This window comes from Brevundimonas sp. (genome assembly GCF_035998205.1).
GTDB lineage: Bacteria > Pseudomonadota > Alphaproteobacteria > Caulobacterales > Caulobacteraceae > Brevundimonas.
On sequence record NZ_DASYHT010000004.1, the window covers coordinates 285,186 to 337,735 of the forward strand.

Annotated in this window: 60 protein-coding genes and 5 tRNA genes (2 of these 65 cut by a window edge); 31 read left to right on the top strand and 34 right to left on the bottom strand. The window is 70.4% G+C overall.

Features of this window, described 5'->3' with window-relative positions:
- From VGN74_RS04000 to VGN74_RS04060, 13 genes are all read right to left on the bottom strand, one after another.
- Positions 1-168, bottom strand: the start of a protein-coding gene (locus tag VGN74_RS04000) for a plasmid mobilization protein (protein ID WP_327446067.1). Its footprint begins 186 nt before the window's first position; only the first 168 of its 354 coding nucleotides appear in the window; its start codon is at positions 166-168; its stop codon lies off the left edge, out of view.
- Between the two features lie 221 nt (positions 169-389).
- Positions 390-752 carry a TraK family protein gene (locus VGN74_RS04005; RefSeq protein ID WP_327446068.1) on the bottom strand — a complete coding sequence of 121 codons (363 nt, stop codon included), beginning with the start codon at positions 750-752 and terminating at the stop codon, positions 390-392.
- A gap of 182 nt (positions 753-934) precedes the next feature.
- Positions 935-1,126 carry a helix-turn-helix domain-containing protein gene (locus VGN74_RS04010; RefSeq protein WP_327446069.1) on the bottom strand — a complete coding sequence of 64 codons (192 nt, stop codon included), beginning with the start codon at positions 1,124-1,126 and terminating at the stop codon, positions 935-937.
- A 119-nt stretch (positions 1,127-1,245) separates the two neighbouring features.
- Entirely contained in the window at positions 1,246-1,881 is a 636-nt protein-coding gene (locus VGN74_RS04015) for a hypothetical protein (protein WP_327446070.1), read from the bottom strand.
- Positions 1,882-1,885: 4 nt separating this feature from the next.
- Complete coding sequence (locus VGN74_RS04020; RefSeq protein WP_414643521.1) at positions 1,886-3,022, bottom strand: tyrosine-type recombinase/integrase; 1,137 nt, start codon at positions 3,020-3,022, stop codon at positions 1,886-1,888.
- Between the two features lie 206 nt (positions 3,023-3,228).
- Positions 3,229-3,318 (bottom strand) — tRNA-Ser (locus VGN74_RS04025).
- 79 nt (positions 3,319-3,397) lie between these two features.
- The gene (locus VGN74_RS04030; RefSeq protein ID WP_327446072.1) at positions 3,398-4,357 is read right to left on the bottom strand and encodes an NUDIX hydrolase; all 960 of its coding nucleotides are present in this window, start codon (positions 4,355-4,357) and stop codon (positions 3,398-3,400) included.
- A gap of 2 nt (positions 4,358-4,359) precedes the next feature.
- Complete coding sequence (locus VGN74_RS04035; RefSeq protein ID WP_327446676.1) at positions 4,360-4,953, bottom strand: HD family hydrolase; 594 nt, start codon at positions 4,951-4,953, stop codon at positions 4,360-4,362.
- A 160-nt stretch (positions 4,954-5,113) separates the two neighbouring features.
- On the bottom strand, positions 5,114-5,938 hold the full coding sequence (locus tag VGN74_RS04040; RefSeq protein WP_327446073.1) for a methyltransferase type 11: 825 nt from the start codon (positions 5,936-5,938) through the stop codon (positions 5,114-5,116).
- Between the two features lie 45 nt (positions 5,939-5,983).
- Complete coding sequence (locus VGN74_RS04045) at positions 5,984-6,853, bottom strand: MoxR family ATPase (RefSeq protein WP_327446074.1); 870 nt, start codon at positions 6,851-6,853, stop codon at positions 5,984-5,986.
- A gap of 73 nt (positions 6,854-6,926) precedes the next feature.
- A complete protein-coding gene (locus VGN74_RS04050) occupies positions 6,927-7,139 on the bottom strand; it encodes a hypothetical protein (RefSeq protein WP_327446075.1) in 213 nt (70 codons plus the stop codon).
- Positions 7,136-7,600 (bottom strand): hypothetical protein, encoded by a 465-nt coding sequence (locus tag VGN74_RS04055; RefSeq protein ID WP_327446076.1) that lies wholly within the window; start codon positions 7,598-7,600, stop codon positions 7,136-7,138. The genes VGN74_RS04050 and VGN74_RS04055 overlap by 4 nt, the downstream gene beginning before the upstream one ends.
- A 59-nt stretch (positions 7,601-7,659) precedes the next feature.
- Complete coding sequence (locus tag VGN74_RS04060) at positions 7,660-9,486, bottom strand: tetratricopeptide repeat protein (protein WP_327446077.1); 1,827 nt, start codon at positions 9,484-9,486, stop codon at positions 7,660-7,662.
- A gap of 131 nt (positions 9,487-9,617) precedes the next feature.
- Between VGN74_RS04060 and flbT the strand changes: the two genes are divergently transcribed.
- The 3 genes from flbT (at position 9,618) to VGN74_RS04075 (ending at position 11,407) form a co-directional block, all read left to right on the top strand.
- The gene (gene flbT, locus VGN74_RS04065; protein ID WP_327446078.1) at positions 9,618-10,043 is read left to right on the top strand and encodes a flagellar biosynthesis repressor FlbT; all 426 of its coding nucleotides are present in this window, start codon (positions 9,618-9,620) and stop codon (positions 10,041-10,043) included.
- Positions 10,003-10,380, top strand: coding sequence for a flagellar biosynthesis regulator FlaF (gene flaF / locus VGN74_RS04070; protein ID WP_327446079.1), 378 nt, complete (start codon positions 10,003-10,005; stop codon positions 10,378-10,380). Before flbT ends, flaF begins: the two co-directional genes overlap by 41 nt.
- Before the next feature lie 196 nt (positions 10,381-10,576).
- Positions 10,577-11,407, top strand: coding sequence for a flagellin (locus VGN74_RS04075; RefSeq protein WP_327446080.1), 831 nt, complete (start codon positions 10,577-10,579; stop codon positions 11,405-11,407).
- 281 nt (positions 11,408-11,688) lie between these two features.
- Here VGN74_RS04075 and VGN74_RS04080 read toward each other — a convergent pair whose 3' ends face one another.
- The 11 genes from VGN74_RS04080 to VGN74_RS04130 form a co-directional block, all read right to left on the bottom strand.
- Positions 11,689-12,567, bottom strand: a complete 879-nt coding sequence (locus tag VGN74_RS04080) for an alpha/beta hydrolase (RefSeq protein WP_327446081.1) — start codon at positions 12,565-12,567, stop codon at positions 11,689-11,691.
- Between the two features lie 40 nt (positions 12,568-12,607).
- The gene (locus tag VGN74_RS04085; RefSeq protein ID WP_327446082.1) at positions 12,608-13,243 is read right to left on the bottom strand and encodes an exopolysaccharide biosynthesis protein; all 636 of its coding nucleotides are present in this window, start codon (positions 13,241-13,243) and stop codon (positions 12,608-12,610) included.
- Between the two features lie 101 nt (positions 13,244-13,344).
- The gene (locus VGN74_RS04090; protein WP_327446083.1) at positions 13,345-13,539 is read right to left on the bottom strand and encodes a DUF3008 family protein; all 195 of its coding nucleotides are present in this window, start codon (positions 13,537-13,539) and stop codon (positions 13,345-13,347) included.
- Between the two features lie 50 nt (positions 13,540-13,589).
- Positions 13,590-14,957, bottom strand: coding sequence for a hypothetical protein (locus VGN74_RS04095; RefSeq protein WP_327446084.1), 1,368 nt, complete (start codon positions 14,955-14,957; stop codon positions 13,590-13,592).
- A gap of 100 nt (positions 14,958-15,057) precedes the next feature.
- On the bottom strand, positions 15,058-15,549 hold the full coding sequence (locus VGN74_RS04100; RefSeq protein WP_327446085.1) for a GNAT family N-acetyltransferase: 492 nt from the start codon (positions 15,547-15,549) through the stop codon (positions 15,058-15,060).
- A gap of 4 nt (positions 15,550-15,553) precedes the next feature.
- Complete coding sequence (locus VGN74_RS04105; RefSeq protein ID WP_327446086.1) at positions 15,554-16,117, bottom strand: hypothetical protein; 564 nt, start codon at positions 16,115-16,117, stop codon at positions 15,554-15,556.
- A 44-nt stretch (positions 16,118-16,161) separates the two neighbouring features.
- On the bottom strand, positions 16,162-17,322 hold the full coding sequence (locus VGN74_RS04110) for an isovaleryl-CoA dehydrogenase (protein ID WP_327446087.1): 1,161 nt from the start codon (positions 17,320-17,322) through the stop codon (positions 16,162-16,164).
- A 45-nt stretch (positions 17,323-17,367) separates the two neighbouring features.
- Entirely contained in the window at positions 17,368-19,197 is a 1,830-nt protein-coding gene (locus VGN74_RS04115; protein ID WP_327446088.1) for a lysozyme, read from the bottom strand.
- 65 nt (positions 19,198-19,262) lie between these two features.
- Positions 19,263-20,678, bottom strand: a complete 1,416-nt coding sequence (gene mgtE / locus VGN74_RS04120) for a magnesium transporter (RefSeq protein WP_327446089.1) — start codon at positions 20,676-20,678, stop codon at positions 19,263-19,265.
- Positions 20,679-20,735: 57 nt separating this feature from the next.
- Positions 20,736-20,820, bottom strand: a tRNA-Leu gene (locus VGN74_RS04125).
- A 76-nt stretch (positions 20,821-20,896) separates the two neighbouring features.
- Positions 20,897-21,181 carry a FliM/FliN family flagellar motor switch protein gene (locus VGN74_RS04130; RefSeq protein WP_327446090.1) on the bottom strand — a complete coding sequence of 95 codons (285 nt, stop codon included), beginning with the start codon at positions 21,179-21,181 and terminating at the stop codon, positions 20,897-20,899.
- A 30-nt stretch (positions 21,182-21,211) separates the two neighbouring features.
- On the opposite strand from VGN74_RS04130, the gene lipB reads away from it, so the two are divergent.
- The gene (gene lipB, locus VGN74_RS04135; protein ID WP_327446091.1) at positions 21,212-21,934 is read left to right on the top strand and encodes a lipoyl(octanoyl) transferase LipB; all 723 of its coding nucleotides are present in this window, start codon (positions 21,212-21,214) and stop codon (positions 21,932-21,934) included.
- On the opposite strand, the gene VGN74_RS04140 is transcribed toward lipB, so the two are convergent.
- Both VGN74_RS04140 and VGN74_RS04145 read right to left on the bottom strand, forming a co-directional pair.
- Positions 21,880-22,293: a DUF805 domain-containing protein gene (locus VGN74_RS04140; RefSeq protein WP_327446092.1), complete on the bottom strand. Its 414-nt coding sequence runs from the start codon at positions 22,291-22,293 to the stop codon at positions 21,880-21,882. The two genes, lipB and VGN74_RS04140, sit on opposite strands and share 55 nt — an antisense overlap.
- A 16-nt stretch (positions 22,294-22,309) precedes the next feature.
- Entirely contained in the window at positions 22,310-24,304 is a 1,995-nt protein-coding gene (locus VGN74_RS04145) for an acetyl/propionyl/methylcrotonyl-CoA carboxylase subunit alpha (RefSeq protein ID WP_327446093.1), read from the bottom strand.
- 243 nt (positions 24,305-24,547) lie between these two features.
- Here VGN74_RS04145 and VGN74_RS04150 point away from each other — a divergent pair, with 243 nt between their 5' ends.
- The 3 genes from VGN74_RS04150 (at position 24,548) to VGN74_RS04160 (ending at position 27,105) form a co-directional block, all read left to right on the top strand.
- Positions 24,548-26,020 (top strand): hypothetical protein, encoded by a 1,473-nt coding sequence (locus tag VGN74_RS04150; RefSeq protein ID WP_327446094.1) that lies wholly within the window; start codon positions 24,548-24,550, stop codon positions 26,018-26,020.
- An 81-nt stretch (positions 26,021-26,101) separates the two neighbouring features.
- Positions 26,102-26,584, top strand: coding sequence for a peptide-methionine (R)-S-oxide reductase MsrB (gene msrB, locus VGN74_RS04155; protein WP_327446095.1), 483 nt, complete (start codon positions 26,102-26,104; stop codon positions 26,582-26,584).
- 44 nt (positions 26,585-26,628) lie between these two features.
- Positions 26,629-27,105 (top strand): hypothetical protein, encoded by a 477-nt coding sequence (locus VGN74_RS04160; RefSeq protein ID WP_327446096.1) that lies wholly within the window; start codon positions 26,629-26,631, stop codon positions 27,103-27,105.
- 104 nt (positions 27,106-27,209) lie between these two features.
- Here VGN74_RS04160 and VGN74_RS04165 read toward each other — a convergent pair.
- Positions 27,210-27,284: transfer RNA gene (locus VGN74_RS04165), tRNA-Thr, on the bottom strand.
- Positions 27,285-27,382: 98 nt separating this feature from the next.
- Here VGN74_RS04165 and VGN74_RS04170 point away from each other — a divergent pair.
- From VGN74_RS04170 to VGN74_RS04235, 14 genes are all read left to right on the top strand, one after another.
- Complete coding sequence (locus VGN74_RS04170; RefSeq protein WP_327446097.1) at positions 27,383-27,538, top strand: hypothetical protein; 156 nt, start codon at positions 27,383-27,385, stop codon at positions 27,536-27,538.
- Between the two features lie 86 nt (positions 27,539-27,624).
- Positions 27,625-28,905: a UDP-N-acetylglucosamine 1-carboxyvinyltransferase gene (gene murA, locus VGN74_RS04175; protein WP_327446098.1), complete on the top strand. Its 1,281-nt coding sequence runs from the start codon at positions 27,625-27,627 to the stop codon at positions 28,903-28,905.
- Complete coding sequence (locus tag VGN74_RS04180; protein WP_327446099.1) at positions 28,895-29,383, top strand: DUF2948 family protein; 489 nt, start codon at positions 28,895-28,897, stop codon at positions 29,381-29,383. The genes murA and VGN74_RS04180 overlap by 11 nt, the downstream gene beginning before the upstream one ends.
- Positions 29,380-29,850: a UPF0262 family protein gene (locus VGN74_RS04185; protein ID WP_327446100.1), complete on the top strand. Its 471-nt coding sequence runs from the start codon at positions 29,380-29,382 to the stop codon at positions 29,848-29,850. The genes VGN74_RS04180 and VGN74_RS04185 overlap by 4 nt, the downstream gene beginning before the upstream one ends.
- A 103-nt stretch (positions 29,851-29,953) precedes the next feature.
- Positions 29,954-30,172 (top strand): translation initiation factor IF-1, encoded by a 219-nt coding sequence (gene infA / locus VGN74_RS04190; protein ID WP_003164348.1) that lies wholly within the window; start codon positions 29,954-29,956, stop codon positions 30,170-30,172.
- A gap of 13 nt (positions 30,173-30,185) precedes the next feature.
- Positions 30,186-30,779, top strand: a complete 594-nt coding sequence (locus VGN74_RS04195) for a Maf family protein (RefSeq protein ID WP_327446101.1) — start codon at positions 30,186-30,188, stop codon at positions 30,777-30,779.
- A complete protein-coding gene (locus tag VGN74_RS04200) occupies positions 30,776-31,792 on the top strand; it encodes a ribonuclease E/G (protein WP_327446103.1) in 1,017 nt (338 codons plus the stop codon). The genes VGN74_RS04195 and VGN74_RS04200 overlap by 4 nt, the downstream gene beginning before the upstream one ends.
- Before the next feature lie 2 nt (positions 31,793-31,794).
- Positions 31,795-31,956, top strand: a complete 162-nt coding sequence (locus VGN74_RS04205) for a DNA gyrase inhibitor YacG (RefSeq protein ID WP_327446104.1) — start codon at positions 31,795-31,797, stop codon at positions 31,954-31,956.
- A 65-nt stretch (positions 31,957-32,021) separates the two neighbouring features.
- Positions 32,022-32,097, top strand: a tRNA-Phe gene (locus tag VGN74_RS04210).
- Between the two features lie 407 nt (positions 32,098-32,504).
- Entirely contained in the window at positions 32,505-33,401 is an 897-nt protein-coding gene (locus VGN74_RS04215; protein WP_327446105.1) for a MotA/TolQ/ExbB proton channel family protein, read from the top strand.
- Positions 33,402-33,406: 5 nt separating this feature from the next.
- On the top strand, positions 33,407-33,844 hold the full coding sequence (locus VGN74_RS04220) for a biopolymer transporter ExbD (protein ID WP_327446106.1): 438 nt from the start codon (positions 33,407-33,409) through the stop codon (positions 33,842-33,844).
- 18 nt (positions 33,845-33,862) lie between these two features.
- Entirely contained in the window at positions 33,863-34,594 is a 732-nt protein-coding gene (locus tag VGN74_RS04225; RefSeq protein WP_327446107.1) for an energy transducer TonB, read from the top strand.
- A 117-nt stretch (positions 34,595-34,711) separates the two neighbouring features.
- The gene (locus tag VGN74_RS04230) at positions 34,712-35,491 is read left to right on the top strand and encodes a M48 family metallopeptidase (protein ID WP_327446108.1); all 780 of its coding nucleotides are present in this window, start codon (positions 34,712-34,714) and stop codon (positions 35,489-35,491) included.
- A 69-nt stretch (positions 35,492-35,560) separates the two neighbouring features.
- Positions 35,561-35,637 (top strand) — tRNA-His (locus VGN74_RS04235).
- A gap of 21 nt (positions 35,638-35,658) precedes the next feature.
- Here the strand turns inward: VGN74_RS04235 and VGN74_RS04240 are convergent.
- Positions 35,659-37,461, bottom strand: a complete 1,803-nt coding sequence (locus tag VGN74_RS04240; RefSeq protein WP_327446110.1) for a patatin-like phospholipase family protein — start codon at positions 37,459-37,461, stop codon at positions 35,659-35,661.
- Positions 37,462-37,585: 124 nt separating this feature from the next.
- Here VGN74_RS04240 and VGN74_RS04245 point away from each other — a divergent pair, with 124 nt between their 5' ends.
- Both VGN74_RS04245 and VGN74_RS04250 read left to right on the top strand, forming a co-directional pair.
- A complete protein-coding gene (locus VGN74_RS04245; RefSeq protein WP_327446111.1) occupies positions 37,586-39,178 on the top strand; it encodes a carboxyl transferase domain-containing protein in 1,593 nt (530 codons plus the stop codon).
- A gap of 214 nt (positions 39,179-39,392) precedes the next feature.
- Positions 39,393-40,115: a hypothetical protein gene (locus VGN74_RS04250; RefSeq protein WP_327446112.1), complete on the top strand. Its 723-nt coding sequence runs from the start codon at positions 39,393-39,395 to the stop codon at positions 40,113-40,115.
- Between the two features lie 225 nt (positions 40,116-40,340).
- On the opposite strand, the gene VGN74_RS04255 is transcribed toward VGN74_RS04250, so the two are convergent.
- Entirely contained in the window at positions 40,341-40,703 is a 363-nt protein-coding gene (locus VGN74_RS04255) for a DUF2200 domain-containing protein (protein ID WP_327446113.1), read from the bottom strand.
- A gap of 63 nt (positions 40,704-40,766) precedes the next feature.
- On the opposite strand from VGN74_RS04255, the gene VGN74_RS04260 reads away from it, so the two are divergent.
- Together VGN74_RS04260 and VGN74_RS04265 are read left to right on the top strand one after the other, a co-directional pair.
- Positions 40,767-41,663 carry an enoyl-CoA hydratase-related protein gene (locus VGN74_RS04260; RefSeq protein ID WP_327446114.1) on the top strand — a complete coding sequence of 299 codons (897 nt, stop codon included), beginning with the start codon at positions 40,767-40,769 and terminating at the stop codon, positions 41,661-41,663.
- Between the two features lie 137 nt (positions 41,664-41,800).
- A complete protein-coding gene (locus VGN74_RS04265; RefSeq protein WP_327446116.1) occupies positions 41,801-43,789 on the top strand; it encodes an acetyl/propionyl/methylcrotonyl-CoA carboxylase subunit alpha in 1,989 nt (662 codons plus the stop codon).
- Positions 43,790-43,807: 18 nt separating this feature from the next.
- On the opposite strand, the gene VGN74_RS04270 is transcribed toward VGN74_RS04265, so the two are convergent.
- Complete coding sequence (locus tag VGN74_RS04270) at positions 43,808-44,188, bottom strand: putative quinol monooxygenase (RefSeq protein ID WP_327446117.1); 381 nt, start codon at positions 44,186-44,188, stop codon at positions 43,808-43,810.
- 72 nt (positions 44,189-44,260) lie between these two features.
- On the opposite strand from VGN74_RS04270, the gene VGN74_RS04275 reads away from it, so the two are divergent.
- Both VGN74_RS04275 and VGN74_RS04280 read left to right on the top strand, forming a co-directional pair.
- Positions 44,261-44,659, top strand: a complete 399-nt coding sequence (locus VGN74_RS04275; protein WP_327446118.1) for a DUF1489 domain-containing protein — start codon at positions 44,261-44,263, stop codon at positions 44,657-44,659.
- 99 nt (positions 44,660-44,758) lie between these two features.
- Positions 44,759-46,090: an MATE family efflux transporter gene (locus tag VGN74_RS04280; RefSeq protein ID WP_327446119.1), complete on the top strand. Its 1,332-nt coding sequence runs from the start codon at positions 44,759-44,761 to the stop codon at positions 46,088-46,090.
- Here VGN74_RS04280 and VGN74_RS04285 read toward each other — a convergent pair.
- The 4 genes from VGN74_RS04285 to VGN74_RS04300 all read right to left on the bottom strand — a co-directional run bounded on the left by VGN74_RS04285 (position 46,087) and on the right by VGN74_RS04300 (position 49,768).
- Positions 46,087-46,989 (bottom strand): cobalamin biosynthesis protein CbiG, encoded by a 903-nt coding sequence (locus VGN74_RS04285; RefSeq protein WP_327446120.1) that lies wholly within the window; start codon positions 46,987-46,989, stop codon positions 46,087-46,089. The two genes, VGN74_RS04280 and VGN74_RS04285, sit on opposite strands and share 4 nt — an antisense overlap.
- 94 nt (positions 46,990-47,083) lie before the next feature.
- Entirely contained in the window at positions 47,084-47,593 is a 510-nt protein-coding gene (locus tag VGN74_RS04290; protein ID WP_327446121.1) for a hypothetical protein, read from the bottom strand.
- Positions 47,593-48,372, bottom strand: coding sequence for an exodeoxyribonuclease III (gene xth, locus VGN74_RS04295; RefSeq protein WP_327446122.1), 780 nt, complete (start codon positions 48,370-48,372; stop codon positions 47,593-47,595). Before xth ends, VGN74_RS04290 begins: the two co-directional genes overlap by 1 nt.
- A gap of 112 nt (positions 48,373-48,484) precedes the next feature.
- Positions 48,485-49,768 (bottom strand): hypothetical protein, encoded by a 1,284-nt coding sequence (locus tag VGN74_RS04300; RefSeq protein WP_327446123.1) that lies wholly within the window; start codon positions 49,766-49,768, stop codon positions 48,485-48,487.
- 165 nt (positions 49,769-49,933) lie between these two features.
- On the opposite strand from VGN74_RS04300, the gene VGN74_RS04305 reads away from it, so the two are divergent.
- The 4 genes from VGN74_RS04305 to VGN74_RS04320 all read left to right on the top strand — a co-directional run.
- The gene (locus tag VGN74_RS04305) at positions 49,934-51,001 is read left to right on the top strand and encodes an MBL fold metallo-hydrolase (protein WP_327446124.1); all 1,068 of its coding nucleotides are present in this window, start codon (positions 49,934-49,936) and stop codon (positions 50,999-51,001) included.
- Entirely contained in the window at positions 50,998-51,771 is a 774-nt protein-coding gene (locus VGN74_RS04310) for an enoyl-CoA hydratase (RefSeq protein ID WP_327446125.1), read from the top strand. Before VGN74_RS04305 ends, VGN74_RS04310 begins: the two co-directional genes overlap by 4 nt.
- 56 nt (positions 51,772-51,827) lie before the next feature.
- Positions 51,828-52,313: an N-acetyltransferase gene (locus tag VGN74_RS04315; RefSeq protein ID WP_327446126.1), complete on the top strand. Its 486-nt coding sequence runs from the start codon at positions 51,828-51,830 to the stop codon at positions 52,311-52,313.
- A gap of 70 nt (positions 52,314-52,383) precedes the next feature.
- Positions 52,384-52,550 carry the 5' end (the start) of a DUF1285 domain-containing protein gene (locus VGN74_RS04320; RefSeq protein ID WP_327446128.1) on the top strand. The gene runs 379 nt beyond the window's last position, so the window shows 167 of its 546 coding nt (coding positions 1-167); the start codon lies at positions 52,384-52,386; its stop codon lies off the right edge, out of view.

A 52,550-nucleotide genomic window follows, 5' to 3' on the forward strand; every position in this document is an offset into this window, starting at 1 on the left:
CACCGGCTTGACCGTTGACCCCAGGCCCACACGCCTGAGGAAGACGCCTTTGGGCAGCCTGGAGGTCTCGGAGACGCGCTCGATGCGCTGCAGTTCTTCACTGTCGAGATAGACGGTGATCCGGTGCGCGCGCCGTTCAGCGTCCCTGGCGCGGCGGCGGTCAGTCATGGCCGCCCCCCTTCCGGCGGGAGCCGGCGTACGCCTCGCAGCGCAGGAACGCGGTGGAGCCTGTGGCGACTAACGCAGCAGAGGGGCGTCGAGACGCGTCAGCGTAAGAGACGTCTCTGTGCATATCCTGCCAGCAAAAGCAGGTGGAAACTTCCGGAATCTCTCGGAATCTTTCGGAAGCTGACTGGGTCAGACCATGCATCATGGACTTCTTCAACCTTCTAAAAGAGGCGCATTGTTTCGCCCACCTTCGCGCTGTCGCGCCGTGTTTCGCCTTGCTCGGCCGGAGCCGGGGGGCGGGCGCTGGGCGGACGTGGCGGCGGGGCTTCAGGCGGCCTTTGAGGGGCCGCGACGTCCGGCTGGGGCTTCCGCTTCGGGCGGTAGGGAGCTGGGCAGGCGTGCAGGCTGAAGCGCCGGACGTACTTGGCGAACTGCTGGTAGCTGAAGGGCAGCTGGCCGCTGATCTCGCGGAAGATCACGGTCAGGGTCGCCCCTTGGCGAAGGCGCGCCTCGACCTCCTCGCGCCGCTGCAGATAGGCCGCCCGGCCATTGCGTGAGGCCGGGGCTCGGGGCGGGGGCGTCATGGGCGCGCCTCCCTGAGGGTGAGCCGGCCTGGAGCTCGCCCGGCCGGACAGGCAGGTCGAGGCGGCGCCCGGAGGCCGGTAGGGGGATGGCGGGGCGCCAGGGAGCGCCGCCGCACGGTGGGTGACGGGAGAGAGGTCATCATCGCGTCCTCGCCCGGAGGCGAGGCTCCTCGTTTCAGGGCTCAGCGGACAGCCAGGCTCTCGAGCCAGCGGTCGACTTCGGCAGAGGCGATGAGGGTTCGCTTGCCGGCCTTGAGGATGCGGATGCGACCGGCCTTCACCTCTTCATAGAAGGTGCTGCGGCCGATCGAGCACGCGTGACAGAACTCGTTTACAGACAGGGCGACTTTGCCCGGGAAATTCTCAGACGCCATATGGACACCTCTGTGTTGCTAGAGGTCCAAGCGTATCCGGGCTGAGGTCGGGTGCGAGGGAAGTTTATGTCTGATCAGCCAGTGGCGCTTCAATTCGTTTCAGATTGGGACGATTAAACTCATCCGCGTGGCTTAACGGGCCAATCCACGCCAAACGTCTGACGCCCAAGCTTCGAAATTCTATGGTTTAGCTTGCCGTTCGGCTTTCCCTTCGGGGGGCTGAGGTGGGGCAGCATCTCGATCACCTTGTTGGACCATGCGTCGAGGGTGGGGTACCTCGCCCCGCCTTCATAGAGCCGCCTGAGCGCCAGCAAGAGCTCGGTGTTGGTCGCGTTTTTGGCGAGCGTTTTTCTCAGATTTGCGGACTCTCGCCCTTTCTCGAGTCCGTTGGCCAAACGCTTCAGTTTCTTGAGGTCGTTTTGCAGCTCAACTGCGATCTCCATCGCAGAAAGGCACATGAAGGCCGTTCTGTAAAAAATGTTTACGCTGCCATCCACTTTATTCAAGTAGTACGCTTCTTGGTATTGCAGATCCGATTTAAATCGTGCAAGCTCTTCAGCCTTGAAGTAGTAGTTATTTTTGCTCCTATCAGGCTCTCCGTGCTCCTCGATATGGCGGAGATAATCATCAAGAAGGACATTGCTATTCATTAGAGCCTTGTGAAGCTTGGCAATTTGATCTCGGTAGAGCTTCCTTACGTAAATTGCCTCTTCCACGCTCTGCGGTTGAAACGAGTACATTTCGGTGGGCTGCATCAGGTCACGCCTTGGTTGCAAAGCGCCACCATGTGTCCATGAGGTCTTTACGTTTCTCAAACAGGTCCCCGCGGCGGTAGGCCGCCTCGACCTTGTTCGCCACGGTGTGGGCCAGGGCCATTTCCACCACGTCGCCGGGCACGTCTGTGCATTCGGCGGCCCAGTCCCTGAAGGTGCTCCGGAAGCCGTGCGCCGTGATGTCGGTCCGCTTCATCCGCCGCAGCGTCGCCAGAAGCGCCATCTCGCTGAGGGGGCTGTCGGCCTTGCCGCCGGGGAAGACGTAGTCTGACGTCCGGATCTCGGCCATCGACGTGACGATCTCGCAGGCGCCGGGGCTGAGGGGAACGCGGTGCTCCCGCCCGGCCTTCATCCGGTCGGCGGGGATGACCCAGAGGCGGGCGTCCAGATCGATCTCGTCCCACCGGGCCCCGATCACCTCGTTGGTGCGGCAGGCGGTCAGGATCGCGAACTCAAGGGCCCGGGCCCCGATGCCGACCTGCTGGGGCAGGGCCTTCGTCATGAAGTCAGGCAGCTCGCGGTAGGGCAGGGCGGCATGATGCTCCACCTTGCGCACCTTGGCCTTGGCCGGGAGGAGCTTGTCGAGGTGGCCGCGCCAGCGGGCCGGGTTCAGGCCCTCGCGGTAGCCACGGACGGTCGCCCAGTCGAGGACCGTCTCGATCCGGCCGCGCACCCGGCTGGCCGTCTCTGACTTGGTGGTCCAGATCGGTTCGATGGCCTTGAGCACGAGGGTGGTGTCGATGGCTCCGACAGCGAAGTCGCCGAACACAGGATGGACGTAGGTCTCCAGGGTCGAGGCCCACTGGGCGGCGTGCTTGGGGTTCTTCCAGCCAGCGCGATTGGCCTTGATGTAGGCCTCGGCGGCGGTCCTGAAGGTGATGGTTCTGGCCGCCTCCAGCTTCTCGGTGGATCTGGAGGCGCGCCGCGCCTCGATCGGATCGATACCGTTGCTCTTCAGCTTGCGCGCCTCGAGCGCCCGCTCTCTTGCTTCGGCCAGGCTCACGGTTTGCAGTGAGCCGAGCCCCATCTCCCGCTCGCGCCCGCCCATTGCGTACCGGAAGATCCACGACTTCGCCCCGCTGCGGGTGACCTGCAGATAGAGGCCGCCGCCGTCGGCGTGCATGCCCGCCTCCTTGAGGCGACTGACAGCCAGCGCGCTCAGCCGATGCAGGTGCCGCATTTCCTACCCACGTTCCTACCCACGTTTGTAGGGCTGACTATGGGAGGCGTCGCCGATCGCGTCCAGATCGCAGCGGACGAAAAACTATTGATTAATCATGATGTTGCCCGACATTCCGGGCCGTTGTCGGTTGTCGCTGGATGGTGCGCTGGCGGAGAGGGAGGGATTCGAACCCTCGGTACGCTTTCACGTACGCCGCATTTCGAGTGCGGTACATTCAACCACTCTGCCACCTCTCCGCGCGCCGACAGGCCCTTGGGGCGAGTGAGACGCGGTGTGTAGTCAAGCGCGGCGCGCGCTGCAAGGGGTCTGTGCGGCTCAGCGCAACGCCGGCAGGGCGAGGCCCGGGGCGTGGCCGTCCTCGCGGGCGCCGAGGCGGGCGGTGAACAGCTCGGCGGGGCGACCGCCGGTGCCGGTGGTGGTGCGGCCGAGCGGGGCGACCAGGCCGGTGCGCTCAACGCCGCGGCGGAAGTTCTGCTTGTGCAGCCGCAGGCCCGAGACCGCCTCTGCGGCGGCCTGCAGCTGCGACAGGGTGAAGGTCTCGGGGGCCAGGTCGAAGAGCACCGGCCGGTAGCGCAGCTTGCTGCGCAGCCGCCCGAGGCCGGTGGCGAGGATGCGGCGGTGGTCGGACTCCATGGGCTGGCCCAGCAGCGGGGCTTCGGGCGCCCCGGAGGGTTCCGAACGGTCGCGGGCGGCCTCGGCCACCAGCCCGGCCTCGTAGAGCAGCTCGTAGCGATCCAGCACCGCGGCCTCGTTCCAGCCGGCGTCGTCCTCGAGGGCGAACAGGGCCTCGACGCGGCGGCGACGGCGCTCGCCCGGTTCGGCGTCGGCCCAGGCGCGCAGGCGCGGCGCGAGCACCTCGTCGATCAGGGGCGGCCGCCCGGCGCGCCGCGCCTCCCACGGGAAGAAGCTCTCGACCGGGCGCCAGCGGGCGTCGGCGCTGGGCGGGGCGAGGGCGTCGCGGGTCAGGCCCAGGTAGCTGACCGAGACCTGGCGCGCCGGATCGCCGGCCGGGGCGGCCCGCGGCGTGTCGCGGCCGGCGTCGCCGAAGGTGTAGAGCTGCTCGACAAAGCCGAGGCGGAAGCCGGTCTGGGCCGTGACGAAGGCGCGCAGGGCCAACTCGAAGGTGCGGTGCCGGGCCGGATCGAACGGGCCGAACGGCAGGCCGGGGGCGCCCTCCTGGGCGTGGGTGGTGAGCACCGACAGGACCGGCCCGTCGAGGACGAAGATCACGGCGGACAGGCCGATCCGGACCCCGATGTCGCCGCGCCCCGCCATGGCTACTCCGTATGCCAGGCGTCCGGGCCGGGCAGGAGGCCGCAGGCCTCGGCCAGCACCCGGTAGCGTTCGAGGTAGCGGGCCTGGGCCACGCCGGCGGGGAGGGGCTCAAGGGTCGACAGGGCGCCCGGCGGGGGCGGGCCGAACAGCTTGATCGCCTCGTCGTGGCCGAAGCCGGCCAGCTGGGTGGCTTCGAGGAAGGCGCAGGCCCGGTCGGCCTTCTTGATCAGGGTCTTGATCGGGGCAGGGGCCTTGGGCGGCAGGCCGAAGCGGACGTGGATGGCCGCCTCCAGCCGGGTCTCGAAGTCCTTGTAGCTCAGGCCCAGCGCCGCCTTGAACGGCGAGATCATGTCGCCGATGACGTACTCCGAGGCGTCGTGCAGCAGCGCCGCCAGCCGCCAGCGCGGCTCCAGCCCGGGCTTCAGATGGTGGGCGATCTCCTCGACGATGACGCTGTGCTGGGCCACCGAGAAGGGATGGTCGCCGATCGTCTGGCCGTTCCAGCGCGCCACGCGGGCGAGGCCATGGGCGATGTCCTCGATCTCGATGTCCAGCGGCGAGGGGTCGAGCAGATCCAGCCGTCGGCCCGACAGCATGCGCTGCCAGGCGCGCGGCGGCTGGGCGCGGGAGGCCGGCGTGCGGGCCGGCGACGGCTGAGGGGCGGGATCGGAGCGGGCGGGGCGAGCGGACACGTGGAGCGACACCGGAGACCAGATGGGCCCGTCAGGTGGCGCATCCGGCCGCGGGGATCAACGCCTATTCGCCCACGTTCAGGCTCACGAGCTGTTCTGCATCTTCGAAAACAGCGTCGGACTGACGGTCGCGGGTCTGCACCGTCGCCACCACCATCGGTCCGCCATTGGGGCCGCGGGCGTGATAGCCGACCGCGCGCCACCCGGCGCCGGACGGCTGGGAGTCGCTGAGGATGTAGGTGATGCGGATGGCGTCTGCGCCGGCGTTGACCCGGACCTCGGAGACGTCCTCGCGCGACTGGACTTCCACGGCCCCGCCGGCGCCGCCGATGCGGACGGACTGGCCATCGCCGCCGCTGTGCACCTCGACGCCGGCCACCGCCACCCGGCTGCCGTCGTCGCGGGCGCTGATCGAGACGCCGGGCAGCCGGACCTCCGCCGCGTCGCCTTCGGCGTGCACGGTCAGTCCGGGCAGCCGCACCTCGGCCGATTCGCCGGACATGGCCGGCGGCTCGGGCGGGTCGGCCGGCGCCGGGGGCTCCGGCTGGCTGGCGATGCGGGCGGCCGCCTCCGGCATGAGGTTGTGCAGCCGGGTTTCGAACGTCTCAAGGGCGACCGTGGCCTCTGTGCCCTCAAGGGGCACCAGATGCAGCACCACCTCGGCCCCGCGCGGGCCGCCATAGGTGCAGACGGCCCCGTCGGCGCTGGCCGAGCCCTTGCGGGTGAGGGCGCCGACGGTCTCCGGACACGTCAGGGCCTCCACCGCCTTGAGCACGCCGGACGTGGTCGTCGTCTCGCTGCGCTTGGTGATGCGCACCGTCGGCTCACCGCAGGCTGACAGGGCGACGAGGGTCGCGGCGCAGCCGATCACGATCACGGACCGTTTCATGGGGCTATCCTGCGCGCCTCGTCGTCGAACGCCAGTGAAATCGCGTTAACCGCCGGGCCGGGCGCCTTCGCGCCGGCTGAGGAAGGCGAGGCGCTCGAACAGGTGCACGTCCTGCTCGTTTTTCAGCAGGGCCCCATGCAGCGGCGGGATCAGCCGGTTCGGGGCGGTCTCGCGCAGCGCCTCCGGGGCCACGTCCTCGACGAGCAGCAGCTTCAGCCAGTCCAGCAGTTCGGAGGTGGACGGCTTCTTCTTCAGACCGGGCGTGTCGCGCAGTTCGTAGAACGTCTTCAGCGCCTCGGACACCAGCCGCGGCTTGATGCCCGGGAAGTGGACCTCGATGATCGACCGCATGGTCTCCTCGTCGGGGAACCGGATGTAGTGGAAGAAGCAGCGGCGCAGGAAGGCGTCGGGCAGCTCCTTCTCGTTGTTCGAGGTGATGACCACCACAGGCCGGCGTTCGGCGCGGATCGTCTCGCCGGTCTCCTGGACGAAGAACTCCATGCGGTCGAGTTCCTGCAGGAGGTCGTTGGGGAACTCGATGTCGGCCTTGTCGATCTCGTCGATCAGCAGCACCGGACGGACCGGGCTGGTGAAGGCCTCCCACAGCTTGCCGGGCTTGAGATAGTTGCGCACGTCCTGGACGCGCGGATCGCCGAGCTGGCTATCGCGCAGCCGGCTGACCGCATCATACTCGTAGAGGCCGTTATGCGCCTTGGTCGTCGACTTGACGTGCCAGGTGATGAGGGGCGCCTCGAGGGCCTTCGCCAGCTCGTAGGCCAGAACCGTCTTGCCCGTGCCTGGCTCGCCCTTGATCAGCAGCGGCCGTTCCAGCGCCACGGCCGCATTGACCGCGATGCGCAGATCCGGCGCAGCGATATAGGCTTCGGTGCCTTCGAACCGGGCAGTGGTCGACATGGGAGACTCCCTGTTGTGCCTCCCCGACCTACCCCAGCACCGCGCCGGTTAACAGTGATCAGTCGTCACGGCTTCAGGTGATGTGCTTGCCTGTGGCCGGGTCGCTGGCGGGGAAGGTCTCCTCGACCCCCTGATCGACGAGGGCCTCGCGGCGGGTCTCGGCATCCTGCTCCAGCTGGTCGGGCTTGCGGCCCGGAGGCAGGGGCTCGGCCGGCCGGCTCGGCGGCGTCGACGGGTCAGCGTCGCGGGCTTCGGGCGTCAGGGGCTGTCGCCGGGAGTCGGTCATTGGTCGGTCTCCTGTATCGGGGGCGAGGGGCGGGCGTCCGCAGCCGGGCCGGCATAGCCGAGCGCCTCGAGGTCATCGTCGTCCAGACGGCGGGACTCCCAGGGCGCAGCGCTGCCCCGGGCGCCCGGGGCGTCGGTCAGATCGCCGGCGTAGACCAGGTCGATTTCATCCGGACGACCCGTCTCGTCCGCCGGCGCCTCGAGCCCGGCGACGCGCGCCGCGTCCTGCCCCGGGCGTTCGTCCGCGCTGGGCTCGACCCCCTCGGCCGAAAGGGTGTCCTCGAGCGGCAGATCGTCGACCGGTCCGTCACCCGCGGCGCGGGTCACATCGAGAACGGCGGGCAACTCCTCGAAGGTGCGAAAGTCACTGGCGGGCGCGCCAGCCCCGGCCGGATCGAAATTGTCCTCGTCGAAAACCTCCGACTGGTCCTGCTCGTCGCGGTCGGCTCCGGTGTCTGTCATGGCGATGTCCTTCATGAGGAAGGGGAACGCCATCGGCCGCGGGCTGTTCCGCCGGAACGTCAGCCGTCGAATCCCCCCCGGGCCACCGCGGCCTCAAGGTCCGCCCGCACGCCCTCGAGCGCCGCCGGCCAGCCATCGAAGCCCGCCAGGGCGATGAACCGCATGCCTGGATAGAAGGGATAGGCTTCTGTCCCAAGGCGGTGCCAGTCGTCCGGGGCGTGGATCATCCAGGTCCGGGCGCCGCAGGCTGCCGCGAGGTTGGTGCCGGCCACGCCGGGGCCGATCACCAGGTCAGCGGCGACCGACAGGGCGGCGACGTCCTCGAGATCGTTCTTGAGATTGATCGGCGGCGTCCAGATCTGCACGCCCGCCGCTTCCGCCTCGGCCAGGTCGTCGGCGACATCGCCGCACTGCAGGTTGATCATGTGGCAGCCGGGCGTGGTCAGGACCGGCCGCCAGCGCTCGAAGCTGGAGAAGTAGCGGACGCGGGAGCCGGTCATGACCAGGCTCTTCCAGTGCAGGCCGATCTTCAGGCCCGGCCCGAGGGCCGCCAGCTCGGCGCGCCAGTGGGCGACCCGTTCGGGGTCGGCGGCGAGATGCCCCCGGGTCCGGGGGAAGGCGGAGAGTTCCGGTCGCAGCGGGGCCATCAGCGAGCCCATCGGGATCCAGGCCTCGGGGCCCGCCTCCGGCGCGACGTCGTCAAGGAAGGGGAACAGGCGATGCAACCGCCCCTGGTGACGCACGGAGCGGTGCCCGCCGACCACGGCGTCGGGCAGCATGCGCTGGAACATGCCCACGAGACGCGGCTCCACCGCAACAAACAGACGACCATCCGGGCCAAGGCGCTCGCGCAGGTCCGGCAGCATGGAGCCGAACAGCATTTCGTCGGCCAGTCCCTGCTCGCCCGAAACCAGCAGGCGGAGACCTTCGGCGGGCTCGCTCTCCGGACGCCAACGGCGGGCGCGGGTGACGAACAGGGGCGCCTCGGGCATGGCCGGATCCAGCCGCGCCTCGTAGTCGGGATAGGCTTCGGCGAGCCGGCCCAGAGCGAGCAGCTGCATGGAGCGGGCCATCGTCATCATGGCGCGTTCGAACCCCGGCTCGGCGCCGGCGAGCGCCGCGGTCAGGTCCTCAAGCGCCCCCTCGCGATCGCCCAGCACCTGGCGGGCGTTGCCGCGATTGTAGCGGGCCTTGGCGAAGCGGGGATCGAGCCGGATCGCTTCCTCGAAGAAGACCGTGGCCTGGCGCGGCTCGCCCTGGTCGCTCAGGACAGTGCCGAGGGTGTTCCACAGGACCGCCGAGCCCGGCTCGATCTGGATCAGACTGCGCAGAAGGTCGACGGCCTCGCCGTAGCGGCGCTGGTTGCGATAGGCGCAGGCGAGATTGTTGGTCGCCTCGACATGGCCGGGATGGTCCGAAAGGTAGCGGACCAGCAGCTTCTCGGCGATCGTCGTCTCTCCCAGACGCTCGGCGAGGCGGGCCAGGTCCTGGGCGATGTCGGTCTCGTTGGGGGCCAGCTTGAGCGCCGCCTCATAGGCCATCAGCGCGGGGCCGAACTGGCCGGACTTTTCCTGACAGATGGCCAGCACGTGCCAGGCGAGGAAGCTGCGCTCATTGATCTTCAGGGCGTCCAGCGCCACCCGGGCCCCGGCGGCGAAGTCGTTCTGCCGGACATGGGCGAGGGCGACCTTCAGACGCTCCCGCAGGCGCTTCTCGCCGCTCTTTGCGCGCAAGCCGCCATCCGCGAGGGCCCGCGCCAGCCGGCCCAGCGCCGGCGCCGAGGCGGCGTCGCCGAACAGGTCCTCGGCGCGCGCCTGGACGCCGAAGGCGAGTACGCTGCCGTCTGCGCCGGCGGCGGGGACGGGATCAGGCTGGGCGGCGGTCATGGGCGCTCCGGGGGAATCGTGACGCTTGAAGCATCCTCTCCCAATCGGAAGGCTTGGTTAACCACGTTCCTTTAGGCTGCGTCAGTCCTGAGCAGTTAGTCCTCGCTGTCTCGGGCGAGCACGGAGTCGCCATGCCGCTGAAGCTGTCTCTCAAGCCGGGCGAAAAGTTCGTCCTGAACGGCGCTGTCGTCCAGAACGGCGACCGGCGCGGCGTCCTGATTCTGCAGAACAAGGCTTCGGTCCTGCGGGAGAAGGACATCATGCAGGCGCACGAGGTCACCACCCCGGCGCGCCGCATCTATTTCCCGGTCATGATGATGTACCTGGACGAAGCGGCGGTGCCGAAGGTCTACGACGAGTTCGTGCGGCGGCTGACCGAGTTCATGGGCGCCACGCAGAATCCGGCGGTCCAGGCCGAGTGCGTCTCGGCATCCCGGCACGTGCTGGCGCGGGAATACTACAAGGCGCTGATGTCGGCGCGGAAGCTTATCGACTACGAGGACGAGAGGTTGGGGCATGTCGCTTCAGGCGTACAAGGCCGCGGCGACGCGGGCTGAAACCCCGCGTGAGGCGGAGTACCGCCTGTTCGGTCAGGTGACGCGGGCGCTGATGCAGGCGGCCGCGGTCGACAAGTCGGATTTCCGGACCCGGATCGATGCGCTCGACTGGAACCGTCGCCTGTGGTCGACGCTGGCGACCGACTGCGCCGATCCGCGCAACGCCCTGCCGCCCGAACTGCGCGCCAGCATCATCTCGCTGAGCCTGTTCGTGGACCGCCACAGCTCGGCGATCATGCGGGAGGGCGAGGATTTCGAGCCGCTGATCGATATCAACCGCATGATGATGCAGGGGCTTGCTCCCTCCCAGGACGCCCAGGCCGCGCCGGCGGCCTGACGCCCGGCAGATTTCGCCGGTCGGCGCGCCTTTCCGCGTCCGTCAGCGACGGGCGATCAGGCTAAGCTATTGAAAAACAAGGGCCCGCTGCCGCGTTCGCGGTGGCGGGCCTTTTGCGTGGTCGCGCGCGAACCAGAACCGGTTCGGCGGCCAGAAGGCCGCTAGCCACTCCCGACCAGAATGGAAGGACCCGCCGATGTTCAACTCGGTCAACACCAACGTGGGCGCGATGATCGCGCTCCAGAACCTGAACGCGACCAACGCCGAGCTCAATCTTGTCCAGAACCGCGTCAACACCGGCAAGAAGGTGGCGACGGCCAAGGACAACGGCGCCATCTGGGCCATCGCTCAGGGGCAACGGGCTGAACTCGGCGCCCTGAACGCGGTCAGCCAGTCGCTCGCCCGTGGCGTCGCCGCGGTCGACGTCGCCCTCGCGGCCGGCGAGTCCGTCTCGGACCTGCTGCTGCAGATGAAGGAGAAGGCTCTCGCGGCGACCGATGCGTCGCTCAGCTCCGCGGCCCGGGCCGCCCTGGATGAGGACTTTGGCGCCCTGCGCGACCAGATCACCCAGGTGACCGAGAACGCCGTCTTCAACGGGGTCAACCTGCTGGAGACCGGCGCTGCCGGTTTCGAAGCCCTGGCCAATGCGGATGGCACCTCCATGATGACCGTCGAGGCCGAAGTCATGGCCCTGGGGTCGACCAATGTGACGGTGACCACGACCATGGCGATCGCTTCCGCCACGGCCGCCACGGCGGCCCTGTCGGCGGTGACCGCCTCCATCGCCAACGTGTCCGGCGCTCTTGCGCGCATGGGCACGCAGTCCAAGGCGCTGGGGGCCCATGTGACGTTCGTCAGCAAGCTGATGGACGCGCTGGAAGCCGGGGTCGGCAATCTGGTCGATGCGGATCTGGCGAAGGAAAGCGCCCGGCTCCAGGCGCTGCAGACGAAGCAGCAGCTCGGGGTCCAGGCGCTGGGTATCGCCAACCAGGCGCCGCAGATCCTCAACAGCCTGTTCGGCCGTTAAGGCGCGAACCCTCAGCCCCGGAGGTCCGCCTCCGGGGCTTTTCCTTTTCAGGATCACGACTTCGGGAGGCTTGCTTGCGGATCAGGCGAAGGCGGGCCACGCTTCGTCCGTGTCCAACATCTGAAAGGAGGTGATCCAGTGATCTCATTGTCCCGAACCGCGACGGTGCGGACCTGGGCCTCCGCGAAGGCGATCGCCGCCTGAGCGCGTCCTGAAGGTCGACCGCGAGGCGGTCATCGACAATGGGAAGCCGCCGGGTCCGCCCGGCGGCTTCTTTGTTGTCAGGCGCCGAACAGGAAGGTCAGCGGAATGTCCGCCCGCGCCGCCCAGGCGGCCTCGGTGTGCTCGGCGCCCTCGAAGCGGCGGGTGACCCAGTCGCCGCCTTCATGCCAGCCGGCCAGACGCAAGGCCGTGTCCATGCGGGCCTGCAACGGCGGATACAGGGCGTCGAGCGTGGCGGTGCCATAATCAAAGTAGAGCCGATGACGACCGGGCGAGGGCAGGTGCTCCGCCAGCCAGTCGATCACCACACCGTCTCCGGCCGGCCAGTGGGTGGACAGGCAGGCCGCGCCGCCGAAGACCTCCGGATACTCGGCGAGGGCGTAGGCGGAAATCAGCCCGCCCATGCTCGAACCCGTCACGAAGGTGTGGTCGCGTTCCGGAAGCGTGCGGTAGCGGGCGTCGATCGCGGGCTTCAGGGCCCCGGTCAGCCACGCGAGATAGGCGTCCGACGTGATGTCCTCGCGGCGCAGGACGTCACGGCCCAGTCCGAGGCTGAACGTCTCGGCGGTCACGGGCTTGCGGGGCATATAGTCGAGGGCCCGGTTAGGGCTGTTCCAGATGCCGACGACGATCGGGGCGCGGACGCGATCCCCCGCGATCAGGGCCTCGAGCGTCTCGTCAATCCGCCACTCCTGCCCGCCGAAGGCGTGGCCCGGCTCGAACAGATTCTGCCCGTCATGCATGTAAAGCACCGGATGGCGCGTCGCGCCGCCGTCGTAGTCGGGGGGCAGCCACACATCGACCGGGCGGGAAAGGATGCCGGCCGGCTGGGGAGCCTCGAAGCGCTCGATTCGGCCTCCTGTTCGCGCCGAGGCGGGCGTCGTTCCGGCGAGAGGCAGGAGCGCGGCGGCGGCGAGGAGGGTGCGGCGAGCAAGCATGGCCGAACGCTAACCCGGTTCCCCGGGCCGCGGCCAGAGCTTAGATCAGGCCGCCCCAGAAGCCCATGATGGCGTCGATGACCCGGCGCACGAACTCCCAGGCCAGCCAGACCACGGCCGCGAAGCCGGCCGACCCCAGCCAGGCGATGATCACCAGCACCCCGTCGCGCTGCAGCAGGCCGAAGCCGAAGGCCGCCACGAACAGGGACGGGAACAGGTTGAAGCCGACCAGCGGCAGCATCAGCACCGCCGCCCAGATGACGCAGGCCAGGCCGATCAGGCTCTCGGCCAGGTCGCTGCTCATGAACTTCAGCCGGGGCCGGCTGAAGCGCTCGACCCGCTTCAGGTGCGGCATCACCCGCGCCGAGGCGGCGGCGAAGGCGGCGCGGTCGATGCGGCGCTCCAGCATCCAGCCGGGCAGCCACAGCTCGTCGCGACGGAACAGCAGCTGGGCGCCGAGAAACAGCATCGGCAGCCCGAGCACCGTGGTCGTGCCCGGGATCGCCCCGATCACCGCGCTGATCAGGCCGAGCAACAGCAACAGGGCGCCGAAGCCGCGCTCGCCGAAGGCGTGCACCAGCTCTTCCAGCGACACCTCCGCCCCCGGACGCTCGCCGATGCGGGTCAGCACCTCGGAAAAGGGCAGGCCGTCGAAGGGATGGGGCGTATCGTTCATGCGGGCTCGGGGGTGTCCACAGTCGCTCTAGGGGGCATGCTACGGCAGCGCCAATGAACAATCGGCAACGCCCTTCCTGCCAGAAGAGGGTGACGGCTCCCCTAAGACCCGTTGTCGCCCTTGTGCTCCGGCTTGCCCTTGCGCGGCGTGGCGGCGAGCTCCCGCAGCCCGGCCTCGGTCATGGAGTCCGCCATCGACCGGGACGCGCCCTTGAGCTTCGTTTTCGGCGTATCGCCGCGCCTGGCGGCAAGCGCCGCCCCGGCGGCCTTCTGCTGGGCTTGGGATACGGCGGGCATGGCGGAGCTCCTTGGAAGGCCAACGGCGGGCCTGCGTCCGGGTTCCTTGCCTAAAGGGTTAGACGGACGGTGACCCGGTCGCCGTCAGCTTCGATGATCGCGCGCTGTTCGGCCGGCAGCTCGAGTGTCGGAAACGAGGGGAGCGGGCTCTGCGCCTCGAACGTCCGGGCTTCGGCAGCGGTCAGCTCAAGGAAATACACAGCTTCGTGGCGATCCTCGGCGGAGTTGCTCGAAGCGAGAACAATCCGCCGGTCACGCGCCTCGACGCGCAGGTCGTCAATCTGCAGGAGGAACTGATCGACGTTGTTGAGGGCCAGTCCGTCGGCGAGCGCCGTGAAGTCGGATCGGAAGCTCACCCCGAGGTCGGCCGCGCGCGACGCAGGGACATCCACGACCAGCTCCAGCCAGCGCTCGCCGTCCGCGAGCACCTCTGCGACGCGGGTCGGCGCGGGAGGGAGGGCGGCCAACTGCCGCCGCACCTCGGCCCTGAGGTCGTCGTCAACCGGAGGCGCCGCGGCCGGGGGCAGGTCCCCTCGTGCGAAGTGTTCGGCCAGAAGCTGCGCCAACGGTTGGCCCGCTTCCACGCGACGGCGCCAGTCGGGGGCGTCGACGGCGTCCAGCAACCACGCCTGCGCTGCGCCAACGCCATAGGCGCGCCCCCTGAAGACGCTGCGGGTGTAGGATTGCCCGGGCGAGAACAGCGGCTCGCTCAGCCGGGCTGCGATACGGCTGGCGCTCGTCGCTCCCGCCGCCTCCATGACCGTCATCGCCATGGTCGCCGCATACTCGGCCGTACCCTCGCTCCACTCCATGTGGTCTTCCGCCAGGCGCACGTCGCCGGGGGCGTCGCCAAGGCGGGCCTCTCGTGCCGCGAGGTACAGCCGCACAAGGGACTGTCGGGCCTCATCGGTTGTCGCGCTGATGGCCTCGCGCAGGAGATGCCGTTCAATCTCGACCCGCGCGGTGAACGTCTCAAGGTCATCGAGGGCCGAGATGTCCACAAACTCGCCGCCAGCCTCTCCCAGCCACCGGAAGGCGTCAGACTGGAAGTCGTGGAACTGCTCGTGAAAAAGGGTATCCAGGTTGCTGTCGGCCGTCTCCAGCCGAAGCGCCACGGTATTCGCCGGCCCGCCGGGATAGTCCAGAACGTACCAGAAGCGGACATCCTCGAGCGGTCCCTCACGGAAGGTTGCTCCGCCGGGCGAGGCCTCGCCGCCAAACGTAGCCCCCACCTCCGGCAGGTAGAGCACAAACGGCTGCCCCGGGGGCCAGTAGCCCGGCCAGATCTCTGCCAGCGCGGGCCCACGCTGCTCGATCTCTATGGCGCGCTCAAGCAGGCGGACGGCCGGATCCGTGTCCCCGGTCAGGCCTCGTGCGGGGACAAGGGCGAGGGTGAGGGCGGCGAGAAGCGGGCGCATGACGTTCTCCGGCCGTCGGTGGCGGGCGGCGCTGGAATACTAGCGCGCTGGGGTTGTGAACATGGAGCCGTGCCTGTGTTCACGGCAAGGCGACCCGAGGTCACGCCGTCTTCCCGAACACCCGCACCATATAGGCCGCCTCGGGCCCGTAGGCGGCGACCTTGGCGGCGAGGGCGGGGGACAGGTCCGGGGCGTCGCGCCAGCCGAGGCGAAGCCAGACGGGGCGGGCGCCGCTGACGGCGATCAGCTCCGAGCGGGCGGGGTTATGCCGGGCGAGGACATGCTCGACGAGGGCGCGTCCGAGGCCCAGGCCGCGGCCCTCGGGCGCGACCGACAGGTCATGGATGTACCAGCAGGCGTCGCCGCCGGGCGTCAGCACCTGGTCCGGCGTCGGCGGGTCGAAGGCGCGCCACGGGTGGCTCAGCAGGTAGGCCAGCAGGCGGCCGTCCCGCTCGACCGCCCAGCAGTGATCCGGGGCGATGTCGATGCGGCTGGCGAAGGCCGCGGGGCCGTCGCGCAGGGCTTCGGCATAGCCGAGCGCCTGGAGCTCGAGGGCGGCGTCCAGATCGGCCCGGACGAGCGGCCGGATCACGCCTTTAGCCAAGGATGCGCAGCTTCTGATGGAGATTGGAGCGCGCCGGGCTTTCGAACGTCGACCGGCCCCAGTCACTGAAATAGAGCGTTGGCCGAGCGAGGAAACTCGCGAGAATGCGCCGTCGCGCCAGAGCAAAGACTGGCCAGAACACGTGACGATATTCGCGCCGGATCGCCCGGTCGTAGGCTTTGAAGGCGTGCTGCGGGGCCCCCAGAATCGACAGGTCCATATCCAGAAACTCCGCCATGTCGCCCGTCTCATCGACGTCGAGGCCGTCGGGGATTCGATGCGCCGCTGTTGCTTCGGTCAGCCTGACCGCCCGTCCGACCGACGCGGCATCGAAGTCGGGCAGGGCGGCGCCGGCCAGCAACGCCGCGCTTCGCGCCTCATTGTCTCTGGCGCGCGGGTCATAGATGGCGTCGTGGAACAGGATGGCCAGAAAAACGGCGTCAGCGTCGCGCATCCCGGCCGCACGCTCGTCGAACCAGCGCAGCAGAGCCGCGATGTGATCCCAGGTGTGATAGGCGCGGTGAGGCTCGGCGTAGCGGTGGCGGAGGTCGGCCATGACCGGCTCCGGCATCCGCTTCATCCTGTCCGCCGAGGCCGTCATCACCCCAGCAGCTCGCGCCCGATCAGGAAGCGGCGGATCTCGTTGGTGCCGGCGCCGATGTCGTAGAGCTTGGCGTCGCGGGCCAGGCGCTCGACCGGCCACTCCTTCGTATAGCCGGCGCCGCCGAGGGCCTGGATGGCCTCCAGCGTCACCTTCACCGCGTTCTCGCTGGCCAGCAGGATGGCCCCGGCGGCGTCGTAGCGGGTGGTCAGGCCGGCGTCGCAGGCGCGGGCCACGGCGTAGACATAGGCCCGGGCGCTGTTCAGGGCGACGTACATGTCGGCCACCTTGCCCTGCATCAGCTGGAACGAGCCGATCGCCTTGCCGAACTGCTTGCGGTCGCGGACGTAGGGCAGGACCACGTCCAGCGCCGCCTGCATGATGCCCAGTGGACCGGCGGCCAGCACGGCGCGCTCATAGTCGAGGCCGGACATCAGCACCGCCGCGCCGCGGCCCTCGCCGCCCATGACGTTCTCTTCAGGGACCTCGCAGTCCTCGAACACCAGCTCGGCGGTGTCCGAGCCGCGCATGCCCATCTTGTCCAGCTTCTTCGAGACGCTGAAGCCTTTCATGCCCTTCTCGATGAGGAAGGCGGTGACGCCGCCGTTGCCGTCGCCGGTGCGGGCGTAGACCACCAGGGTCTCGGCGTGCGGGGCGTTGGTGATCCAGAACTTGGTCCCGTTGAGGACGTAGCGGTCGCCCTTCTTCTCGGCGCGGGTGCGCATGGACATGACGTCGGAGCCCGAGCCGGCCTCGGACATGGCCAGCGATCCGACATGTTCGCCCGAGATCAGCTTCGGCAGATAGCGGGCCTTCTGCGCGTCCGTCCCCCAGCGGCGGATCTGGTTGACGCACAGGTTGGAGTGGGCCCCGTACGACAGGCCGATAGAGGCCGACGCGCGCGACACCTCCTCCATGGCCACGCAATGCTCGAGATAGCCGAGGCCGAGACCGCCCCACTCTTCCTCGACGGTGATTCCGTGCAGGCCCAGCTCGCCCATTTCGGGCCACAGGTCGCGGGCGAAGGTGTTGGTCGCGTCGATCTCGGCGGCGCGCGGCGCGAGCCGGTCGGCGGCCCAGCGGGCGGTGGTGTCGCGGATGGCGTCAGCGGTCTCGCCGAGGCCGAATTCCATGGACTGGGGGGCGAAGGGGATGCTCATGGCCGTGGCCTAGCACCCCCCGTCGCAGGGGCAAAGCCGCTGCGGTCAGGCGTCGCGGGGCGCCTGGTCGCGGGCGTGGGCCTCGCGCCACAGCCGCCACAGGTTGAAGCCCGAGATGCCGCTGCAGCCGGCCCCGATCAGCGCCAGGGCGGCGAACACCAGCAGGGTCTCGCCGCTCGGGCCCGCGCCTTCGTCGAACAGGGCCTGGGCTGCGGGCACCGCGGCGCCGAGCGACACCAGCCCGACCGCGCCCATGCCGGCGTAGGCGCCCAGCTGGCCGAAGTCGAAGCGGCGGCCCGGCGTCTCGACGACCTCGTGACGCAGCACGGGGCCGAGGCCGATATCGGCGGCCAGCTCATCCTCGCTGAACAGGTCCGTCTCGAGCGAGCGCGCCGGTGGGTTGCGCTCCTCGCTGGACCACACCGGACGCTGTACGTCGGGTTCGACCGACGGCGGCGGCGTCAGGACCAGCGGCGCGACCGCCGGAGCCTCCATTTCGATCAGCGGCGGCGTCGCGACGGCGGCCTCCACCGTGTCGACGCCGGGCAGCGGGGCGTCGACGGCGGCGGGCGCCTCGGCCTCGCTGGACGGCTCGGGCAGCAGCAGCGGGCCGGTCAGCACGGCAGTCATCGGCCCCTGGGCGGCGACCGGCGGGCGCATCAGCTGCGGCGGAACCGGCGGCGCGGCTGCGGCAGCCGGTGCGGGCGCAACCGGGGTCGGGGCAGGTGGGGGGACAGGCGTTTGGGCGGGCGCTCGCGCCGGGCCAGGCAGGGGGCCGCGCACCTGGATGGCGAACGGGGACATCTGCCGCCGCATCAGCTCGGCGAGGACCGCCTGGCGGTCGATGTCGGGCGCGGGCGGCGTTGCGGGCGGCGCGTCCGCGGCCGTTCTCGGCGGCTCGGTGGCGGGGCCGGATTCTGCCGGCGGCGACTCCGTCCCAGCCCCGGCTTCGGCGACCGGCGGGTTCGCGGGGACGGGGTCCGGCGCGGCCAGGGGTTCGACCGGCTCGGCGGGGGCAGGCGTCACGGCCGTCGGGGTCAGCGGTGCGGCGCGCGCGGGCGCCTCGCCCAGCAGATGTGACACGGCGGCCGCGTAGCGCAGGGAGAAGGCGGGCGGGGTCGCTGCGGTCGGCAGGGCGACGGGCTCGACTTCTGGCGCGTCGGTTTCAACCGGAACCGGGGCGGCCGCGTCTGGCGTCTCGACGACATCTGCAGGCGGCACGTCGGCGGAAGGCGCGACGTCGGCGTCGCTCGCGGCGTCCGGCGCCGCGTCAGCGGCCGCGGCGGGCGTAGGGGCCGGGGCCGGAGTGTCGGCCTCGACCGGCGCGCTTGCCGAAGCGTCTGTTTGCGGGGCCGGCGCGGCGAGGAGCTCGGCGACCGTGACCGGCGCGGCCGGGTCGGCGCCGAACAGGGCCCATTCGGCGTGGCGACGGCGGCCGGCGCGGGCGAGGGCCGGGTCGACGTCGGTGCTGGCGGCGAGGGCCCGCGCAGCGCCCTCGGGGCCTTCCGCGTTGAGGGCGGCCAGCACCTCGGACGTGACGAAGGCCTCCACCCCGACGCTGAGGGCGAAGCTGGCGAGGGCGTCGAACTGGTGCTGGTTGAGCGGACGGCTGACGCGATCGTTGAGAGCCGCCACGACCGGCAGCAGGTCGTACTGCAGCAGCAGCTCGGCGTCGGCCTCGCTGACCGTCAGGCCTTCCCGCGCCGAGCGGGTGTGGCCGTAACCTAGGGTCCAGCGGCCATCGGGCCGGCGCGAGGCGCGCGGCTGGAAGCCCTCGAGACTCTTGATGAGGACGAGGCCTTCGCGGGAGACCTTTCTGCGCGGGGCGACGGGGTCAGACACCGGGGCGTGTTCCAGTTTGGGACGATCGAACATGGCTCGTTCCGGTTCACGCAAGCTCCGGGCCGCCCCCGGGGTTCCGATCCGCTACGCCTATCCGGTCACAACAGGACGACGGTGGCCAGTCCCAGGAAGATCAGGAAGCCGAAGACGTCGGTGGTGGCGGTGACGAAGACGGAGGAGGAGACGGCCGGATCGAACTTGAGCCGCGACAGGGTCAGCGGCGTCAGCACGCCGACCGTGGCGGCCACCAGCAGGTTCAGCACCATGGCGGCGCCAATGACAAGGCCGATCTGCGCGTCCCTCGCCCAGAGACCGGCCGCCACGCCGATCATGGGGGCGAGGATCAGGCCGTTGGCGAGGCCCACCGCCAGTTCGCGGAAGAAGGTGCGGACGGCGTTGGAGCGGTTGAGCTCCCGCGTCGCCAGCGCCCGCACGGTCACGGTCAACCCCTGGGTGCCGGCGTTGCCGCCCAGCGCCGAGACGATCGGCATCAGCACCGCGAGGGCGACGATCTGCTCGATGGTGGCGGAGAACAGGGAGATGACCGCCGCGCCGAGGGCGGCCGTGGCGAGGTTCAGCGTCAGCCAGGGCGCGCGCGAGCGCACCACGTTCCACACCCCGTCGCCGCGACCTTCGTCGGACACCCCGGCGAGGCGGAGGATGTCCTCGCGGTTCTCCTCCTGGATGATGTTGACGATGTCATCGACCGTGATCTGGCCGACCAGACGTCCGGCCGAGTCGACCACTGGCGCCGAGATGAGGTGGTACTTCTCGAAGATGTAGGCGACCTCTTCCTGGTCCTGGCTGACGTCGATCTCGGTCGCCGGCTCCATCAGCTCGGTCAGGGCGGCGGCGCGGGGCGCGCGCAGCAGCCGGCTGATCGCCACGGCGCCGAGCGGGCGGTTCAGCGGGTCGACGACATAGATGTCGAAGAACAGCTCCGGCAGGTCCTCGCCCTGGGCGCGGACGTGGTCGATGGTGTCGCCCACGCTCCAGAACTGGGGCGCGGCCATCACCTCGCGCTGCATCAGGCGGCCCGCGGAGTCCTCGGCATAGCCCAGCGAGTTCTCGATCGCCGCCCGGTCGACCTCCGGCATGGCGGCCAGGACGCGGGCGCGCTGGTCGTCCTCGAGGTCCTCGACCACGGCGGCGGCGTCGTCGGAGTCCAGCTCCTGCAGCGCCTCGGCGAGGGTCCCGTGCGGGACCCGCTCCAGCACCTCCTCGCGGATGCCGTCGTCCAGCTCCGGCAGGGTCTCGGCCAGCAGGTCCGGCGGCAGCCACAGCACCACCACGGCCCGGTGCTCCGCCGTCAGGAAGCCCATCAGGTCGGCGACGTCGGCGGGGTGCAGGTCTTCCAGCAGGCCGCGCAGGCGCAGGCCGTCGCCGTCGTCGGCCGCGTCGATGACGCGCGCCACGAAGGCCGGGGTCAGGGCGTAGTCCTCGCCGAGCGCCTCGTGCAGATCGGCCTCGGACGACAGGGCGGCCGGCAGGGGGGCGGAGTCGCTGGTGCTCACGCGGGCCTCCCTGCCTTGAATCAGCGTCTAGCCGATAGCTATCCCTGTGCCGTCGGATGGTGCGGTCGAGAAGACTCGAACTTCCACGGGTTGCCCCACAGCGACCTCAACGCTGCGCGTCTACCAATTCCGCCACGACCGCTCGCATCGGAGGCGGGGGGAATAGCGGAGTGTCGGGCGGAAGGGAAGGGGCTTCCTCGCGCGGCGCCGAAACGGCGTCAGGCGGTGCCGGCCATGAAGTCGTAAACGTCGGCCGGACGGGTCACGACGATGGTGATGCGGTCGTCGCGCAGCTCGATCTGCCCGCGGGCGACCGGGTGGTTGTTGGCCAGAATCCAGACTTCGTCGCTCTCGCTCGCATCGAGGGGAATCACCGCGCCCCGGCCCATGCGCAGCAGCTGGGCCATGGGCAGCACGGAGCGGCCGAGCACCACGCTGATCTCGACGTTGACGGCTTCCACCTGGGACATGGGATACTCGGAACCGAAAGACATATCTTGCATGGCAGCCCCCGAGCCCCACATTCGCCGCCCATGATTGCCGAGCCGTTAACCCCACCTGCGCCGCGCCTCTGGCGCGCCGACCGGCGGCCCGTCGAATGGCGGGTCGAGACAGGGCTCGTCGCCTATGACGCGGCGGTGGCGGCCATGGAGGCCCGGGTGGCGGCGATCGCCGCCGGCGAGGCGGAGGAGCTGGTCTGGCTGCTGGAGCACCCCCCGCTCTACACCGCGGGCATATCGGCCCGGGACGAAGACCTGCTGGACCGCCGCTTCCCGGTGCATGCGACCGGGCGGGGCGGCCAGTTCACCTATCATGGCCCCGGCCAGCGGGTGGCCTATGTCATGCTCGACCTCGACAGGCGCGGGCGGGATGTGCGCGGCTTTGTGCGCGGGCTGGAGCGCTGGCTGATCGCGGCGCTGGGGACCTTCGGGGTGCCGGCCGATGTCCGCGAGGGACGGGTCGGCGTCTGGGTCGAGCGCAAGGGCGCGGGCTGGGCGCGCGAGGACAAGATCGCCGCCATCGGCGTCAAGGTGCGCCGCTGGGTCAGTTTCCACGGCGTCAGCCTGAACGTGGAGCCGGACCTGAGCCACTTCGACGGCATCGTGCCCTGCGGCATCCGTGAGCACGGGGTCACCAGCCTCGTGGACCTCGGGGTGCTGGCGACCATGGACGAGGCAGATGCGGCGCTGAAGGCGGCGTTTCAGGAGGTCTTCGGGCCAGTGGCGGAGAGCGGGCCGGCCGGCGGCGCGCCGTAACGGTTGAACACGGCCTGGCCCGGCCACAGACCGAGCACGCCGACGACCAGCAGGGCGGCGCCCGCCGTCGCCTCGCCGTCGGACAGGGCGTTCAGGGCGAACAGGCCGCCGAGGACCGGCCAGAGCCACCAGCCGGCGCGGCCAATGTCGTGCAGACGCTGCGACAGCAGGCAGGCGAGGCTGAACAGCAGGGGCAGCCGCAAGCCCGTCGCCACGAGCCCGACCGCCCCGTCGTCGGGCAGCAAGTCCACGACGAGGGACAGGCCCGCCAGCCCGCCGATGCCGAGCAGGAAGGGCAAACGGCCGATCCGCCCGTCGCCGGTCAGGAGGGTGTCCCGAAGATGGTGGACCGTAATCACGGCGTTATTCCCACCCTCAGCCGAACTCCACCAGCACGTCGTCGGCGGCGACGCTGTCGCCGTCGCGGACGCTGACGGTCTTCACCACCCCGTCGCGCTCGGCGCGCAGGATGTTCTGCATCTTCATCGCCTCGATGATGGCCACGGGCTCGCCCGACTTGACCTCCTGCCCCGGCTGGACGGGGATGGAGACGACCAGGCCGGGCATGGGCGACAGGATCAGCTTCGAGGTGTCGGCCGCCGCTTTTTCCGGCAGGCGGCCGTAGAGCTCGGCGATCGCCGGCGGCAACACCCGCACCCGGGCGCGGGCGGCGCGCGCGCGAATCTCGAAGCCGTCGGCGACGCGCTTCACCTCGGCGGTGAAGGGCAGGTCGTCGAGGACGGCGCGGAACTGGGCCAGCCCGGGACGCCAGTCGATGAACTCCAGCCGCAGCGGCGCGTCGCGGTCCTCGACCTCAAGCACCATGGCTTCGTCGCTGTCGTAGCCGAGGCTGACGCCGACGGCGTCGCGATCGATCATCACCGTCCAGTCGGTACGGTTCGACGGGTCGCCGGCCTGCTCGGCCAGCACCTCGTGCATGGCCATGGCGGCGGCCACCATCTGGTCGCGCTGACGCGGGGCGGGGGGCAGGCCGTGGAAGCCTTCGGGGAATTCGTCGGGAATGTAGCTGGTCGACAGGGCCCCCGAGCGGAAGCGCGGCTGGTCCATCACCGCCGACAGGAAGGGCACGTTGTGGCCGAGGCCGGCGACGTGGGTGTCCTCCAGCGCCCGGGCCATGCCGTCGATGGCCGCGTCGCGCGTCTCGCCCCAGGCGCACAGCTTGGCGATCATCGGGTCGTAGAACATGCTGATCTCGTCGCCCTCGCGGACGCCGGAGTCGTTGCGCACGACATAGTCGCCGTCGGGGCCGGACTGCGGCCCTTCCTCCGGCTGCTCGTAGCGCACGAGGCGGCCGATCGACGGCAGGAAGCCGCGATAGGGGTCCTCGGCGTAGATGCGGCTCTCGATGGCCCAGCCGTTGATGGCCAGCTGGTCTTGGGAGAACGGCAGGGATTCGCCCGCCGCCGCGCGGATCATCTGCTCCACCAGATCGACGCCGGTGATCAGCTCGGTCACCGGATGCTCCACCTGAAGACGGGTGTTCATCTCGAGGAAGTAGAACGACTTGTCCTGACCGGCGACAAACTCGACCGTGCCAGCGGAGTCGTAGTTCACGGCCCGGGCGAGGGCGACGGCCTGGGCCCCCATGGCCGCCCGGGTCTCCGGGTCGAGCAGGGGCGACGGCGCCTCCTCGATGACCTTCTGGTTCCGGCGCTGGATCGAGCACTCGCGCTCGAACAGGTGGACGATGTTGCCGTGCTTGTCCCCCAGCACCTGGATCTCGATGTGGCGCGGGTTGACGATGAACTTCTCGAGGAAGACCCGGTCGTCGCCGAAAGCGTTCTTCGCCTCGGCCTTCACCGCGGCGAAGCCCTCGGCCATGTCGGCGTCGGAGTGGGCCACGCGGATGCCCTTGCCACCGCCGCCGGCGGAGGCCTTGATCATCACCGGATAGCCGATGCCGCGGGCGATCTCGACCGCCTGTTCCGGCGTCTCGATCAGGCCCATGTGACCGGGGATCGTGCTGACCCCGGCCTCGGCGGCGAACTTCTTCGAGGTGATCTTGTCGCCCATGGCGTCGATCGCCTCGGGGTTCGGGCCGATGAAGGCGATCTTCTCGTCGCGCAGGCGCCGGGCGAAGCCGGCGTTCTCGGACAGGAAGCCGAAGCCCGGGTGCACCGCCTCGGCCCCCGTCTGACGGACGGCGTCGACGATCCGGTCGGCCAGCAGATACGACTGGGCCGCCGGGGGCGGGCCGATCAGCACCGCCTCGTCGGCCATCTCCACCGCCAGCGATCGGGCGTCGGCCTCGGAATAGACGGCGACGGTGCCGATGCCGAGGCGGCGGCAGGTCTTGATGATGCGGACGGCGATCTCGCCGCGGTTGGCGATCAGGATCTTGGAGAACATGCTTCCGGGCGGTCCCTGGGCTGGCGCCTGCGCGGCGGCTCTTTCTGCGTCCGCTCCGCTTAGGCCGGGCGGCCTGCGGAGTAAACGGCCCGGACCGCTCGCCCGCCGGGGGAGCGGGGTGGAGTCCGCCTGTTCCCGGAGGCAGGACTGTCGCGGCTCCGTCGCAGGCGCTTGGCAAGAGCAGGGGCGATGGGGTTAAACAGCGCCCATCCCCGACGCGACGTCACTCCGGAGTATCCGCCCATGATCCGTGCGCTCGCCGCTTCCGCCGCCGTTCTGGCCCTCACCGTCGCCGCCGCGCCGGTCGCCGCCCAGGACTGGCGGGCGATCGCCGCCCAGGACCTCGCCGCCGCCCGCGACGAGCTGAAGGCCAATCACCCCGCGACCGTGGTCCCGGGACCGGGCGACACCTTCCGCGCCTGGGTCGACGCTGGCCACGACCAGATCGCCGCCGAGCTGGGCCGCGTGCGCGGCGCCCGCGACTATTTCTATGTGCTGCAGGGCTACGCTGGCGGCTTCCGCGACAATAACATCCGGCTGAGCCCGTCCTACGAGCCGCTGCCGGCCTGGTTCGCCGCCGGCACGCCGAACTTCGCCACGGCCTGGCGCGACGGCGGCTATGTGGTCTCGTGGGTCAAGTCCGGCGTGCGCGGCCTGCCGCCGCTCGGCGCCCGCGTCGTCTCCTGCGACGATGTGCCGGTCGAGGAGCTGGCCCAGAGCCGGCTGGACCGCTGGGAGGGCAACCTGCAGCAGGAGGCCGAGCGGGTGCGTACCGCCCCCTATCTGCTTTGGGACCGCGACAACAGCTTCGCCCCGGGCCTGCCGCGCCAGTGCCGCTTCCAGGTCGGGCGCGGGCAGCGCAACTTCGTCCTGACCACCGCCTTCACCTCCGAAGAGGACCGTCGCGCCGCCTGGGCCGCCTCGGTGTTCACGCCGTCCACGCCGCTGGCGGTGGAAATGGTCGATGGCCGCGGCTGGATCCGCATGCACACGCTGGAGCCCGACGCCGACTGGCGCGGCTTCTATGCCACGGTGGAGGCCCAGCGCGCTGCGCTGCAGGGGCCGGCCGGTCTGGTGATTGATCTCCGCGGCGCCTCCGGGCTCGACGCCGAGGCCGCGCGCCGCGGCTACGGCCTGGCCAACCGCCTGTGGACGGTCGATTTCACCGCCCCCCGTCAGCCGGAAGCGGGCTCGATCGTCTATCGCGCCACGCCGGGCAATCGCGACTGGTACGCCCGCGCCCTCGCCCGCATGGAAGCCGATCCGCTGTTCGTGTCGGAGTCGATGCCGGTGATCGAGCAGACCCGGGCGATCGTGGCCGCCTTCGACGCGGCCATCGCCGCCGGCCAGGCCAGCTTCACCCTGCCGGGCCGTCCGGCGGTGGCCGACTCCGGCGCCGCCAACCCGGTCCAGGGCCGCGTCGTCGTCCTGATCGACGGCGGCTGCACCGGGGGCTGCCTTGACGTGCTGGACCTGCTGACCAACCTGCCGAACGTGACGCTGGCCGGCGCGCCGACCGGGGCGGACTCGATCTTCATCGAGGCGACCGACCTGCGCCTGCCGTCGAACTACGGCGACCTGAGCTATGGTCACAAGGCGTGGACCACCCGCGAGCGGGGCCACAACGTGCCCTACACCCCGCAGGCGGTGTTCACCGGCAATCCGACCGACGAGGCCGCCGTGCGCGCCTGGGTCAACGGCCTGTTCGCAGGCTGAGACGTCCCTGCCGGCCCCTCCCGCATCCGTCCGGACCGGGAGGGGCTTGGCGCCCCTCGCCTCTGCGCCCACATCGGGAGCATGAGCGATCCGACCCTCCGTTCCGCCGCCGGCTATGACCTGACCCCGCCCAGCGAGGGCCAGCGGGTCGCCCTCGAGGCCGACCTCAACGCCGAGGAGCGCCGCGTCCTGCTCGCCCACGGCACCGAGGCGCCCTTCTGCGGCAGTCTCCTGGATGAGAAGCGGGCCGGCGTCTTCGGCTGCCGCCTGTGCGGCCTGCCCCTGTTCCGGGCCGGGACCAAGTTCGAGAGCGGCACCGGCTGGCCCAGTTTCCATGCCCCGGTCGACGAGGCGCATATCCGCGCCGTGCGCGACACCTCGTACGGTATGGTGCGCATCGAGACCCGCTGCGCCCGCTGCGACAGCCACCAGGGGCATGTGTTTCCCGACGGCCCGCCGCCGACCGGTCTGCGCTACTGCATCAATTCGGTCGCGCTCAGCTTCACCCCCATGGGCGAGCCCCTGCCGGATCCCTTGCAGCGCGGCGACGGCCTTGCCCGATGATGGCCGCAATGGCGGGTGAGGCTGTTCGGGTGTAGGAGATGTGCATGTCCATCCTGATCGCCGCGCTCGCCCTTCTGGTCGCCGACCCTGACGGGATTGTCGCCACGGCCCCTACCGATGCGCCGCTCGCCGCGGCCGTGGCCGCCGGGGACGCGCCGATCTCCACGGACCAGACGCCGCTTCTGCGCGCGGGCACGGAACTCAGCACCGCGCAGCAGATCGACCTGTTCCTCGCCCCGGCCCGCCTCGCGGACGCCGAGCGGGAGCGGGAGCGTCGCGCGCTTCGGGGCGCCGGGCCCTACGGCTGGGTCGACGATGGCCGCACCCACGGCGAGGTCAATGTCGCGGTCGGCAGCCACGGGTACACGAGCTACGGCGGCATGATCTCGACCCCCCTGGGCGAGAACGGCCGGATCACCCTGCGCTATCAGGAAAGTGACGGCGGGCGCTATCCGGCCGTATGGGGGCCTTATCCCGGTGTCGGCCGGGGCCCGCTGGGCGTGATCCCGCCGCTCGACTGAGCACGGCCCGGGTATGCGCCGGCACAAGGCGCACAGAACTTCATGTTTTCAGGAATTCTGGCCCGCCCTCGCGCCCGGTGGGGATCGCGAGGGCGAAGCTCAGATGGTGCCGCCGGGCAGGATTGAACTGCCGACCTCAGCCTTACCAAGGATGCGCTCTACCACTGAGCTACGGCGGCCCGATCTGAGGAAGCGGCCGTATAGCCAATGGAATCGGGCGGGGCAAACCCAAAAATGCGCCCTTGATCACTTCGGGCAGCCGGGGCTTCCTTGGGGCATGTCCGACGACCGTCCGCCCGAAGACCCCGCCCCCGCCGCTACGGCGGAAGCGCGGGCCCGCGACGAACGCGCCGCCCGGCTGGCGGCCGCGCTGCGCGCCAACCTGCGCCGTCGCAAGGCGCCGCGCACCGCCGCCAGCGACGCGGAAACCTGAAGTCAGCCGCGACCCTTTGGCGCCCGGCCTGCGGCGCGCTAAAGACGGTGCCCGCCGCGCCGTCGCGCGGCCGAGACAGAGACTCCATGGATAGCATCGCCATCGTCGGCGGCGCCCGCCTGCACGGGGAGATCCCCGTGAGCGGCGCCAAGAACTCCGCCATCAAGCTGATGGCCGCCGCCATCCTCACGGATCAGCCGCTGACGCTGACCAATATGCCGCGTCTCGCGGACACGCGTTTCCTTGGCCAGCTGCTGCGGGCCTTCGGCGTGAGCGTCGACGAGCAGGGTCCGTCGACGACCGTCCTGCATGCCGGGACCCTGACGTCGACCTTTGCGCCCTACGACCTCGTCCGGCAGATGCGGGCCAGCTTCAATGTGCTCGGGCCGTTGCTGGCGCGCACCGGAGAAGCGAAGGTGTCGCTGCCGGGCGGCTGCACCATCGGCGCCCGGCCGGTCGATCTGCACCTCAAGGCGCTTCAGGCGCTGGGGGCCGAGATCACCCTCGAGGAGGGCTATGTCCACGCGGTCGCCCCGCAAGGGCTGAAAGGCGCGGAGATCGAGTTTCCGTTCGTCTCGGTCGGCGCCACCGAGCACGCCCTTCTGGCCGCGGTCATGGCGGACGGGGTGACCGTGCTGCGCCGCGCCGCATGCGAGCCGGAGATCGGCGACCTGGCCCTGTGCCTCAACGCCATGGGCGCGCGCATCGAGGGCGTCGATACGGACACCCTGACCATCACCGGCGTGCCCGCGCTGACCGGCGCCGAATGGGCCGTGATTCCCGACCGGATCGAGATGGGCTCCTACGCCGTGGCCGCGGCTATGGCGGGCGGGGAGGTGCGGCTGACGCGCGGCCGTGCGGAGCTGATCTCGGCCCTGAGCGAGCGCATGGTCGCCGCCGGCGTCGAGGTCACCCCCACGGACGATGGCGTGATCGTGCGACGTGATCCCGCGGAGCGCCTGCGCGCGGTCGATGTGACCACCGAGGTCTATCCCGGCTTCGCCACCGACCTGCAGGCCCAGTTCATGGCGCTGATGACCCTCGCCGAGGGCGAGAGCGTCATCCACGAGACCATCTTCGAGAACCGCTTCATGCATGCGCCGGAACTGGCGCGGCTGGGGGCGGAAATCAGCGTGCACGGCGGCGAGGCGCGGGTGCACGGGGTCGAGCGGTTGGTCGGGGCGCCGGTGATGGCCACCGACCTGCGCGCCTCGATGAGCCTCATCATCGCCGGGCTCGCCGCCGAGGGTGAAACCACGGTCAGTCGCGTCTATCATCTGGATCGCGGCTTCGAGCACCTTGAGGCCAAGCTGGCGGCCTGCGGCGCCCAGGTGCGCCGGATCCGCGGAGAGGCTGATGAGCACTGAGGTCGAAACGGCGGTCGAGGCGACACTCAAGGGAGCGCCCGAGCCCTTGCGACTGCTCGCGCTGGACGCCGACGACCTGCAGATCATGTCTGCGGCCTTGCAGGACGCCATCGTCCACCCGGCCGACATCGTCTGGGATCAGCGCGCCCGCACCCTGACCATCGAGCTCAGCCGCTTCTGCTGGGAGTGCGGCGGAACCCGGGTGCGGGCCGCGATGCAGTTCGGCGACGTCCAGCGGGTACAGAGCCGTCGCCTGCCGCGCGGCGAGGGCGTGCCGCTCGAGCTGCTGGCCATGGACTTCCTGCCGGGCGTCGCGCCGGGCGGCGAGGTGGTGCTGATGTTCGCCGCCGGCGGCGACCTGCGGGTCGAGGTCGAATGCCTCGATGCGGTGGTCAGCGACCTGTCGGCGCGCTGGCCGGCGCGCGCCGCGCCAGCGCATCCGCTCGAGGACGCCGCAGGCCCGGGGGAGGGCGCGTGACCGCCCAGAGCCACCGCCTCGCCTCGGTCGAGCTGGACGCGGCGACCCTGCCGGCGGCCAGCGCCGAGATCGAGCACGAGCGCCGCGTCGCCATCTTCGATCTGGTCGAGAAGAATCATTTCGTCCCGGCGGGGGGCGATGAGGGCCCCTACGCCCTGAAGCTCAGCCTGCAGGACAGCCGTCTGGTGTTCGACATCAGCGCCCCCGGCTTCAGCCGCGCCCACGCCCTGTCGCTGACGCCCTTCAAGAAGGTGGTGCGCGACTACATCGCCATCTGCGACAGCTACTATGAGGCCCTGCGCGGCTCCTCGCCTAGCCAGATCGAGGCCGTCGACATGGGCCGGCGCGGCCTGCACAACGAGGGGGCCGAGCTGCTGCGCGAGCGCCTCGCCGGGAAGATCGAGCTGGACCACGAGACCAGCCGCCGGCTGTTCACCCTCGTCACCGCCCTCCACCGCCGCGGCTGACGGGTCGACGGCGCGCACGTTTTGGTGCATAGGGCCGCCCCTTGAGAGGTCGCGCTTCGCCCGCGCGGCCCGGTTCGTCGTAACCTCGGGCGAGAGAGACCGCATGGCGAAGGAAGAACTGCTCGAGTTTCCCGGCGTCGTCAGCGAACTGCTGCCGAACGCGACGTTCCGGGTGACCCTCGAGAACGACCACGAGATTATCGCCCACACCGCCGGCAAGATGCGCAAGAACCGCATCCGCGTGCTGGCCGGGGACAAGGTCCTGGTCGAGATGACGCCGTACGACCTTACCAAGGGTCGCATCACCTATCGCTTCAAGTAAGGGCGGGCCGCCCATGTCGGGCGACCGCCCCGCTTGCCGGCCGGAGCTGATTCTCGCTTCGGCCAGCCCGCGCCGGCGTGAACTGCTGGCCCAGGTCGGCGTCACGCCCGACCGTATTCTGCCTGCTGACATCGACGAGACGCCGCTCGCGGCCGAGCCGCCCGCGCGTCTGGCGGCGCGTCTGGCCGACGGCAAGGCCGCGGCGCTGGCCGCCATCCACCCCGACGCCGTGATTCTGGCCGCGGACACCGTGGTGTCGCTGGGGCGTCGCCTGCTGGAGAAGCCGGCCGACGCCGACGAGGCGGCCGCCTTCCTGCGTCTGCTGTCCGGACGGAATCACCGGGTGCACACCGCCGTGGCGGTGGCCCGCGGCGACCGCCGGGCCAGCCGGACGGTGGAAACCCGCGTCAGTTTCAAGGTTCTGTCGCCCGACGAGATCGCCGCCTACGTCGCCGGCGGCGACTGGCGGGGGAAGGCCGGCGGCTATGGCATCCAGGGGCCGGCCGGGGCGTTTGTCCGGCGCATCGTCGGCAGTCATCCCGCGGTGATGGGCCTGCCGCTCTACGAGACCCTGGCGTTGCTGCGGGGCGTGGGCTGGCGGCCGTGAGCCGGGTCGAGCTGTTCCTCGACGACACGCCGGGCGAGACGCGCGGCGTCCTGGTCCGCGAGGGTCGCTACGAACGTTTGCTGATCCAGCGGGACGACGATCCCCTGCATCAGCGGCTCGGTGCGCGGATCGCGGGCCGGGTCAGCGAGGTCAGCGCCGGGCTGCGCGGCGCCTTCGTCGACATCGGGGACGGGGATGCGGGGTTCCTGCCGTTCGCCGCCGGTCCGCGCCCGCGGGTCGGCGACCGGCTGGAGGTCGAGGTCACGGCCGAGCGCCGCGCCGGCAAGGGGGCGACCCTGCGCGCCCTGGGCCCGGCGACAGGGCAGGGGGTCCGGTTGCTCGAAGCGGGGCCCGACGCGCCCGAAGCGCTGTCGGTCTGGGCCCCGGGCGTGGAGGTTCGAACCGGTCGTGAGGCCATCGAGGCGGGCTGGGCTGCCGCCGAGGCCGCGCTGGAGACCACGGTCCGGCGCCCGGAGCTCGGGCTCGATGTCGCGGTCGAACGGACCCGCGCCCTCGTCGCCGTCGATATCGACCACACGCCGCCGCCGGGGCGCGACCCCCACGCCGCGCGCGAACGGGCGAATCGCGAGGGTCTGGCGGAGGCCGCCCGGCTGATCCGGCTGAAAGGCTGGGGCGGTCTCGTAGCGCTCGATCTGGTCGGGGGACGGCTGAATCCCGCAGCCGTGGAGGCGGCCGCCCGGGCCGCCTTCGCGGCGGATGGGGCCGCAATCGGCCCGCTCAGCCGGTTCGGCCTGCTGCAACTGAGCCTTCCCTGGACGCGGACGCCCGTCGAGGAGCGCCTGCGATCCGACCTGGCCGGGCGGGCGATCGACATCGTGCGCCGCTTGCGTCACCGGCTGCTGGCGGACACGGCCACGCCCGTCCATGTGATGGCCTGCGCGCCGGAGGAGGCCTCGGCCGCCGCCCGAGGCGTGGCGAGGCTGGGGCCGAGGGCGGCGCTGCGCCCCGATCCGGCCGTGCCGCCGGGCCAGGCCGCATTTGTGGAGGCGTGACCATGGCGACCTGTCCGATCTGCTCGAAGGCCCCCGCGACCCCGCCCTACCGGCCGTTCTGCTCCCGCCGCTGCGCGGACCTTGACCTGCAGCGCTGGTTTACCGGCGCCTACCGGATTCCGGTGCCGGAAGACGAGACGCCCCGCGACGTCGACGAGGGATGAAACGAGGCGCTGGACAGGCGTTTGGCCCTCGCCTATAGACCCCGCTCCCGATCGATCGGGCCCGGGCCTGGGTAGCTCAGTTGGTAGAGCAGCGGATTGAAAATCCGCGTGTCGGTGGTTCGAATCCGCCCCCAGGCACCATCCCCCCTCACAACCCTGCGACATGTCGACCACCTCCGTGCGTCGTGAGGGCTCGCGCATCGTTTTTGCGCTGCAGTGCGTCGATTTTCGACATCCGGACACGACTTTCGGCCGGGCCTTCCCCCATGGGGCGAAAAGCGCCTTAACGCCCTTGACGCTCTGTTACGGGTTCGCCAAAGGAGCTTGACCGCCAAAGCCCGAAAGGGCGGGAGCGCGGTGTCCGGGGGCCCGTCCCCGCATCGCGATCCGGTTGTTCCGGTTCCGCCTCGGCGGGCAACCGGTGTCGAGCTTTGGCGTTTGGCTGTTGGAATCTGCGGGTTCTGGCGGCAAGTTTTCAACAGAGGCCCGAGCCGAATGGCGGAGGTCTCGGGTCCCACGAGTCAGACCAAAGCAGGAACTGGCGACACATGCTGAACAGCAAGAAGACGAACCTCCTCCTCGCCATGGCCGGCGCCGCCGTGCTGATGGCGGGCTCGCCGGTCCTGGCGCAAGACGCCGCCCCGGCTCCGGCTGCGGCCGAAGCGACCCAGGCCGCCCCGGCCGAAGCCGCTCCCGCCCCCGCCGCGGCGGAAGACCCCGCCTCGCTCAACGAAGCCGTCGGTGGCGGCCACGGCGGTCAGAGCCTGACCCCGATCACCATGTTCATGATCGCTCACCCGGTCGTGAAGGTGGTCATGATCGGCCTGGTGCTGGCCTCGATCTTCTCGTGGACCCTGCTGCTCATCAAGCTGTTCGAGTTCAGCGCGCTGAACCGCAAGACCGACCGCTTCCTGGAAGCCTTCCGCGGCGCCCGCACCATCGCTGACATGCGCCGCGTGGCCACCTCGGAAGAGTTCGACGGCAACCCGCTGGCCGACATGGCCGCCGCCGCCACCGAGGAAATCGAACTGTCCCGCCAGGCCGGCCTCTCGGTCACCGGCGAGCACCGCGACGCCTCGATCGGTCGCGCCCAGGTCGCCGTTTCGGCGGTCCAGTCGTCCGTGGCCCTGCGCCTCTCGGGCGGCCAGCAGTTCCTGGCCTCGGTCGGTTCGGGCGGTCCGTTCATCGGTCTGTTCGGCACCGTGTACGGGATCATGAACTCGTTCATCGGCATCGCCGAGTCGAACACCACCAACCTGGCCGTCGTCGCCCCGGGTATCGCCGAGGCGCTGCTGGCCACCGGTATCGGCCTGTTCGCGGCCATCCCGTCGGTTATCTTCTACAACTACTTCAACACCCGCATCGCGGCGTACGGCGTGCGGTCGGACGGCTTCAACGCCGAACTGCTGAACGGCATCTCGCGCCAGCTCGACAAGGGGGCGTAACCTAGATGGGCGCCAAACTCTCCGGTTCGGGGGGTGGCGGCAAGTACGCCATCGAGCAGAACAGCGAGATCAACGTCACGCCCTTCGTGGACGTCATGCTCGTCCTGCTCATCATCTTCATGGTGGCGGCTCCGCTCGCCACCGTGTCGGTGCCCATCGAACTCCCGCGGGCGGTTGCGCCGCCTGCGCAGAACCCGCCGAAGCCGGTGTTCATCTCGATCCAGAATGACGGCGACGTCTACGTCGGCGACTTCCGGACGAGCGTGGCCACCCTGGGTCAGGACCTGACGGATCAGATCGGGACGCGTAACCCGGAAGAAGAGCGTATCTTCATCCGCGCCGACCGGACGACCCGTTACGGCGACTTCATGCAGGTCATGAATGCGCTGCAGGACAACGGCTTTTACTCCGTCGCCCTGGTGGGCGAAGATCAGTCGTCGTAAGGGGGCAGGTGAGCAAGCATGACTGCTGAAACACACGCCCGGGATCCGATCCTGGATCCGCCCCGCCGGAAGAAGAAGGGGCTCTCCACGGGCGCGATCGTGGCGATCACGATCTCCGCTCTGGTGCACGTCGCCGCCGGGGTCTGGCTGTACAAGTCGAAGTTCGAGCTCAAGCCGTTCGAATACACCGACGACGCGGTCGACGTGGAGCTGATCGAGCCGGCGCCTCCGCCGCCTCCTCCGCCCCCGCCGCCGCCGCCGCCGCCGGACCAGCCGCCGCCGCCGAAGCTTCAGGTGCGCGAGCCGGTGATCACGACGAACGCGCCGCCGCCGCCGGTCACGCTCAATATCGAGCCGACCAAGGCGGAGGACCGGGTCGAGTACGCCGGTCCGCCGGTGATCGTCCCCGGCCCGCCGCCGCCGCCGGCGCCGCCGGCTCCGGTCCGGCCGTCGGTGATCACCAACCCGGACTGGGTGCGTCGTCCCAACGGCGCCGACCTGGCCCGCTTCTACCCCGAGCGCGCGCTCGAGCGGGGCGTGAGCGGCCGGGCCGTGGTCCAGGGCGTGGTGCAGGAGAATGGTCGCGTGGCCAACTGCACCGTCGTCGAGGAGGAACCGGCCGGTCAGGGCTTCGGCCGGGCGACCGTCCAGCTCTGCTCGCGGTTCCAGATGCGGCCCCAGACCCGCGACGGCGCGCCCGTCGGCGGGGCCCGGGTCAACATCCCGATCACCTGGCAGGCGCCGGAGTAAGGCGTCGACCAGATCGACTGAACGCCCCGCGGGACACCGCGGGGCGTTTTTCGTTGGCCCCCTTGCAGCTAAGCTGGCCCCAGATCGTTGTGTCCGCAGCTGTCCGAGGAGCGCCTGATGACCCGTGCTGTCCGTCCCCGCACCCTCCGTCTCCGCACCGCCCTGGGCGCTGCCGTGGCGGTCGTCCTGGCCGCTGGCGTCGGCGCCTGCGCCTACAACGAGACGCTCGGCCGCAACCAGCTGCTGCTGATCCCCCCGGACGCCATGATGCAGCAGTCGAACGCCGCCTGGGCCGAGGCCATCCGGACCCAGCCGACCAGCCGCGACCCGGCCCAGGTCGGTCGTGTCCGGGCCGTGGGCGATCGGATCGTTCAGGCGGCGGGCCTGACCGACCGGCGCTGGGAGTATGCGGTGTTCGTCAGCGACACGCCCAACGCCTTCGTCCTGCCGTCGGCCCAGATCGGTGTGACGACCGGGCTCCTCCGGCTCGCCCGTAACGACGACCAGCTGGCCGCGGTGATCGGCCACGAGGTGGCGCACGTCGTGGCCCAGCACGCGGCGGAGCGCGCCAGCTCCGGGGCGATCGCCCAGCTGGGCGTCGCCGCGGTTCAGGGGGCGGCCGGCGACTATGGCCAGCAGGCCGGGGGTCTTGCCGCCATCTTCGCCCAGTACGGCGGGCTCTTGCCGTTCTCGCGCCGCGACGAACTGGAGGCGGACCGCATCGGCGTCGACTACATGGTCCGCGCGGGCTACCGCCCGACCGAGGCCGTGGAACTGTGGCGCACCATGGCGGCGCAGCGCCAGTCGGGCGTGCCCGAGTTCGCCTCGACCCACCCGTCCGACGCCACGCGGATCCAGCAGCTGCAGCAGTACATCGCCCAGCGCGGCTACCGCTGAGCCCCTGCGCCAGCCAAATGCGCTTTGACTTTTCGCGCCGGATGACTAGAGAAGCCCTCCCAGCGATGCGCCGCCTTAGCTCAGTTGGTTAGAGCGCCAGTTTGTGGCACTGGAGGTCCCCCGTTCGATCCGGGGAGGCGGTACCATCGTTTCGCAGGGCGGCAGGCTCAGGCCGCGCCCCGCGCTTCCCCCTCGGTTTCCGTGACGTCGGCCGGGTCTTCCTGGCCCAGCAGTCGCGCCGCCGCACCGCGCCGGCGCAGATGCGTCAGCGGCGCCGGCAGATCGCGCAGCGCCTCGCGCGCCGCCATCCGGCCGGACTCGACCGCCGGCTCATAGGCCTTCCAGTCGCGGATATCGACGCCGTCGGGACTGGGCTGGATCAGCAGGTCCGTCTCCTCCCGCGCCACCTTCAGTTCGGCGTCGGTGGTGATCGTGGCCGAACGCATCAGCACCGCCACCAGCGGCGTGCCCTTCTTCCACTCGCCGCTGGCCAGCCAGCGCCACCATGAGGGCGGGCGCTCCAGGGTGTGGGCGTCGACGCCGCGGATGCGCGACAGGTCGACCCCGATCACCGGCCCGGCGTGCAGCCGCCGCATGGTCTTGGTCGGGAAGTTGTCGATCACTGCCCCGTCGACCAGCACCTCGCCGCGGGACACCACTGGCGGCAGGACGCCGGGCAGGGAGATGCTGGCCCGGATGGCCTGCTTCAGCGGGCCCCGCCGGTGCACCTCGATCTCGCCGCGGGTGAGGTTCGACGAGACGCAGTAGAAGGGCAGCAGCATGTCCTCGACCGTCTGGTCGCCATAGGCGGCCTGGAGCAGCTGCTGCACCTTGCGGCCACGGGTCATGGCGATCATCGGAAAGGCGATGTCCGACAGGGGGCTGCCCTCGACGAAAGCCTCGCGGATGCGCAGGTCCATCTCGGCGTCGTCCCAGCCCAGCGCCACGCCGGCGCCGACCACCGCGCCCATGGAGGCGCCGCCGATGAAGTCGAAGGTCACGCCGGCCGCTCTCAGCACCTGCACGGCGCCGACGTGGGCGTAGGCGCGGGCGCCGCCGCCGGAGAGCACGAGGCCGATCGAGGCGCCGGTCAGCACCCGGGCGATGCGGGCGGCGTCGGCGGCCTCGCCTTCCTGCACCTGGAACCAGCGGCCGGGGGACAGGGCGTCCAGCCAGACCCGGGTGTTGGCCGGGCGGGCCATGCCGCGCGGTCTGGCCAGGATCAGGTCGTGCGACGGCCGGCGCACGGCCGCCGGCGCGGCGAGGGGGAGATCGCCCGGCGGGGCCGACAGGCCGTCGCCGACGACGAACAGGTGGTCGACCTGGCGCAGGCACAGGCCGGTCCAGCTCGTCTCCTCGCGCTCGGCCACGTACAGGACGAAGTCGTGAGCGTCTTCCAGCTGCGCGAACCAGTCGGCGACCGAGCTGAGGGCGGACTGGTCGACGATGCGGACGGTGAAGCCCAGCTCGAGCACCGCCGAGGCGACCCGTTCGACGAAGGCCCGGATCGGCCGGGAGCGGGCCGAGACGAAGCCGAACACCGTCGGATGCCCGCCCCCCTCGGAGCGATCACGGGCGCGCCGGATCATCAGCCGGGCCAGCTCGACCAGCAGGTCGGGGTCATGGCGCGCAGCCTCGAAGAAGGCGTCGCGGGGCAGGGCCAGCACCTCGCTGTCGCGCAGGGCCACAACGGTGGCGGTATGCGGCGTCTCGGCCACCAGCGCCATCTCCCCGGCCGGCTCGCCGGGGCGGATCACGCCGCGCAGCTCCGGCGTCCCGCCCACGCCCTCGCCATAGACGCCCAGCCGGCCGGAGCGCAGCAGATAGAGCGTATCGGACGGGGCCCCGGCCACGAACAGCGGCTCGCCGGAGGTGAGGGTGAACCAGCTGGCGCGGCCGCCGGCGCCGCGCTCGAACAGCCGCGCCAGGGCGGCTTCAAAGGTGTGTCCCCGGGACGACGAAGGACTCATCGGTCGGCTCCTGCCATGGGGGGACACTAGGCCACAGGTGGGGAAGTTTGGTTAAGACGAAAAGGGGCTACGGGGCGCCGCGCGCCCTTGGCGACCGCGCCCGGCTTCGCCTAAACCGGCGACCATGCCCAAGCTGACCTCCGCCATCGACCGTTCGAGCCCCGCCTTCAAGGCGCTTGAGGCGCATAACCGGGGCCTGCGCGACGAGCTGCGCGCCCGCGTGGCCGAGGCCGCCCTGGGCGGCCCGGAGGCCAGCCGCGAGCGCCACGTCAAGCGCGGCAAGCTGCTGCCCCGTGACCGGGTGGAGCGTCTGCTGGACCCCGGCTCGCCCTTCCTCGAGGTCGGCCAGCTGGCGGCCTTCGGCCTGTACGGCGGCGAGGCCCCGGGAGCGGGCATGATCTGCGGCGTGGGCCGGGTGTCCGGGCGCGAGGTGATGATCGTCGCCAACGACCCGACGGTGAAGGGCGGGGCCTACTTCCCGATGACGGTGAAGAAGCACCTGCGGGCCCAGGAGATCGCCGAGCAGAACCATCTTCCGTGCGTCTATCTGGTGGATTCCGGCGGGGCCAACCTGCCGCACCAGGCCGAGGTCTTCCCGGACCGCGACCACTTCGGCCGGATCTTCTTCAACCAGGCGCGGATGAGCGCCCGCGAGATCCCCCAGATCGCCTGCGTCATGGGCAGCTGCACCGCCGGCGGGGCCTATGTGCCGGCCATGTCGGACGAGACGGTGATCGTCCGCAACCAGGGCACCATCTTCCTCGCCGGCCCGCCGCTGGTGAAGGCCGCCACCGGCGAGGTCATCTCGGCCGAGGATCTGGGCGGGGCCGAGACCCACGGCCGCCGCTCGGGCGTGGTCGACCATGTGGCCGAGAACGACGAGCACGCGCTGGAGATCGTCCGCTCGATCGTGGCCAATCTGAACACGGTGAAGCGGGTCGAGCTGGACGTGCGCGAGCCGCGCGCCCCGGCCTTCGAGGCCGATGAGCTGTACGGCCTGATCCCCGAGGACGTGCGCGCGCCCTATGACGTGCGCGAGGTCATCGCCCGGGTCGTGGACGGCTCGGACTTCGACGAGTTCAAGCGCGACTACGGCACGACCCTGGTGTGCGGCTTCGCCCGCATCTGGGGCTATCCGGTCGCCATCCTCGCCAACAACGGCGTGCTGTTCTCCGAGAGCGCCCTGAAGGGGGCGCACTTCATCCAGCTGGCCTGCAAGCGCAAGATTCCGCTGGTGTTCCTGCAGAACATCTCCGGCTTCATGGTCGGCGGGAAGTACGAGGCCGAGGGCATCGCCAAGAACGGCGCCAAGCTGGTGACGGCCGTGGCCTCGGCCGAGGTGCCCAAGTTCACCGTCCTGATCGGCGGCAGCTTCGGCGCCGGCAACTACGGCATGTGCGGCCGGGCCTATTCGCCGCGCTTCCTGTTCACCTGGCCGAACAGCCGGATCAGCGTCATGGGCGGCGAGCAGGCCGCCAGCGTGCTGGCCACCGTCCACCGCGACGCCGACGCCTGGTCGGCCGAGGACGCCGAGGCCTTCAAGGCCCCGATCCGCCAGAAGTACGAGGACGAGGGCAACCCCTACTACGCCACCGCCCGCCTGTGGGACGACGGGGTGATCGACCCGGCCCAGACCCGCGACGTGCTGGGCCTGGCCATCAGCGCCAGCCTGAACGCGCCGATCCCGGAGACGCCGTTCGGCGTGTTCCGGATGTGAGGTGCCGATAGCGTCCGCTTCAGGGTGTTGGCGCAACGTATCGCGTGCACTAACCCACGACTTGGGAAGACGTATGCACAATGACTCCCCCACGCTCGCTAGTTGAGGCGAGAGACATTTTCGGCTGTAACGTTGACAGTTGATGGCGCAGCTAGGCGAGTTAAGAGAGCGGATCGGGTTCGTCCGCGACCAGTTGTCTTTACTGACAACCGACTTGCAGCTCTTCGAGAATGCGAGCGTCGAAGGTCACTTCGCTCACAGCTACCTCGGCGACGGCCGGCTATCGAATCTCACGTGGGACGTGTTCGTTCTGCAGAAGGAACCAGTTCCAGTAAGGCTTAGAGCTCATGCTGGAATGATCGCTAACGAGTTGCGTGCAACACTCGACAATCTCGCCTGCCTACTTGCCGAACGAAACGGCAACCCTCCTTCGACGACCTACTTTCCCATCTCAAAATCGAAGGAAATTTTCGACGACGATGGTCGCAGAAAGATGCGCGCCCTTTCCGTCGCCGATCGGCAGGTCATCGCCGACTTGAGGCCATACCGAGGAGGCGACGACTTACTCTGGGGGCTGCATGAAGCCGATCGCAGGCGGAAGCACCAGCGCCTCGGAGCATGTGCCGTTATGGGTGCCAAGATGATCATCGACGATCATCTCTTCGGCGGTCCGGGGATTCAAGGAGCCCGCTGGATTGAAAAGAACACTGGACCACAACAGCAGCCCGAGAGGATGTGGTGGGACCCTGCGCGACTATCAGGTGTGGAGGTCGGACGACTTACCCAGGTCGCCGGCGGTCTACCCCTGAGTTGGAAAGCGAAGTTCAGGTTCGAAGTCGCCTACATGGATCCAGCGGAGTTGCATGGGAAAGCTGTGGGGCCAACACTAGCTGCGTTCGCTGATCGAGTTGAGGAGATCGTCGGTCTCTTTGGGTGATCAACCGCGCGTGCATGGCTCATGAGGCCCGCGCGAACCGCCGCTAGAATGGGCAGCGTCCATTTAGGGTGAAGCATGACGCTCGCCCCTGCCAATAATGGTTCGGCGATGCCAGTCGTGACGCGGTGCAGCCGATCTCGACGGCGGACTCCACCGGCGACTGCTGAGGATCGAAAACCGATTCTCGCTGGCGGGCAGAAGTGGACGTCGCCAAGCCAGGCGCAATCACCCAGCCCGCAGCACCTTCTCCATCGCCTTGCCCCTGGCCACCTCGTCGACCAGTTTGTCGAGGTGGCGGACCTCGCGCATGAACGGGTCCTCGATGTCCTCGACCCGGTGGCCGCAGATCAGGCCGGTGATCAGGAAGCGGTTCGGGTTCATCGCCGGCGCCCGGTCGAAAAAGTCCTGAAACGTGGTGCCGTCGGCCAGCAGGGCCTCCAGCTGCGGCTGCGAATAGCCGGTCAGCCAGCGGATCACCTCGTCCACCTGCGCCCGCGTCCTGCCCTTGCGCTCGACCTTGTTCACATAATGAACGTGGATGCTGGCCACGCTCGTCCGGCGGATTCGGTCGCTCGCGCTGATCGCCATCGCTCCCTCCATGTTCCGTTGGACGCCGATCGCGTTATAGGTCGGCAGTCCCAGGAGACCACCATGGCCAAGCCCACCGACGCCGACCTCAACGCCCTCGACATCACGCCCGGCGAGGCGGCCGAGATCAACGCCATCGCCCACCCGCTGCTGGCGGACGCGGCGCCGGACGCCGATCCGTCGCTGGTGCAGATCGACTCCACGCCCGAGGGGATCGTCTTCATCACGATCAACCGGCCGGAGAAGAAGAACGCCTTCGACGCGGCGACCATCGCCGCCCTGCGCGAGGCGTTCGAGACCCTGCACGGCGCCGATCATATCCGGGCGGTGTTCCTGCGCGGCGCGGGCGGCACCTTCTCGGCCGGGGCCGACCTGTCGTGGATGCGCGACGCGGTAGACTGGTCCGAGAGCGACAACCGCGACGACGCCATGGGTCTGGCGCGCATGCTCAAGGCCCTGCACGACATCCCGGCCCTGACGGTGGCGCTCGTCGAGGGCGCGGCCATGGGCGGCGGGGCGGGGCTTGTGGCCGCCTGCGACATGGCCGTCGCGGTCGAGGGCAGCCGCTTCGCCTTCTCCGAGGTCAAGCTGGGCCTGATCCCGGCGACCATCGCCCCCTACGTCATCGAGGCCGTCGGGGCCCGCAAGGCGCGCCAGCTGTTCCTGAGCGCCAACATCTTCGACGCCGACTACGCCGCCCACGTCGGCCTGATCGACATGGTGCTGCCCGAGGGCTCGGTGGACGAGTTCATCTCCATGCTGACCGACAGCCTGACCGCCAATGCGCCCGGGGCCATGGGCGAGGCCAAGCGGCTGGTCCATGACCTCGCCGGGCGGCATCTCGATCACGGCCTGATGGAGGACACCGCCCGCCGCATCGCCCGCGCCCGGGTGTCGCCCGAGGGCCAGGAAGGCGTCCGCGCCTTCCTCGACAAGCGCCCGCCGCGCTGGGCGGAATGAGGCTTGAGTGGCGAGTGGCGAGTGGCGAGCAGGTTACGCTGCCCGCAGTCGAACCTCGAAACGATGTCATCGCCTCGGCGGCTGAATGCCGCGTCTCGCCACTCGCCACTCGCCACTCACCCCTCTAGAACCGCCCCATGTTCAAATCCGTCCTGGTCGCCAATCGCGGCGAGATCGCCTGTCGTGTGTTCCGCACCGCCCAGCGGATGGGGATCCGCACCATCGCCGTCTATTCGGATGCCGACGCCGCCGCGCCCCATGTGAAGATGGCGGACGCCGCCGTGCGGCTGGGGCCGGCGCCGGCGCGGGAGTCCTACCTCGACGGCGCGAAGGTGCTGGCGGCGGCGAAGGAAACGGGGGCCGAGGCCATCCACCCCGGCTATGGGTTCCTGTCCGAGAACGCCGACTTCGCCGAGGCGGTCATCGCCGCCGGTCTGGTCTGGATCGGCCCGCCGCCGGCGGCGATCCGCGCCATGGGCCTGAAGGACGCGGCCAAGCGGCTGATGATCGAGGCCGGGGTGCCCGTCACGCCCGGCTACCAAGGCGAGGACCAGTCGCCCGAGCGCCTCGCCGCCGAGGCGGAGCGCATCGGCTATCCGCTGCTGATCAAGGCGGTGGCCGGCGGGGGCGGCAAGGGGATGAAGCGGGTGGATGATCCGGCCGACTTCGCCGACGCCCTGGCCAGCGCCCGGCGCGAGGGCCAGTCCTCGTTCGGCGATCCGCGCGTGCTGCTGGAGACCTACATCACCCGCCCGCGCCACATCGAGGTGCAGGTGTTCGGCGATCGTCACGGCGAGGTGGTACACCTGTTCGAGCGCGACTGCTCGCTGCAGCGCCGCCACCAGAAGGTGATCGAGGAAGCGCCGGCCCCGGGCATGGACGACGCCACCCGCGCCGCCGTCACCGCCGCCGCCGTGCGCGCGGCGAAGGCTGTGAACTACGAGGGCGCCGGCACCATCGAGTTCATCGCCGACGCGTCGGAGGGGCTGCGCGGCGACCGCATCTACTTCATGGAGATGAACACCCGGCTGCAGGTCGAGCATCCGGTGACCGAGATGGTCACGGGGCAGGATCTGGTCGAGTGGCAGTTCCGGGTGGCGGCCGGCGAGCCCGTGCCGCTGACGCAGGACGCGATCACACTCAACGGCTGGGCCATGGAGGCGCGGCTGTACGCCGAGGACCCCGCGAGCGGCTTCCTGCCGAGCATCGGCCCGCTGGAGCACTTCCACCTGCCCGACGACGTGCGGGTCGACACCGGGGTCGAGGCCGGGGGCGAGGTCAGCCAGTTCTACGACCCGATGATCGCCAAGCTGATCGTCCACGAGGCGACCCGCGAGGCGGCTGCGGCGCGGCTGGCGACCGCCTGTGGCGAGGTCGAGGTCTGGCCTGTGAAGACCAATGCGGGCTTCCTGAAGCGCTGCCTCGAGCATCCCCGGTTCGTTGCGGGGGACGTGGATACCGGCCTGATCGCGGCGGAAGGGGAGGGGCTGATGGCGCGTGCCGTCCCTGACGAGGTCAAGGTTGCCGTCATGGCGGTTCTGGCTGGCCGAGACGCGGAGGATGACCGGGAAGCCGGTTCGGGCCCCTGGAGCGCCTCGCCTGCCGGCGCCTATGGCTTCCGGCTGAATGGCGGTCGACCCGCAACGCAGCGGGCCGTGGTTGATGGGCAGCTTGTCGAGGCCGAAGTATGCACGACTGCCCAGGGCGTCTGGTCGTGGTCGATCACATTGGACGGGCGGTCTCACGACGCAATGTCCGGACCTGGCCGCGTCTATCTGGGGCGCGACTACCGCTCAGCTCCATCAGTCGCGGCGCCCTTGAATGTGCCGGCCGTTTTCCGGGCCGGAGATGTCTTTGAGTATGCGCGACCCTCCTTCGGGACCGGCGGCCCGGGCGGAGGCGCCGCCGACGGGGCCCTGCGCGCGCCGATGCCCGGCCGGATCGTGGCCGCGCCGCTGAAGGCGGGGGATGCCGTGGCCAAGGGCCAGCCGGTCGTGGTGCTGGAAGCCATGAAGATGGAGCACGCCCTGACCGCGCCGTTCGACGGCGTGCTCGAGAGCCTGTCCGTCGCGGTGGGCGATCAGGCCACCGAGGGGGCCGTGCTGGCGGTGGTCGTCGCGTCCTGACGCCGGACGTCGGTTGTCCTAGCCCAGGCCGTAACCGCCCAGCGGCTCCGTCTCTGTCTGGCTGTCGAAGCCGGCGATGAGGGCACGTCCGCGGGCGATGGCGGACTGCACCTGTGGCAGCTGAAGCGAGGCGCGATGGCTGTCCCGGCTGTCCCAGGCTTCTGTGATCCAGAGCGCGTCGGGGTCTTCCGGGTCGCGGGCCACGATGTAGCTGAGGCAGCCGGGCATGCCGTCGAGTCCTTCGAGAAGGATGGCGGCGAGCGTGTCCCGCTGGCCGGGAACAGCCTTCATCCGGCCGATCAGTCCGTACATGGGCGAGTCTCCAGGGGCGCGCGCCGCCATCGTCGTCACGGCGAGGCCGAGGCCGGCGGCGACAATCTGGCGGCGGTCAGGGGTCATGCTCCGAGCCTGCCACCTCCCGACGCAAATGTCGCCGTGACGCCGGCGGAAATCCGGTGCTAAGCGCAGGCCATGCCCCTGCACATGATCAAGCTCTGCGTCGGCGTGTCGGACGTGGCCTGGGTGGAGAAGCGGGCCCGCACCGGGCGGCCGCTGGTCATCACCACGCGCATGACGCCGAAGCGCGCGGCAGAGATCGAGGACGGCGGCTCGCTCTACTGGGTGATCAAGGGATCGGTGCAGTGCCGCCAGCCGATCCTCGATCTGACGACCCATGGCGAGGGCCGCACCAGCCATTGCGACATCACCCTGGCCCCCGAGGTGATCCGCACCGCCCCGCTGGCGCGGCGGCCGTTCCAGGGCTGGCGCTATCTGGAGCCGAAGGAGGCTCCGCCGGACCTGAGCTCCGCCGGCGACACCGACCTGCCGGACGAGCTGGTCAAGCAGCTGCGCGAACTGGGGGCGTGGTGAGGGCAGTGGCGAGTGGCGAGTGATTAGTGGCGAGGAACCCTCTATAGCCCGCAGCCGCCTTGCGACTCGTCACTCACCACTCACCACTCGCCACTCCTCATGTCCCCCGCCGTTCGCGCCACCACGAAAGAGCTGCTGACCCTGGCCTGGCCGGTGGTGCTGGCGCGCATCGGCATCATGGTGATGGGCCTGACCGACGCCATCGTGGTCGGCAACTATTCGGCGCAGGAGCTGGGCTACCACGCGATCGCCTGGGCCCCGACCTCGGTGGTGGTGACCACGGCGGTCGGCCTGATGCTGGGGGTGCAGGTGATGACCGCCCGCTTCATCGGCGAAGGGCGGCTGACCGAGACCGGGGCGGTGCTGCGCCGCGGCGTCGTCTACGCCCTGCAGATCGGCGGCGCAGCCATGGTCGGGCTGATCCTGCTGGGCCCCTGGGCCCTGTCGCAGGCGGGGCTGGAGGACGGCCTCGCCGAGGGCGCCAGCCCGGCCCTCATCGTCTTCGCCCTCTCCATGCCCTTCTACCTGGTCAGCGTCGCCGGCCAGTTCTTCCTGGAGGCCCTGTCGCGGCCCAGGCCGGGCATGATCGCCATGTGGGCGGCCAACGGCGTCAACCTCGGCCTGAACCTGATCCTTGTGCCGGACCTGCTCGGCCTCGGCGTCGACGGGGCGGTGGCCTCGGCCTGGTCCACCTTCGGCGCCCGGGTCGGGCTGATGGTCTTCCTCGCGGTGATCATCCTGCGGCTGCCCGAGGTGCGGGCGCTGGGCCTGTTCCGCAAGCCGGCCCCGGACCCGGTCGCCGCCCGCGAGCAGGTGCGCGTCGGCCTCGGGGCGGGGTCGTCCTACTTCATCGAGGTCGGGGCGTTCGCGGCTATGACCCTGATCGCCGGCCGGATCGGCGGGGCCGAAACCGCGGCCTGGGCCATCGTACTCAACATCGCCGCCATCGTCTTCATGGCGCCCATGGGGCTGTCCTCGGCCACGGCGGTGCTGGTCGGGCGGGCCTATGGCGCCGGCGACCGGGCCGGGGTGCTGCGGGCGGGCGTGGTCGGCCTGGCGGTGGTCGCGGCCCTGACCCTGATCATCGCCCTGATCATCTGGCCGACCGCGCCCTGGGTGATCGGCGCCTACAGCCGCGATGCGGCGCTGATCGCCATCGCCGTGCCGGCGCTGGTGCTGTCGACCCTGTTCTTCGTCGCCGACGGGATCCAGGTGGTCGCCGCCCAGGCCCTGCGCGCCGCCGGCGACGTGTGGTGGCCGACGGTCATGCACTTTGTCAGCTACGGGCTGGTGATGATCCCGCTGGGCTGGGTTTTCGCCCTGACTTGGGGCCTCGGCGTCGATGGCATCGTCTGGAGCGTGATCGTCGCCAGCCTGGTCTCGGCCGCGCTGCTGGGCGGGCGCTTCCGACGCGTCGCCCGGCGGCTCTAGACCGTAAGGATCCAGCCTTCCTCACCCTCGACGCGCGCGACCAGCGTCTCGTCAGCGCCCTTGGGCGGACCGAAGGCGGGGCCGAGCAGGCCCTTGTCGTCCATCTCCGCCAGCGCCATGGCCGTGGTGCGCACCTGGGCCTGGTCCTTGAACTCGCCGGGCTCGGGCGTGACCGGGAACAGCGAGGGCCAGACCTCGGCGACGACCAGCGACAGGGGCTCGACGTCCGCGGCGGTCAGGGCGCGCCAGCCGGTGCCGAACGGCCAGACCGCGCCCGAGGGGCCGGCCTTGTCCAGCAGACGGCGGACCGCCGGGATGCCCACCAGCGTCTGCCCGCCGACCGCGCCGGCGCCGTGCATCTGCCAGACGCTCTTCGGCTGCAGCCTGCCCTTGCGGGCCGCGTCCTCGGTGGCGCGGAACTCGGGGATGTCATGGGCCGTGGTCGGTTTGGTGGCCGTCAGCCAGCGCTGGGTCTGCTTGGCCGGCGCGCCCCAGAACGGCCAGGCCTCGTCGGTCATCAGCCGGTTCATCTTGGCCGCTACCTGGTAGCGGTTGTTGGTGTTGTCCGCCTTGTCGACGACGTTCTGGCCGAGGAACTTCCAGGTGGCGCTCCACGCCGGCGTCTCGGTCAGGCCGAGGCGAGCGGCCGTGCCCGCCGGGAAGCCGAAGCAGAAGTCGAAGCCGACCAGCACCCGGTCGCCGCGCTTGCGGTGTTCGGCCAGCAGCGACGCCAGCAGCGCCTCGCCCTCGGCCCGGGTCGCGGTGTTGTGTGTCTCGGCGTAGAGGCGGAAGCGCACGTCGCGTTTGGCCACGCCCAGCCACAGGGACTGGTCGCCCAGCTTCTTCGTCTCGGCGGCGGTCCAGTCGGCGATGATGACGGCGTCGAACAGGCGGGCCACGACGGGCTCCTCGGGTACAGGGGGCAGGGAAGGGCGGCAGGAATGCGGGGGGCGGTTTAGCTCGCCCCCCGGGAGAACGAAAGCGCCGCCGCCGCTATTTCGTCAGGGCTTCGACGTGGGACAGCCAGCGCCGGCCGAGCCGCAGGGCCTCGCCGGGACCGTGTGTCGCGGTCGGCCATCGCACGTCATAGAGGGCGACCTCGAACTCCGGGTCCCGGGCGTCGTCGAACATCAGGCGCAGGGCGACCTGTCCGGCGTCGGGGGCCAGCACGTCGAGGTCGCGCCGCGGCTCGCCGCGCCGCACCCGCGCCACTACGTGGCCGTCGACGATGAGTTCAGCGCCCGAGACCTCGTCGAAGGCGTAGACCAGACCCTTCGCGCCCTGGTCCCACAGCACCACCGCCTGGGCGCTCTCGAAATCGAGCGCCGCCGCCTTGCCCTCCAGAGCGGCGATCGCCTGGGCCTCGCCCTGCCGGCCCAGCAGCCGGTCCAGCGCGCGCCGCAGGCGGCGTTCCGGCTCCATCCACCAGCCCAGCGCCAGCGCCGCCGTGGTCAGGGCGGCAGCGCCGAGGGCCAGCAGCAGGATCAGCCGGACCGTCTCCATCAGTCGGCGATCTCCACCACGACCGGCACGTGGTCGGAGGGCTTCTCCATGTCGCGGGCGTCGCGATGGGTCTGGATGCCGCCGAAGCGGTCGGTCGCCTGGGCCGACATCAGGACGTGATCGATGCGGATGCCGTGGTTTCGCGGCCAGGCGCCGGCCTGGTAGTCCCAGAAGGTATAGGTGCCCGGGGCCTCGCCGCCCGCCTCATGGGCGTCGCTGAAGCCCAGCCACTTCAGGGCGCGGAAGGCGGCCCGGCTCTCCGGCTGGAACAGGGCGTCGTCCTTCCAGGCGACCGGATCGTGGGTGTCCACCGGCTCGGGGATGACGTTGTAGTCGCCGCACAGCAGCAGCGCTTCCTCGTGCCGCAGCAGCTCGCGGGCATGCGCCTGCAGCCGTTCGAACCAGGCCAGCTTGTAGGTGAACTTCTCGGTCCCGACCGGATTGCCGTTGGGCAGGTAGATCGAGGCGACGCGGACGGGGCGGCTGGTCTCGACCACGGCCTCGATGTAGCGGGCCTGTTCGTCAGTAGGGTCGCCGGGCAGGCCGCGCCGCACGTCAGACAACGGAAAGCGCGAGAGCAGGGCGACGCCGTTGTAGGTCTTCTGGCCGTGGGTCTCGACATTGTAGCCGAGGCTCTCGAACGCCTCGCGCGGGAACTTCTCGTCGACGCACTTGAGCTCCTGCAGGCACAGCACGTCCGGCCCGGCCGCCTCGACCCAGGCCAGCACGGTCGGCAGGCGCGCATTGACCGAATTCACGTTCCAGGTGGCGATGCGCATCGGGGCTCCGGGTGAGTCTGGGCGGCCAAGGGTAGCAAGCCCGGCGGCGGCGCCAAAAGAAAAGGGCCCGCCGGCGACCGGCAGGCCCTTCGTCGGCTGACGCGTCAGCTTCTTACAGTTCGCACTCGAAGCCGTAGAGCAGGCGGGCGCGGGCGCAGATCATCACATCGACCGCAGCGCGGCTGCGATCGTGCGGGAACTGGCCGAACAGGCTGCGGTCGTCCTCGCACTTGATCTCGGTGAAGTCACCGCGCAGGTCGTCGGTGCGGCCGTGGACCATGAAGGCGCGGATTGCGCACGGCATGTTGCCGGAGTCCATCTGGGCCTGCAGCGTCGTCTTGATCTGGGCGGCGGTGGTCATGCGGCACTCGAGGTTGCGGAGGGTGGCGGTGATGCAGTCCAGCGCCTCGTTGTCGGCCGGATCGGCGGCCCCGAGGAAGCCGACCACGCCGATCGGCTTGCCAGCGCAACGGAACTCGACGACCTCGCGCTGGGTCGCGCCCTGTTCGCGGCCGATCAGCTGCGCCTCGCCGGCCTGGCAGTCGGGGTAGACGGCGGCCAGCGCGGCGCTGCGGGCGGTGGTCGCCGCCGCCACGGCGGCGCTGGTGTCGACGAGGGTGCACCCGCCGCCGATCGACAGGGCGTCGGCGCATGGAATGGCGCGGTCGAAGCTGCCGTCCGTAATCAGGGTCCGGACGAAGTAGCCGCTGTCGTTGCTGCACTTCACCTCATAGAACTTGGCCTGCTGGTTCTGGCCGGCGACGCGCACATCCGCCGGCGTGCAGCCGGCAGGGAGCGACGGGCCATACTTGGCGGCGATCCAGGCCACCTGTTCGTCCTTGGTGGTGTACTGGCACATGCGCGAGGCGCCGGTGACCTCCAGGCACGGCAGGATCACGCTCGGGGTCGTCGAGGCCTTGGCCACATCGATCCAGTAGCCTTCGGAATTGGCGCAGCCGATTTCGTAGCGATCTTCGCCGCTGGGCACCTGACCGATCCAGGCGGCCTGGTCCACAGAGCAGCCGAGGTTGGCGGCCTCGGCATAGGGGCGCACGGCGGCCAGCACGTCGGCGTTCCGCGGCATGGTGCAGCGCGCGCTGGTATCGTCGGCAGCGGAGGCGGCGAGGCCGAGGCAGTTGTAGGCCTGGGGCGTTTCGCCGGCGACGACGAGGAAGCCAGGGCCGACTCCGCAGGCGACCTCGAAGGCGGTCCCCGCAGGCGTGGAGCCCAGACGATTGGCCTCGACCACCTGGCAGGCCAGGCCGGCCGCGGTGGCGGCGGTCTGGGCTTCGGCCATGACCACGGCCGGATCGACCGGCGCCGGCGCCTGCTGGCGGCCGCGGTTCTGGGCGTCGGCCGGTGCGGCAGACAGCGCGAGCACCGCAACGGCGCTCACGGCAGCTGAGAAGGGGAAATTGATCGACATCGGACCTTCCTGTTTCGCGTCCCTGCAGACCGCTAGGCGCGGGCCGGGGCAGGGGTCAAGCGCAACCTCGAACAAAACTTTGACGCCCGAAAGACGACAGGGCAGTCTGGGCGCGTTGCAAATGGAGACGCACCCTTGGCCGACGGCGCCGGCGATCCGGAAACCCTGCGGGGCCTGATTTACCCCACGCCGGCCCCCGAGCCGGGGGGCACGGTCGAGGTCGCGTCGGGCGTGGTGTGGCTGCGGCTGTCGCTGCCGATGGCCCTCAACCACGTCAACGTCTGGGCGCTCGCCGACGGCGACGGCTGGACCGTGATCGATACGGGCATCCAGACGCCGGAAACGGTGGCGCACTGGGAGCAGGCCCTCGAGGGGGCCCTCGGCGGCCGGCCGGTGCGCCGGGTGATCTGCACCCATATGCATCCGGATCACATCGGCCTCGCCGGCTGGCTGTGCGCGCGCTTCGACGCGCCCCTGCTGATGACACGGCTTGAGTATGTGACGGCGCGGATGCTGCTGGCCGACACTGGTCCGGCTCCCGCCTCGGGTGAGGCCTTCTACCGGGCGGCGGGGTGGGACGCGGCGCAGATCGACGGCTATCGCCGGCGCTACGGCCAGTTCGGGCGCGGCATCGCGCCGCTGCCGCCGAGCTATCAACGGTTGACGGAAGGCGACGTCCTCACCATCGACGGCCGGAGCTGGCGCATCGTGGTGGGCGACGGCCACAGTCCCGAGCACGCCTGTCTCTGGCGCGAGGACGACGGCGTCTTCATCGCCGGCGACCAAATCCTGCCGCGGATCTCCTCGAATGTGTCGGTCTGGCCGACCGAGCCGGACGCCGATCCGCTCGGCGACTGGCTGCGCTCGATCGACAAGCTGGCGGCCCTGCTTCCGGATGAGCTGCTGGTGCTGCCGTCGCACGGGGAGCCGTTCCGCGGCGTGCAGACCCGGCTCGAGCAGCTGCGCCGCGGCCACGATGTGGCCCTGCGCCGGCTGGAGCGGACGCTGGCGAAGCCGTGTCGCGCCATGGACGTGTTCCCCGCCCTGTTCGCCCGGCCGGTCGATGACGGCCTGCTGGGCATGGCCACGGGCGAGGCCGTCGCCCATCTCAACTACCTGCTGCGCCAGGGGCGCGTCGAACGGCGTCGCGACGCCGACGGCGTCGACTGGTGGCAAGTGACTGACCACGGAGCCGATACGTGACCGACCATGTCCTGACCCAGCTCGCGGATGGCGTTTTGAGCGTCAGCCTGAACCGGGCCGACAAGAAGAACGCCATCACCCAGGCCATGTACGAGGCCCTGGCCGCCGCCACCGAGCGGGCCCAGACCGATCCGGCTGTCCGGGTGATCCTGTTTCGCGGCGAAGGCGACGCCTTCTCGGCCGGCAACGACATCGGCGACTTCATCGCCCTCGGCTCCCAGGGCGCCGGGCCGGATGACATGCCGGTGTTCCGCTTCCTCAAGGCGCTGGCCCATCTCGAGAAGCCGGCGGTGGCGGCGGTGCGCGGCCGGGCCGTGGGCATCGGCCTGACCCTGTTGCTGCACTGTGATCTGGTGGTGGTGGCCGAGGACGCCCTGCTGTCGGCGCCCTTCGTCAATCTGGCGCTGGCGCCCGAGGCGGCGTCCAGCCTGCTGCTGCCGGCCATCGTCGGCCACCCGCGCGCCTTCGAGATCTTCGCTCTCGGCGAGCCGATCAGCGGTGTGAAGGCCGAGCAGTGGGGCCTCGCCAATCGCGCCGTGCCGGCGGCCGAGGTCGACGCCCTGGCGTTTGAGCTCGCCGGCAAGGTGGCGGCGCGCGCCCCGAACTCGATCCGCAAGACCAAGGCGCTGATGCGCGACGCCGAGCGTATGTGGGCCCTGATGCTGCGCGAAGGCGAGGCCTTCGGCAGTCAGATGCGCAGCCCCGAGGCGATGGAGGCCTTCATGGCCTTCAGCCAGAAGCGGGCCCCGGTGTTCGCCACCGGCGACTGACCCGTCGCACGAAGGCGATTGCGCCGGGGCGTCGCAGGCCCTAAGGGCGCGCGGCCATGACCGCCGCCGTCGCTGTCCCCTCTGTCCAGATCACGTCCGAGCTGCCGGGCGATGCGACCGCCGTGGAGGCGCTGGTCGCGCGCGCCTTCGGGCCGGGACGCTACGCCAAGACCGCCGAGCGGCTGCGGGAGCGCGCGTCGTTCGCCGGCGGGCTGGTGGCGCGCAGCGGGGCCGGCCTGGTCGGGTCGGTGCGGCTCTGGCGCATCGCGGTAGGCGGGCGCCCGGCTCACTTTCTTGGCCCGATCGCCGTGGACGCGGCGCATCGCGGCGGCGGCCTCGGCGCGGATCTGGTCGCGGCGGCCGTGGCCCTCGCCCGCAAGTCCGGGGTGTCCGGCGTGCTGCTGGTCGGGGATGCGCCCTACTTCTCGCGGTTCGGCTTCGCCGCGGCCCCTGCGGCGATGCTGCCCGGACCGGTCGATCCCCGCCGGCTGCTGTGGCTGTCGCTGGATGGCTCTCCAGCCGAGGGCGACGTGACGGGCTGACGCGCCGGGTGCGGGCGTTTGCAGGAGGTCGAGGCTTCAAACCCGGCGCGACGCACCCTAGCTTGAAGGCATGACGCAGAGCGGGACGGCGGAGGGACTGGCGGCGGCGGCCGCGGCGGCCCGGTCAGGGCGAGGCCTGCCGCCGGTGCACCTGTGGCATCCGCCCCACTGTGGCGACATCGACATCCTGATCCGGGCCGATGGCGTCTGGATGCACGAGGGGTCGCCGATCGGCCG

What these genes read in the sequence shown, in the direction of transcription:
- VGN74_RS04005 (WP_327446068.1), bottom strand. Translation starts at nt 752, where the DNA reads ATGACGCCCCCGCCCCGAGCCCCGGCCTCACGCAATGGCCGGGCGGCC.
- VGN74_RS04010 (WP_327446069.1), bottom strand. Translation starts at nt 1,126, where the DNA reads ATGGCGTCTGAGAATTTCCCGGGCAAAGTCGCCCTGTCTGTAAACGAG.
- VGN74_RS04015 (WP_327446070.1), bottom strand. Translation starts at nt 1,881, where the DNA reads ATGCAGCCCACCGAAATGTACTCGTTTCAACCGCAGAGCGTGGAAGAG.
- VGN74_RS04020 (WP_414643521.1), bottom strand. Translation starts at nt 3,022, where the DNA reads ATGCACGCCGACGGCGGCGGCCTCTATCTGCAGGTCACCCGCAGCGGG.
- VGN74_RS04030 (WP_327446072.1), bottom strand. Translation starts at nt 4,357, where the DNA reads ATGGCGGGGCGCGGCGACATCGGGGTCCGGATCGGCCTGTCCGCCGTG.
- VGN74_RS04035 (WP_327446676.1), bottom strand. Translation starts at nt 4,953, where the DNA reads ATGCTGTCGGGCCGACGGCTGGATCTGCTCGACCCCTCGCCGCTGGAC.
- VGN74_RS04040 (WP_327446073.1), bottom strand. Translation starts at nt 5,938, where the DNA reads ATGAAACGGTCCGTGATCGTGATCGGCTGCGCCGCGACCCTCGTCGCC.
- VGN74_RS04045 (WP_327446074.1), bottom strand. Translation starts at nt 6,853, where the DNA reads ATGTCGACCACTGCCCGGTTCGAAGGCACCGAAGCCTATATCGCTGCG.
- VGN74_RS04050 (WP_327446075.1), bottom strand. Translation starts at nt 7,139, where the DNA reads ATGACCGACTCCCGGCGACAGCCCCTGACGCCCGAAGCCCGCGACGCT.
- VGN74_RS04055 (WP_327446076.1), bottom strand. Translation starts at nt 7,600, where the DNA reads ATGACAGACACCGGAGCCGACCGCGACGAGCAGGACCAGTCGGAGGTT.
- VGN74_RS04060 (WP_327446077.1), bottom strand. Translation starts at nt 9,486, where the DNA reads ATGACCGCCGCCCAGCCTGATCCCGTCCCCGCCGCCGGCGCAGACGGC.
- flbT (WP_327446078.1), top strand. Translation starts at nt 9,618, where the DNA reads ATGCCGCTGAAGCTGTCTCTCAAGCCGGGCGAAAAGTTCGTCCTGAAC.
- flaF (WP_327446079.1), top strand. Translation starts at nt 10,003, where the DNA reads ATGTCGCTTCAGGCGTACAAGGCCGCGGCGACGCGGGCTGAAACCCCG.
- VGN74_RS04075 (WP_327446080.1), top strand. Translation starts at nt 10,577, where the DNA reads ATGTTCAACTCGGTCAACACCAACGTGGGCGCGATGATCGCGCTCCAG.
- VGN74_RS04080 (WP_327446081.1), bottom strand. Translation starts at nt 12,567, where the DNA reads ATGCTTGCTCGCCGCACCCTCCTCGCCGCCGCCGCGCTCCTGCCTCTC.
- VGN74_RS04085 (WP_327446082.1), bottom strand. Translation starts at nt 13,243, where the DNA reads ATGAACGATACGCCCCATCCCTTCGACGGCCTGCCCTTTTCCGAGGTG.
- VGN74_RS04090 (WP_327446083.1), bottom strand. Translation starts at nt 13,539, where the DNA reads ATGCCCGCCGTATCCCAAGCCCAGCAGAAGGCCGCCGGGGCGGCGCTT.
- VGN74_RS04095 (WP_327446084.1), bottom strand. Translation starts at nt 14,957, where the DNA reads ATGCGCCCGCTTCTCGCCGCCCTCACCCTCGCCCTTGTCCCCGCACGA.
- VGN74_RS04105 (WP_327446086.1), bottom strand. Translation starts at nt 16,117, where the DNA reads ATGGCCGACCTCCGCCACCGCTACGCCGAGCCTCACCGCGCCTATCAC.
- VGN74_RS04110 (WP_327446087.1), bottom strand. Translation starts at nt 17,322, where the DNA reads ATGAGCATCCCCTTCGCCCCCCAGTCCATGGAATTCGGCCTCGGCGAG.
- VGN74_RS04115 (WP_327446088.1), bottom strand. Translation starts at nt 19,197, where the DNA reads ATGTTCGATCGTCCCAAACTGGAACACGCCCCGGTGTCTGACCCCGTC.
- VGN74_RS04130 (WP_327446090.1), bottom strand. Translation starts at nt 21,181, where the DNA reads ATGCAAGATATGTCTTTCGGTTCCGAGTATCCCATGTCCCAGGTGGAA.
- lipB (WP_327446091.1), top strand. Translation starts at nt 21,212, where the DNA reads ATGATTGCCGAGCCGTTAACCCCACCTGCGCCGCGCCTCTGGCGCGCC.
- VGN74_RS04145 (WP_327446093.1), bottom strand. Translation starts at nt 24,304, where the DNA reads ATGTTCTCCAAGATCCTGATCGCCAACCGCGGCGAGATCGCCGTCCGC.
- VGN74_RS04150 (WP_327446094.1), top strand. Translation starts at nt 24,548, where the DNA reads ATGATCCGTGCGCTCGCCGCTTCCGCCGCCGTTCTGGCCCTCACCGTC.
- msrB (WP_327446095.1), top strand. Translation starts at nt 26,102, where the DNA reads ATGAGCGATCCGACCCTCCGTTCCGCCGCCGGCTATGACCTGACCCCG.
- VGN74_RS04160 (WP_327446096.1), top strand. Translation starts at nt 26,629, where the DNA reads ATGTCCATCCTGATCGCCGCGCTCGCCCTTCTGGTCGCCGACCCTGAC.
- VGN74_RS04170 (WP_327446097.1), top strand. Translation starts at nt 27,383, where the DNA reads ATGTCCGACGACCGTCCGCCCGAAGACCCCGCCCCCGCCGCTACGGCG.
- murA (WP_327446098.1), top strand. Translation starts at nt 27,625, where the DNA reads ATGGATAGCATCGCCATCGTCGGCGGCGCCCGCCTGCACGGGGAGATC.
- VGN74_RS04180 (WP_327446099.1), top strand. Translation starts at nt 28,895, where the DNA reads ATGAGCACTGAGGTCGAAACGGCGGTCGAGGCGACACTCAAGGGAGCG.
- infA (WP_003164348.1), top strand. Translation starts at nt 29,954, where the DNA reads ATGGCGAAGGAAGAACTGCTCGAGTTTCCCGGCGTCGTCAGCGAACTG.
- VGN74_RS04195 (WP_327446101.1), top strand. Translation starts at nt 30,186, where the DNA reads ATGTCGGGCGACCGCCCCGCTTGCCGGCCGGAGCTGATTCTCGCTTCG.
- VGN74_RS04205 (WP_327446104.1), top strand. Translation starts at nt 31,795, where the DNA reads ATGGCGACCTGTCCGATCTGCTCGAAGGCCCCCGCGACCCCGCCCTAC.
- VGN74_RS04215 (WP_327446105.1), top strand. Translation starts at nt 32,505, where the DNA reads ATGCTGAACAGCAAGAAGACGAACCTCCTCCTCGCCATGGCCGGCGCC.
- VGN74_RS04220 (WP_327446106.1), top strand. Translation starts at nt 33,407, where the DNA reads ATGGGCGCCAAACTCTCCGGTTCGGGGGGTGGCGGCAAGTACGCCATC.
- VGN74_RS04225 (WP_327446107.1), top strand. Translation starts at nt 33,863, where the DNA reads ATGACTGCTGAAACACACGCCCGGGATCCGATCCTGGATCCGCCCCGC.
- VGN74_RS04230 (WP_327446108.1), top strand. Translation starts at nt 34,712, where the DNA reads ATGACCCGTGCTGTCCGTCCCCGCACCCTCCGTCTCCGCACCGCCCTG.
- VGN74_RS04240 (WP_327446110.1), bottom strand. Translation starts at nt 37,461, where the DNA reads ATGAGTCCTTCGTCGTCCCGGGGACACACCTTTGAAGCCGCCCTGGCG.
- VGN74_RS04245 (WP_327446111.1), top strand. Translation starts at nt 37,586, where the DNA reads ATGCCCAAGCTGACCTCCGCCATCGACCGTTCGAGCCCCGCCTTCAAG.
- VGN74_RS04255 (WP_327446113.1), bottom strand. Translation starts at nt 40,703, where the DNA reads ATGGCGATCAGCGCGAGCGACCGAATCCGCCGGACGAGCGTGGCCAGC.
- VGN74_RS04260 (WP_327446114.1), top strand. Translation starts at nt 40,767, where the DNA reads ATGGCCAAGCCCACCGACGCCGACCTCAACGCCCTCGACATCACGCCC.
- VGN74_RS04265 (WP_327446116.1), top strand. Translation starts at nt 41,801, where the DNA reads ATGTTCAAATCCGTCCTGGTCGCCAATCGCGGCGAGATCGCCTGTCGT.
- VGN74_RS04270 (WP_327446117.1), bottom strand. Translation starts at nt 44,188, where the DNA reads ATGACCCCTGACCGCCGCCAGATTGTCGCCGCCGGCCTCGGCCTCGCC.
- VGN74_RS04275 (WP_327446118.1), top strand. Translation starts at nt 44,261, where the DNA reads ATGCCCCTGCACATGATCAAGCTCTGCGTCGGCGTGTCGGACGTGGCC.
- VGN74_RS04280 (WP_327446119.1), top strand. Translation starts at nt 44,759, where the DNA reads ATGTCCCCCGCCGTTCGCGCCACCACGAAAGAGCTGCTGACCCTGGCC.
- VGN74_RS04290 (WP_327446121.1), bottom strand. Translation starts at nt 47,593, where the DNA reads ATGGAGACGGTCCGGCTGATCCTGCTGCTGGCCCTCGGCGCTGCCGCC.
- xth (WP_327446122.1), bottom strand. Translation starts at nt 48,372, where the DNA reads ATGCGCATCGCCACCTGGAACGTGAATTCGGTCAATGCGCGCCTGCCG.
- VGN74_RS04315 (WP_327446126.1), top strand. Translation starts at nt 51,828, where the DNA reads ATGACCGCCGCCGTCGCTGTCCCCTCTGTCCAGATCACGTCCGAGCTG.